At 41.7% G+C, this 57,671-nt stretch carries 53 protein-coding genes, 1 other RNA gene and 1 pseudogene (2 of these 55 cut by a window edge); 14 read left to right on the top strand and 41 right to left on the bottom strand.

What is annotated here, in order from left to right; translation table 11 throughout:
• The 11 genes in view from murC to mraZ are tightly spaced (at most 44 nt apart) and all read right to left on the bottom strand, a layout consistent with a single transcriptional unit that may run on beyond the window.
• Window positions 1–404, bottom strand: partial view of a UDP-N-acetylmuramate--L-alanine ligase gene (gene murC / locus L1267_RS06950; protein WP_206769127.1) — the 5' portion only. The gene continues 1,006 nt to the left of window position 1, outside the view; 404 of the gene's 1,410 nt are visible here — the first part of the coding sequence; it begins with the start codon at window positions 402–404; its stop codon lies off the left edge, out of view.
• 44 nt (window positions 405–448) lie between these two features.
• The gene (murG, locus tag L1267_RS06945) at window positions 449–1,522 is read right to left on the bottom strand and encodes an undecaprenyldiphospho-muramoylpentapeptide beta-N-acetylglucosaminyltransferase (protein WP_235382445.1); all 1,074 of its coding nucleotides are present in this window, start codon (window positions 1,520–1,522) and stop codon (window positions 449–451) included.
• The gene (gene ftsW, locus L1267_RS06940; RefSeq protein WP_135923494.1) at window positions 1,519–2,694 is read right to left on the bottom strand and encodes a cell division protein FtsW; all 1,176 of its coding nucleotides are present in this window, start codon (window positions 2,692–2,694) and stop codon (window positions 1,519–1,521) included. Before ftsW ends, murG begins: the two co-directional genes overlap by 4 nt.
• Entirely contained in the window at window positions 2,691–4,016 is a 1,326-nt protein-coding gene (gene murD, locus L1267_RS06935; protein ID WP_235382444.1) for a UDP-N-acetylmuramoyl-L-alanine--D-glutamate ligase, read from the bottom strand. The genes ftsW and murD overlap by 4 nt, the downstream gene beginning before the upstream one ends.
• Window positions 4,017–5,099, bottom strand: coding sequence for a phospho-N-acetylmuramoyl-pentapeptide-transferase (gene mraY, locus L1267_RS06930; RefSeq protein WP_135923492.1), 1,083 nt, complete (start codon window positions 5,097–5,099; stop codon window positions 4,017–4,019).
• Window positions 5,093–6,481, bottom strand: coding sequence for a UDP-N-acetylmuramoyl-tripeptide--D-alanyl-D-alanine ligase (locus L1267_RS06925; protein WP_235382443.1), 1,389 nt, complete (start codon window positions 6,479–6,481; stop codon window positions 5,093–5,095). Before L1267_RS06925 ends, mraY begins: the two co-directional genes overlap by 7 nt.
• Window positions 6,478–7,956, bottom strand: coding sequence for a UDP-N-acetylmuramoyl-L-alanyl-D-glutamate--2,6-diaminopimelate ligase (gene murE, locus L1267_RS06920; protein ID WP_235382442.1), 1,479 nt, complete (start codon window positions 7,954–7,956; stop codon window positions 6,478–6,480). Before murE ends, L1267_RS06925 begins: the two co-directional genes overlap by 4 nt.
• Complete coding sequence (locus L1267_RS06915) at window positions 7,949–9,766, bottom strand: penicillin-binding transpeptidase domain-containing protein (protein WP_135923489.1); 1,818 nt, start codon at window positions 9,764–9,766, stop codon at window positions 7,949–7,951. Before L1267_RS06915 ends, murE begins: the two co-directional genes overlap by 8 nt.
• The gene (gene ftsL, locus L1267_RS06910) at window positions 9,763–10,089 is read right to left on the bottom strand and encodes a cell division protein FtsL (protein WP_135923488.1); all 327 of its coding nucleotides are present in this window, start codon (window positions 10,087–10,089) and stop codon (window positions 9,763–9,765) included. Before ftsL ends, L1267_RS06915 begins: the two co-directional genes overlap by 4 nt.
• A complete protein-coding gene (gene rsmH, locus L1267_RS06905) occupies window positions 10,089–11,024 on the bottom strand; it encodes a 16S rRNA (cytosine(1402)-N(4))-methyltransferase RsmH (protein WP_135923487.1) in 936 nt (311 codons plus the stop codon). The genes ftsL and rsmH overlap by 1 nt, the downstream gene beginning before the upstream one ends.
• 30 nt (window positions 11,025–11,054) lie before the next feature.
• The gene (gene mraZ, locus L1267_RS06900; protein ID WP_235382441.1) at window positions 11,055–11,513 is read right to left on the bottom strand and encodes a division/cell wall cluster transcriptional repressor MraZ; all 459 of its coding nucleotides are present in this window, start codon (window positions 11,511–11,513) and stop codon (window positions 11,055–11,057) included.
• Window positions 11,514–11,979: 466 nt separating this feature from the next.
• Between mraZ and L1267_RS06895 the strand changes: the two genes are divergently transcribed.
• The 4 genes from L1267_RS06895 to L1267_RS06880 all read left to right on the top strand — a co-directional run bounded on the left by L1267_RS06895 (window position 11,980) and on the right by L1267_RS06880 (window position 13,688).
• Entirely contained in the window at window positions 11,980–12,318 is a 339-nt protein-coding gene (locus L1267_RS06895) for a DUF883 C-terminal domain-containing protein (protein ID WP_135923485.1), read from the top strand.
• Between the two features lies 1 nt (window position 12,319).
• Complete coding sequence (locus L1267_RS06890) at window positions 12,320–12,766, top strand: hypothetical protein (protein ID WP_135923484.1); 447 nt, start codon at window positions 12,320–12,322, stop codon at window positions 12,764–12,766.
• On the top strand, window positions 12,766–13,023 hold the full coding sequence (locus L1267_RS06885) for a hypothetical protein (RefSeq protein WP_138556744.1): 258 nt from the start codon (window positions 12,766–12,768) through the stop codon (window positions 13,021–13,023). Before L1267_RS06890 ends, L1267_RS06885 begins: the two co-directional genes overlap by 1 nt.
• 89 nt (window positions 13,024–13,112) lie before the next feature.
• Window positions 13,113–13,688, top strand: a complete 576-nt coding sequence (locus tag L1267_RS06880) for an AAA family ATPase (protein WP_135923482.1) — start codon at window positions 13,113–13,115, stop codon at window positions 13,686–13,688.
• Window positions 13,689–13,729: 41 nt separating this feature from the next.
• Here L1267_RS06880 and L1267_RS06875 read toward each other — a convergent pair whose 3' ends face one another.
• The 4 genes from L1267_RS06875 to L1267_RS06860 form a co-directional block, all read right to left on the bottom strand.
• On the bottom strand, window positions 13,730–14,701 hold the full coding sequence (locus tag L1267_RS06875) for a glutathione S-transferase family protein (protein WP_235382440.1): 972 nt from the start codon (window positions 14,699–14,701) through the stop codon (window positions 13,730–13,732).
• A gap of 9 nt (window positions 14,702–14,710) precedes the next feature.
• Window positions 14,711–15,553, bottom strand: coding sequence for a pirin family protein (locus tag L1267_RS06870; RefSeq protein ID WP_235382439.1), 843 nt, complete (start codon window positions 15,551–15,553; stop codon window positions 14,711–14,713).
• A gap of 125 nt (window positions 15,554–15,678) precedes the next feature.
• Window positions 15,679–17,298, bottom strand: a complete 1,620-nt coding sequence (locus L1267_RS06865) for a sensor histidine kinase (RefSeq protein ID WP_235382438.1) — start codon at window positions 17,296–17,298, stop codon at window positions 15,679–15,681.
• 217 nt (window positions 17,299–17,515) lie between these two features.
• On the bottom strand, window positions 17,516–18,481 hold the full coding sequence (locus L1267_RS06860; RefSeq protein WP_235382437.1) for a YihY/virulence factor BrkB family protein: 966 nt from the start codon (window positions 18,479–18,481) through the stop codon (window positions 17,516–17,518).
• Between the two features lie 122 nt (window positions 18,482–18,603).
• On the opposite strand from L1267_RS06860, the gene L1267_RS06855 reads away from it, so the two are divergent.
• Window positions 18,604–19,677 (top strand): mechanosensitive ion channel family protein, encoded by a 1,074-nt coding sequence (locus tag L1267_RS06855; RefSeq protein WP_235382436.1) that lies wholly within the window; start codon window positions 18,604–18,606, stop codon window positions 19,675–19,677.
• Window positions 19,678–19,696: 19 nt separating this feature from the next.
• On the opposite strand, the pseudogene tatA reads toward L1267_RS06855, so the two are convergent.
• From tatA to agaR, 3 genes and pseudogenes are all read right to left on the bottom strand, one after another.
• Window positions 19,697–19,846, bottom strand: a pseudogene (gene tatA / locus L1267_RS06850) (twin-arginine translocase TatA/TatE family subunit); the annotation flags it as partial.
• Window positions 19,847–19,920: 74 nt separating this feature from the next.
• A complete protein-coding gene (locus tag L1267_RS06845; RefSeq protein WP_235382435.1) occupies window positions 19,921–22,743 on the bottom strand; it encodes a TonB-dependent receptor in 2,823 nt (940 codons plus the stop codon).
• Between the two features lie 329 nt (window positions 22,744–23,072).
• A complete protein-coding gene (gene agaR, locus L1267_RS06840) occupies window positions 23,073–23,837 on the bottom strand; it encodes a transcriptional repressor AgaR (RefSeq protein ID WP_135923474.1) in 765 nt (254 codons plus the stop codon).
• A 157-nt stretch (window positions 23,838–23,994) separates the two neighbouring features.
• Here agaR and L1267_RS06835 point away from each other — a divergent pair, with 157 nt between their 5' ends.
• Window positions 23,995–25,326, top strand: a complete 1,332-nt coding sequence (locus L1267_RS06835) for a sugar MFS transporter (protein ID WP_235382434.1) — start codon at window positions 23,995–23,997, stop codon at window positions 25,324–25,326.
• Window positions 25,327–25,346: 20 nt separating this feature from the next.
• Here L1267_RS06835 and L1267_RS06830 read toward each other — a convergent pair whose 3' ends face one another.
• From L1267_RS06830 to L1267_RS06805, 6 genes are read right to left on the bottom strand one after another with little or no spacing between them, the layout of a single operon-like run.
• Complete coding sequence (locus L1267_RS06830) at window positions 25,347–25,862, bottom strand: hypothetical protein (protein WP_235382433.1); 516 nt, start codon at window positions 25,860–25,862, stop codon at window positions 25,347–25,349.
• Window positions 25,855–27,549 (bottom strand): FAD-dependent oxidoreductase, encoded by a 1,695-nt coding sequence (locus L1267_RS06825; RefSeq protein ID WP_235382432.1) that lies wholly within the window; start codon window positions 27,547–27,549, stop codon window positions 25,855–25,857. Before L1267_RS06825 ends, L1267_RS06830 begins: the two co-directional genes overlap by 8 nt.
• 9 nt (window positions 27,550–27,558) lie before the next feature.
• On the bottom strand, window positions 27,559–28,728 hold the full coding sequence (gene nagA / locus L1267_RS06820) for an N-acetylglucosamine-6-phosphate deacetylase (RefSeq protein ID WP_138556752.1): 1,170 nt from the start codon (window positions 28,726–28,728) through the stop codon (window positions 27,559–27,561).
• Window positions 28,706–29,629: an ROK family protein gene (locus tag L1267_RS06815; protein ID WP_135923470.1), complete on the bottom strand. Its 924-nt coding sequence runs from the start codon at window positions 29,627–29,629 to the stop codon at window positions 28,706–28,708. The genes nagA and L1267_RS06815 overlap by 23 nt, the downstream gene beginning before the upstream one ends.
• 17 nt (window positions 29,630–29,646) lie before the next feature.
• On the bottom strand, window positions 29,647–30,768 hold the full coding sequence (locus L1267_RS06810; protein ID WP_235382431.1) for an SIS domain-containing protein: 1,122 nt from the start codon (window positions 30,766–30,768) through the stop codon (window positions 29,647–29,649).
• Window positions 30,769–30,787: 19 nt separating this feature from the next.
• Entirely contained in the window at window positions 30,788–32,053 is a 1,266-nt protein-coding gene (locus L1267_RS06805; protein WP_235382430.1) for a D-tagatose-bisphosphate aldolase, class II, non-catalytic subunit, read from the bottom strand.
• A gap of 277 nt (window positions 32,054–32,330) precedes the next feature.
• Here L1267_RS06805 and L1267_RS06800 point away from each other — a divergent pair, with 277 nt between their 5' ends.
• Window positions 32,331–33,791 (top strand): Gfo/Idh/MocA family protein, encoded by a 1,461-nt coding sequence (locus L1267_RS06800; RefSeq protein WP_235382429.1) that lies wholly within the window; start codon window positions 32,331–32,333, stop codon window positions 33,789–33,791.
• Window positions 33,792–33,940: 149 nt separating this feature from the next.
• Here L1267_RS06800 and L1267_RS06795 read toward each other — a convergent pair whose 3' ends face one another.
• From L1267_RS06795 to rsmI, 9 genes are all read right to left on the bottom strand, one after another.
• A complete protein-coding gene (locus L1267_RS06795) occupies window positions 33,941–36,619 on the bottom strand; it encodes a M14 family metallopeptidase (protein ID WP_138556756.1) in 2,679 nt (892 codons plus the stop codon).
• Window positions 36,620–36,758: 139 nt separating this feature from the next.
• A complete protein-coding gene (locus L1267_RS06790) occupies window positions 36,759–38,987 on the bottom strand; it encodes a S46 family peptidase (RefSeq protein ID WP_442960553.1) in 2,229 nt (742 codons plus the stop codon).
• A 200-nt stretch (window positions 38,988–39,187) separates the two neighbouring features.
• Window positions 39,188–39,430, bottom strand: coding sequence for a YdcH family protein (locus tag L1267_RS06785; RefSeq protein ID WP_138556757.1), 243 nt, complete (start codon window positions 39,428–39,430; stop codon window positions 39,188–39,190).
• A gap of 159 nt (window positions 39,431–39,589) precedes the next feature.
• On the bottom strand, window positions 39,590–41,719 hold the full coding sequence (locus L1267_RS06780; RefSeq protein WP_235382427.1) for a HAMP domain-containing methyl-accepting chemotaxis protein: 2,130 nt from the start codon (window positions 41,717–41,719) through the stop codon (window positions 39,590–39,592).
• A gap of 552 nt (window positions 41,720–42,271) precedes the next feature.
• The gene (locus tag L1267_RS06775; protein WP_235382426.1) at window positions 42,272–44,074 is read right to left on the bottom strand and encodes a hypothetical protein; all 1,803 of its coding nucleotides are present in this window, start codon (window positions 44,072–44,074) and stop codon (window positions 42,272–42,274) included.
• Window positions 44,075–44,130: 56 nt separating this feature from the next.
• Window positions 44,131–44,334, bottom strand: a complete 204-nt coding sequence (locus L1267_RS06770; RefSeq protein WP_138556760.1) for a terminase gpP N-terminus-related DNA-binding protein — start codon at window positions 44,332–44,334, stop codon at window positions 44,131–44,133.
• Between the two features lie 345 nt (window positions 44,335–44,679).
• A complete protein-coding gene (locus tag L1267_RS06765) occupies window positions 44,680–45,096 on the bottom strand; it encodes a hypothetical protein (protein WP_235382425.1) in 417 nt (138 codons plus the stop codon).
• Between the two features lie 201 nt (window positions 45,097–45,297).
• Window positions 45,298–45,649, bottom strand: an RNA gene (gene rnpB / locus L1267_RS06760) — RNase P RNA component class A.
• A 42-nt stretch (window positions 45,650–45,691) separates the two neighbouring features.
• Window positions 45,692–46,549 (bottom strand): 16S rRNA (cytidine(1402)-2'-O)-methyltransferase, encoded by an 858-nt coding sequence (rsmI, locus tag L1267_RS06755; RefSeq protein ID WP_058585920.1) that lies wholly within the window; start codon window positions 46,547–46,549, stop codon window positions 45,692–45,694.
• A gap of 61 nt (window positions 46,550–46,610) precedes the next feature.
• On the opposite strand from rsmI, the gene L1267_RS06750 reads away from it, so the two are divergent.
• The 4 genes from L1267_RS06750 to dolP are packed head-to-tail and all read left to right on the top strand — an operon-like array spanning window position 46,611 to window position 50,070.
• Window positions 46,611–48,488, top strand: a complete 1,878-nt coding sequence (locus L1267_RS06750) for a penicillin-binding protein activator (RefSeq protein ID WP_235382424.1) — start codon at window positions 46,611–46,613, stop codon at window positions 48,486–48,488.
• A gap of 26 nt (window positions 48,489–48,514) precedes the next feature.
• Window positions 48,515–48,886 carry a YraN family protein gene (locus L1267_RS06745; protein WP_135923452.1) on the top strand — a complete coding sequence of 124 codons (372 nt, stop codon included), beginning with the start codon at window positions 48,515–48,517 and terminating at the stop codon, window positions 48,884–48,886.
• 30 nt (window positions 48,887–48,916) lie between these two features.
• The gene (locus L1267_RS06740) at window positions 48,917–49,504 is read left to right on the top strand and encodes an SIS domain-containing protein (RefSeq protein WP_135923451.1); all 588 of its coding nucleotides are present in this window, start codon (window positions 48,917–48,919) and stop codon (window positions 49,502–49,504) included.
• A complete protein-coding gene (gene dolP, locus L1267_RS06735; RefSeq protein ID WP_135923450.1) occupies window positions 49,504–50,070 on the top strand; it encodes a division/outer membrane stress-associated lipid-binding lipoprotein in 567 nt (188 codons plus the stop codon). Before L1267_RS06740 ends, dolP begins: the two co-directional genes overlap by 1 nt.
• A 63-nt stretch (window positions 50,071–50,133) precedes the next feature.
• Here the strand turns inward: dolP and L1267_RS06730 are convergent, their stop codons facing one another.
• From L1267_RS06730 to rplM, 7 genes are all read right to left on the bottom strand, one after another.
• Complete coding sequence (locus tag L1267_RS06730; RefSeq protein ID WP_135923449.1) at window positions 50,134–50,574, bottom strand: ClpXP protease specificity-enhancing factor; 441 nt, start codon at window positions 50,572–50,574, stop codon at window positions 50,134–50,136.
• Entirely contained in the window at window positions 50,574–51,200 is a 627-nt protein-coding gene (sspA, locus tag L1267_RS06725) for a stringent starvation protein SspA (RefSeq protein WP_054554181.1), read from the bottom strand. The genes L1267_RS06730 and sspA overlap by 1 nt, the downstream gene beginning before the upstream one ends.
• A gap of 79 nt (window positions 51,201–51,279) precedes the next feature.
• Window positions 51,280–52,017: a cytochrome c1 gene (locus tag L1267_RS06720; protein WP_135923448.1), complete on the bottom strand. Its 738-nt coding sequence runs from the start codon at window positions 52,015–52,017 to the stop codon at window positions 51,280–51,282.
• A complete protein-coding gene (locus L1267_RS06715) occupies window positions 52,014–53,279 on the bottom strand; it encodes a cytochrome b (RefSeq protein ID WP_135923447.1) in 1,266 nt (421 codons plus the stop codon). The genes L1267_RS06720 and L1267_RS06715 overlap by 4 nt, the downstream gene beginning before the upstream one ends.
• A complete protein-coding gene (gene petA / locus L1267_RS06710; RefSeq protein WP_054554178.1) occupies window positions 53,279–53,869 on the bottom strand; it encodes a ubiquinol-cytochrome c reductase iron-sulfur subunit in 591 nt (196 codons plus the stop codon). The genes L1267_RS06715 and petA overlap by 1 nt, the downstream gene beginning before the upstream one ends.
• Before the next feature lie 632 nt (window positions 53,870–54,501).
• On the bottom strand, window positions 54,502–54,894 hold the full coding sequence (gene rpsI, locus L1267_RS06705) for a 30S ribosomal protein S9 (RefSeq protein ID WP_095209788.1): 393 nt from the start codon (window positions 54,892–54,894) through the stop codon (window positions 54,502–54,504).
• A gap of 8 nt (window positions 54,895–54,902) precedes the next feature.
• A complete protein-coding gene (gene rplM / locus L1267_RS06700) occupies window positions 54,903–55,331 on the bottom strand; it encodes a 50S ribosomal protein L13 (RefSeq protein ID WP_135923446.1) in 429 nt (142 codons plus the stop codon).
• A 189-nt stretch (window positions 55,332–55,520) separates the two neighbouring features.
• On the opposite strand from rplM, the gene L1267_RS06695 reads away from it, so the two are divergent.
• Complete coding sequence (locus L1267_RS06695; RefSeq protein ID WP_235382423.1) at window positions 55,521–55,685, top strand: hypothetical protein; 165 nt, start codon at window positions 55,521–55,523, stop codon at window positions 55,683–55,685.
• Between the two features lie 102 nt (window positions 55,686–55,787).
• On the opposite strand, the gene zapE is transcribed toward L1267_RS06695, so the two are convergent.
• The gene (zapE, locus tag L1267_RS06690; RefSeq protein ID WP_135923445.1) at window positions 55,788–56,876 is read right to left on the bottom strand and encodes a cell division protein ZapE; all 1,089 of its coding nucleotides are present in this window, start codon (window positions 56,874–56,876) and stop codon (window positions 55,788–55,790) included.
• 178 nt (window positions 56,877–57,054) lie between these two features.
• Between zapE and L1267_RS06685 the strand changes: the two genes are divergently transcribed.
• The gene (locus L1267_RS06685; RefSeq protein WP_135923444.1) at window positions 57,055–57,498 is read left to right on the top strand and encodes a YhcB family protein; all 444 of its coding nucleotides are present in this window, start codon (window positions 57,055–57,057) and stop codon (window positions 57,496–57,498) included.
• Window positions 57,499–57,621: 123 nt separating this feature from the next.
• Window positions 57,622–57,671 carry the 5' portion of a Do family serine endopeptidase gene (locus L1267_RS06680; RefSeq protein WP_135923443.1) on the top strand. 1,303 nt of this gene lie beyond the right edge of the window, so only the first 50 of its 1,353 coding nucleotides appear in the window; it begins with the start codon at window positions 57,622–57,624; its stop codon lies beyond the right edge, outside the window.

Here is a 57,671-nt window from a genome sequence, read left to right as displayed (position 1 = left end):
AAGGTTGGATCAAGACCGGCTTGAGCATAAATGCTGGCAATTAAACTGGTTGTTGTGGTTTTACCATGGGTGCCGGCCACTGCGATACCGTGGCGAAAACGCATTAATTCAGCAAGCATTTCTGCGCGGCGAACAATAGGAATTCGCGCCGCTTTAGCTGCTTTAATCTCAGGGTTTTGCTCATTAATAGCACTTGATACCACCACAACACTGGCATCTTTTACGTTGTTTTCGTCATGACCAATAAATACTTCTGCACCCACTTGAATTAAGCGTTCAGTCATCGCACTGTGCGCAATGTCAGAACCCGTGATGCGGTAGCCTTCAAAAGCAAGTACTTCGGCAATTCCACCCATGCCTGCACCACCAATACCAACAAAGTGGATGGTGTCGATACGACGCATCGCAGGACGAGTGTTGTTTTCTTTCTTCGTGCTTTCTTTCACTACTAATCTCTTCTATCTGCTAGTTGCTCACAGCGTTTGGCAACATTGGCTGTGGCATCTAAAATAGCAAGCTGTTTTGCTTTACTTGCCATTGTTGAAATTTTCTCTGGTGCGTTTATATACGGTGTTAATAATTCAACGACCGCTGTTTTATTAAACTCACTTTGCTGCATAATCAGCGCGGCTTGCTCAGTCACTAAATACTTTGCATTGGCCGTTTGATGGTCATCCACTGCATGTGGAAAAGGCACAAATAACGCCATTCGACCCGCTGCGGCAATCTCACTAACCGTTAGCGCACCAGCGCGGCAAATTACCAAATCGGCCCACTGATATGCACTATCCATATCATCAATGAATTCAGCAACTTTGCTATTTTCAGCTAGTCCTAACTGTTGATAGCTGGCAGTCACATTCGGTTCATTATTTTTACCCGTTTGGTGCCATATATTAAGCGTTGTTAGCGCTGAAAGTTCACTGAATACAGCAGGTAAAGTCTCATTGAGTACCTGCGCGCCCAACGAACCACCCACCACAAGCACATTAATCGGCGTAGTCGTCTGTTTAGGTGTAACATTTGCAACACTTGCTCTGACCGGATTACCTACCACTTCACAGTGTTCTTTTGCAAAAGCAGATGGAAAAGCGGCAAGCACTTTATTGGCAAACTTTGCTAACCAGCGGTTACTCATGCCTGCAACTGCATTCTGCTCATGAATAACCAAAGGAATGCCTAAGCTTTTAGCTGCAATTCCAGTAGGTCCGGTCACATAACCACCCATAGCAAGCACCACATCAGGCTTTTGTGCTTTTAAAATTTTACGCGCTTGAAAAATAGCATTAATCACCATAAACGGGGCTTTAATCAAGCGTTTAATACCGTTACCACGAACCCCTTTGACATTAATGAAGTCAATATCAATGTGGTGCTTAGGTACCACTGTCGCTTCCATTCTGTCAGGCGTGCCAATCCAGCTGACCTGCCAGCCTTGCTGCTTTAAAAAATCAGCGACGGCAATACCCGGAAAAATATGTCCGCCAGTACCGCCTGCAACAACAAGTAACTTTTTACTCATCTTTTACCTCCACGTGAGGTTGCCTGCTTAGTCGCCATTTTTGTTTCAAAATCGATCCGCAAAAGTACACCTGTTGCTATGGTCATAATTAATAAACTAGAACCACCGTAAGAAATAAACGGTAATGTTAAGCCTTTTGTAGGTAATATTCCGGCACTTGCGCCAACATTAACCATGGTTTGAAACGCAAACCAGATGCCTATTGCAAAGGCAAAATAGCCTTCGTACTCTTTGCCACACTTCAAGGCTTTTTGACCAATTAGCAAGGCTCTAAATACGAATACACCTAGTACTATCAAAATGCTCAGTACACCAAAAAAGCCAAGCTCTTCACCAATTACGGCAAAGATGAAGTCATTATGCGCCTCTGGTAGATATTGAAGTTTTTGTACGCTATTCCCCAAGCCTTGGCCAAACCAACCGCCTTGACTGTAGGCCATTAGTGATTGTACTAACTGATACCCTTTACCAAACGGATCTTCCCATGGCTCTAAAAAGCCAGTTACACGGGCCATACGGTATGGTTCAGCGATAATTAGCACCACAATGGCTGCAATGCCCGTTAAGATCAGTCCAAAAAACTGCCATAACTTAGCACCGGCTAAAAATAATAAACCGACAGTGGTTACAAAAAGTACAACAACAGTACCTAAATCTGGTTGCATTAAAATAAGCAATGCATAAACACCAAAGACAACGAGTGGCTTAAAAAAGCCTTTTAGGTTTTCTTGTACTTCTTCGCGCTTACGAACTAAATAGCCGGCAATATAACTAAAAAAGAACAACTTAGCGGCTTCTGCCACCTGAAAACCTACAGGGCCTATGGGGATCCAACGTTTAGCACCGTTCACTTCGCGGCCAACAATAAGTACCAACACCAGTAAACCTAAACCCAATAACAATAAATAGGCATTACTGCGTTTCCACCAGTCCATAGGCACACTTGTGGCAATCCAAAATAGAAAAAAGCCCATGATTAAAAACATGCTATGGCGAATAATAATGTGATACGGATTATCAAATAATCGTTCTGCGGTTGGCATTGAAGCACTTGTAACCATCACAAAACCAACACCTATCAACATCAACATACAATACAACAACGGCACATCATAAAGCTGTGGCGATTGCTTAGGGGTTAATGCTTCACGAATGTCGGCAAATGCGATCATATTGCCTCCGCCAATACGCACTGCGCAAAGTCATCACCACGTTGCATATAGTTGTTATACATATCAATGCTGGCACACGCAGGAGCAAGCAATACGATGTCACCGCTACTACTTAACTGCTTTGCCAATTGCACAGCTTCATGCATATTCGTGGTTAAATGGCCCTTTTCAGTTAATGACACCAATGCTTTAGCATCTTTACCAAAACAAATAAGAGCTTTCACTTTGTCATTCAAATAGGGTTTCAAGGCATCTAAATCAGCCCCTTTTGCATCACCGCCAGCAATCACAACTAATTGCTTTGCTTGATCAGCTAAGCTTTCAATAGCAGCGATGGTTGCGCCAACGTTGGTCGCTTTTGAATCATTAAAGTATTTCACTTCATTAATTTCAGCGACAAACTGACAACGGTGTGCAAGCCCAGTAAACGTACTAAACGCTTGCTGATAATGCTCTGTAGAAATGCTAAACGGGCTTAGTAGCGCCATAACTGCTAGTGCATTTTGTTGATTGTGTGAGCCAACAACTTTCAAACAGCTTGCAGGTAACACAGGTTTACCTTGTGCTGCAAAGTACGTCTCACCTTGATGCTCTACTAAGGCAAAGTCTGCATTTGCAAGTGCAAAGCTTACTTGTGGTTGCTTTGCTGTATGGGTTGCCACATCAATGGCATTCACAACAGCAAGCTCTGAGCCGTTATAAATACTTTGCTTTGAGTCAATGTATGCTTGGTAACTTGGGTAGCGATCAAGGTGATCTTCGCTAACATTCAATACACAGGCACTTTTCGCTTTTAAGCTGTGCGTGGTATCAAGCTGAAAACTCGATAGCTCAAGTACATAAACGTCGTAATCTTGCGACAATAAATCAAGTACTGCTGTGCCAATATTACCGCCAAGCCCTACTTTATAACCAGCGGCTTTCAGTACTTCAAACGCCAAGGTAACCACTGTCGACTTACCATTAGAGCCTGTTACCGCAACAATTGGTTTATCGGTTAAACGGGCAAAAAGCTCAACGTCACCAATCACTTCAACGCCCGCAGCAATGGCGTTTGCAACAGCCGGTGTAGCAAGGCTTAGACCTGGGCTGATGATAATAATGTCATTGCTGGCTAAGTCTGCCTGTTCTAAATCACCAAAAAACGTAGTTAACTCGCTGGCATGCTCGTTTAGCCAATCCGCACCCGGAGGCGCCATGCGGCTATCAACAACTATTGGTTTAATATTCTGAGACAATAAAAAACGCACAATGCCCAGACCGGTTACACCGAGTCCGAGCACTGAGATTTGTTTGTTTTTTATCTCGTTAATAACTGTCATTTACCTGATCTTTAATGTCGCAAGGCCAGCTAGAACTAGCACGATTGAAATAATCCAAAAGCGCACAATTACGCGCGGCTCCGGCCAACCCTTTAATTCATAATGATGGTGAATAGGCGCCATTCTAAAAATACGTTGACCACGTAATTTATAAGAGCCTACTTGTAAAATCACCGATAATGCTTCCATTACAAACACACCACCCATGATGATAAGTACCAGTTCTTGACGGACAAGCACCGCAATAATACCCAGTGCACCACCGAGTGCTAATGAGCCTACATCACCCATAAATACCTGTGCTGGGTAAGTGTTGAACCACAAGAAACCCAGTCCTGCGCCAACTATGGCAGTACATACAACCACAAGTTCGCTTGCTAATGGCAAATGCGGAATATGTAAGTAGCTTGAGAAGTTAACGTTACCGGTTAAGTAAGCAATAATAGCAAGCGCCGCAGCAACCAAAATGGTTGGCACAATTGCTAAACCATCAAGACCATCCGTTAGGTTTACCGCATTCGAAGTACCTACAATTACAAAATAGGTCATCACGATATAAAACAGCCCAAGCTGTGGTAACACATCTTTAAAAAACGGCACAACTAACGAGGTTTCACTGCCTTGTTGCGAAGTAAAATAAAGCGCACTGGCAACCACTAATGCAATCACTGATTGCCAAAAGTATTTCCACTTCGCAATTAGGCCTTTAGGGTCTTTGCGGATCACTTTACGGTAGTCATCAATAAAGCCAACTACACCTAATGACCCCACCACAAATAAGGTTGCCCATACATATTTGTTTGAAAGGTCAGCCCACAGTAATGTACTGGTAAAAATCGCCCCTAAAATCAAAATGCCACCCATGGTAGGCGTGCCTTTTTTAGATAGGTGAGATTCGGGGCCGTCGTGACGTACCACCTGACCAATTTGCATTTTTTGTAGGCCACGAATAAGCTTAGGACCAAAATAAAGAGAGATAAGCAGCGCAGTTAAAATACCTAAAATCGCACGCAGCGTAAGGTAAGAAAAAACATTAAAGCCACTATAATATTGTGTTAAATACTCTGCCAGCCAAACTAACATGACGATACTCCATTGTTGCCATCTTGCTGGCTATTAACTAAATCTGCTACCACTAGTTCCATACGAGAACTGCGCGATCCTTTTACTACAAGGGTGGTCTTTTGCTGAGATTCAGTAAGCACACTTTGTAATTGTTGTAATAGTTGTTCACGGTTCGAGAAGTGACGATTGGGTTTTTCAAATACATCACTGGCCGACTTGCTTAATACGCCTAAGCTGTATAGCTCATCAATGCCTTTTTGTTTTGCATATTCGCCTACTTGCTGATGATAAAAGCGGGCTTCTTCGCCAAGTTCGCCCATATCACCTAACGCAAAAATTCGACGTCCCGGCATGTCGCTTAATAAATCAATCGCCGCTTTTACTGACTGCACATTGGCATTATAAGTATCATCAATTACGGTTAGAGTGTCTGATACTTTAAGTACATTGACACGACCTTTGACTTCTCCCATGCCAGCCAATGCCTTAGCAACACTTTCTAGGCTTACACCCAGCTCAGTGGTTAATGCTGTCGCTATTAATGCATTAGCAATATTATGTTTGCCCGGTAATGCGAGAGTAACAGGAACTTTTTGCTGTTTACTGCAAAGCACAAAAGACGCACGCGCTTGCTCGTCAAGCACCACATCTTCTGCCCAGTAATCTAGTTTTTGCTGAGTAGAAAAAAGTTTTACATTGCGATCAGTTAGTTTTTCGAGCCAGTAATCTGCAAAATCACTATCGCTGTTAACGATTGCAACACCGTCAGGTTTTAGGCCGTCGTAGATTTCGCCTTTTGCAGTAGCCACACCTTGTAATGATCCAAATCCCTCCAAATGAGATTCAGCCACATTACAAACCACAGCAACATCAGGTTTAGTCATCGCGACTGTGTAAGCTATTTCACCAATGTGATTGGCGCCTAATTCAATTACCGCGTATTGATGCTGTGGCTCAAGGCGTAACAAGGTCAGAGGTACACCAATGTCATTATTAAAGTTGCCTTTGGTTGCCAGTACTTCACCATGACCTGATAAAATCGCCGCGCACATTTCTTTTACAGTGGTTTTACCCACACTACCTGTAATTGCGATTGTTTTTGGTGCAACCTGTGACATCACAGCTGCGCCAATTTGGCCTAGCGCTATACGTGTGTCACTCACCACAAACTGCACAATATCAACATTAACAGGACGCGCTACAATAGCTGCAATCGCCCCTTTCTCTTTTGCTTGCGCAACAAATTTATGACCATCAAAGTTAGGCCCTTGTAGCGCTAAAAACACTTCACCCTCGCACAGAGTACGGGTGTCGGTGTTAATATTTTTTACCGTTTGATTACCACCTTGGTAATCAGTTGCTAGAACTTTTGCTAGCCAATCAAAATCCATAGGGATCATAACTGCGCCCCTTGCGATTTTTCTTTTAATTGTTGTTGTACATATTGGCGATCGCAGAAGTCGATTCGTGTATCGCCAATAATTTGATAATCTTCATGGCCTTTACCGGCAATTAAAACCACATCATCAGCACCGGCCTGCTCTATTGCATAACTAATTGCTTTAGCGCGATCAGCTTCACAATGGGCTTTTTCAGCATGCTCAAGACCTGCCACCACATCAGCAATAATGGCATTAGGGTCTTCACTGCGCGGATTATCGCTAGTAATAATAATACGGTCTGCGTTGCCTTCAGCAGCTTTTGCCATCATTGGCCGCTTGCCTTTATCACGGTCACCACCACAGCCAAACACACAGCTTACGCCTCCAGGTACATGCTTTTGTAAAGCCTGTAATGCTAAAGCCAACGCATCGGGTGTATGCGCGTAATCAACAATACAGGTTGGCTGCCCTGGTACGCTAAACGCTTGCATACGACCAGCCACTGGTTGCAGTGTTTTGCAGGCAGCAACTAACTGTGCCAGCGGATACCCCATACCAAGTAGAGTGGCCATCGCCGCAGCCAGATTATACAAGTTAAACTCACCAAATAATGCAGACTGCACCTGTGCTTGACCCCAGCTTGTTTCGAATGTTGCCGAAATCCCGGTGTTGCTATAAACAACATCGCTAAAGTAAACATAGCGCGCACCTTCTGGTGCTAAGTTTTTATGGCCGTAGCAAATTAAGTTGTTAAAGTCGTATTTTTCTAACCACTGCTCAACTTGTGTATCATCTTGATTGAGAACCACAATCTCAGGATTGTGATCACGCATCAACATCAGCTTTGCATCACCATAGGCATCCATAGTGCCATGATAATCTAAATGGTCGCGAGATAAATTAGTAAAAACGGCTGCTTTAAACTGACAATGGTCAACACGCTGTTGCACAAGGCCATGTGATGAAACTTCCATTGCAACAACATCGGTGTGCTGTTCATGTAATTCAAACAAAATTCGCTGCAAATCAACACTTGATGGTGTGGTATTAACTAATGGAGTTAATTGCTCTGGATGCCCATAGCCAAGCGTCCCCACGACCGCTGCTGATTTATGACATTGCTGTGCTAAATGCGCGATCATCGCAGTTGTGGTTGATTTACCATTTGTTCCAGTAACGCCAACCAGATCTAATTGTTTTGATGGCTGATGATAAAACGCAGCAGCTAAAGCAGGTAGTTTCTTCGCTAGGTCTGTGACCAAGTAAAGCGATTCAAAATCACTTTCAAATTCGCATAACCTATCAGCAATAATTGCTACAGCGCCATTTTCTATGGCTTTATCTATAAATTGTCCGCCATCAAGTTGATGGCCTTTAACAGCTACAAAAACATCGCCTGTTTTTACGTCTCGGCTATCAAGACGTAGTTGATTAACCAGCAAACTAGTGGCCTCAACTTCAATTTGACTCAGAATTGGTTTTAAATCACGCATCGTTATCTTTGCCTTCTACGTACGCAACCGCATCTTTATCCGGTGCGACGTTTAAAATTCTTAAGGCATTGGAGACAATCTCTGCAAATGCAGGGCCTGCCGTCGCACCGCCATAATAAACATCTCCACCCGGCTCATTGATCAATACTACTACCGCTAAACGTGGATTGCTTGCCGGTGCAACACCAGCAAAGTAGCCGACATACTCATCACCATAACCACCTACAGCGGCTTTTTTAGAGGTACCTGTTTTGCCAGCTGCGCGATAACCATCGACGTGAACTTTTTGTGCCGTGCCGCCTTTTTCGAACACGCTTTCCATCATATGGACGACGGCTTCAACATCTTTTTGCTGAAAAATGCGCTCACCTTCAGGCACTGACTCTTGCTTAAGTACAGTAAGAGGACGCATCACGCCACCAGAACCTAACATGGCATAAAAACGTGCCATTTGTGCGGTGCTCACAGCTAAGTTATAGCCAAATGATAATGCTGCTATTTCATGATCTGACCAACGACGATTAGGGTAAAACAAGCCGCTACTTTCACCGACCATGCCTGTTCCACTATCACTACCAAATCCGACTTTTTGATAAAGCCCGACAAAATAGTCTTTTGGTAAGTCTTGGCTAACTTTAGTCACACCCATGTTACTTGAGTATTTTAAGATTTCTCTTAATGTCATTTCACCATGGTTACGCGTATCTTGGACAAGGCTGCCACCAACACGCATCCAGCCAGGGTAAGTATCAACAATTGAATCCGGTTGAATTGAGCCGTAGTCTAAACCAGCTAAAATGGCTAGCGGCTTAACAGTTGAGCCTGGCTCAAACAAATCAGTAATTGCTCGATTTCGACGCTTATGTGGAGCAGCATCATTAAGGTTATTAGGATTAAACGACGGGCTATTTACCATAGCCAATACTTCGCCTGTTTTTACATCCACGACCATAGCTGAGCCCGAGGTCGCTTTATATGTCAGCACAGCCGATTTTATCGCCTTGTAGGCAATCGCTTGAATACGTTGATCGATACTTAAATGGATATTTTCTGGTTCAACACGTTCACGCTCATCAAGCACTTCGACCTCTCGGCCTTGAGCGTCTTTACGGATTGTTCTTTGTCCTTCAACACCGGTTAACGATTTTTCGTATAATTTTTCAATACCTTCGATACCATGACCATCGATATTTGTGAAACCAATCACATGTGCAGTCACTTCTCCTGCCGGATAGTAACGTTTAGACTCATCCAGCAGATGGATACCCGGTAAACGTAAATCACCAATATAGTTTGCAACTGCAGGTGTTACTTGACGTTTTAAATAAACAAAACGGCGTTTTGGATTATCACGAAGACGTGAGTTGATTTTACTTGGTTCAATGCGTAATACATCCGCAAGCTCACGCCAACGAATGTCATTGTTATAATAAGTAGCGATGCGCTTGTTTAGTTCAGCCGTATTTTCAGCAAGTGCATTTTGATCTTCACCATTCTTACGCGCTTGACGCAGCACCTTGCTCGTTAATGATTTATGCAGTGCCTTGGGATCAGCATACACACTTACAACAGGCACACTCACCGCAAGCTCTTTGCCGTTACGGTCAAAGATCATTCCGCGCTGTACATGTTGTTTTTCAACGCGAACGGTACGTTTATCGCTTTCAGAACGTGCTTTATCGGGCTCAATAACCTGCAAAAATGCGGCACGTGCAACCAGTGTCATAAAGACTAAAAGCAGCACAGAGCACACAAGCATAAAGCGCCATGTGATCAAGGTATTAGTTGGCTTTTTCCCTCTGCTTCTCATTGCAGTACTACCACCTGTTCGTCTTGGCTAGTCGGCCGTTTCATTTCTAATTGCATGGTCGCGATTTCTTCAATGCGCGCATGCTGCGAATAAAACTCTTCTTCTACAAGCAAGTAACGCCACTCGAGATCGAGCTCATCACGTTCTTGCAATAACTCATCTTGTGTTATCAACTGCTGACGCGCTAAATGCGTCACCTGCACAACACTTAAACTTGACGCGAGAATCACAACCAACAAGGCTAAGGTCAGCTTATTAGCAGCAAGACCTTTAAACACTTCAACAAATAAATTAGGTTGGCGATTCGTCGCTTTTGCTTTCATTACAACCTCTTAGCAACCCTTAACACAGAACTGCGTGAACGAGGATTTGCATCAATTTCCGCCTTACTTGGCTTAATGGCTTTACCCACTGCCTTTAACGTCAGGTTTTTATTTATTTGTGCATCAGTTAAAGGCAGACCTCTGGGTATCGCCTCTCCCTTACTCTGTTTTTTAATAAACTGCTTAACAATGCGATCTTCTAACGAGTGAAACGAAATAACCACTAATCGACCACCGGGCTTAAGCACTTCAACAGCAGCTTGTAGTGCCGTTTGAATTTCTTCTAACTCGCTGTTGATATAAATTCGGATCGCTTGGAATGTACGTGTTGCTGGATGTTTATATTTATCTTTTACTGGTACAGCTTCATCAACTAAATCAGCAAGCTGCTTTGTACTAGTGATTGGAGTATGCTCTCGGGTCTCAATGATTTTATGAGCGATACGGCGGCCAAACTTTTCTTCACCATAGGTTTTAATGACATGAGTGATATCTTCAAGTTCAGCTTCAGCTAGCCATTGTGCTGCACTGCGGCCGCTAGTTGGGTCCATACGCATATCTAGCGGGCCATCTTTCATGAAGCTAAAGCCGCGCTCAGCATCATCTAGCTGCGGTGATGACACGCCAATATCTAATAAAATTCCGTCTACTTTGCCAATTAAATCATTGTCTTCAGCGACTGTTTTAAGGTTGGAAAAACGGGTATGGGCAATCGAAAAACGTGCATCATCTGCAAACTTTTCAGCAGCTTTAATAGCTTGTGGATCTTGGTCAATTGCTTGTAAACGACCATGCTCGTTTAAGCGCGCAAGAATTTGTCCTGAATGTCCGCCGCGACCAAACGTGCCATCCATATAAATGCCTTCGGGTTTAATATCCAAAGCGTCTATGGTTTCGTCCATCAGTACAGAGACATGTTCAAATTGCGCTGTCATTAGCTATTTTTTGCCTTTTTATTATTGTGGTTAGAGCGAGAAGTTATCGAATTCGGGATTTGCCTCAAACTCACCTAAGCGTTCAATTTCAGTATCTTGGCGCATTTGTTCATGCCAACGATCTTCATCCCAAATTTCAAACTTATTCATCAAGCCAACCAACATGATTTTTTTTCCAAGTTCCGCGTGAGCTCGTAAAGAAGGAGCAAGCAAAATCCGGCCATTTTTATCTAGTTGATACTCTGTAGCATTGCCAAGCAACATACGTTGCATTCGGCGTGCTCGTGGATTCATGTTAGAGATCTTTAATAATCGTTCTTCAATTTCTAGCCATTCAGCTAGTGGGTATAACCACAAACAAGGCTCATTCAGTGCGACTGTGCAAATAACCGTCCCCTGATCTTCAGACAAGATCGCGTATCGGTACTTGGTTGGTACCGCAAAGCGTCCTTTATCATCCAAACTCAGCGAGCTTGCACCCCTAAACATAATTAGCCTTAAAATAGGTTATAAATTGTTAATGATTATTTCCGATCCAATTTGATCCACTAAAAACCACTTTTTACCACAGTGCTCCAGTTTAGGGCTTGACAAGGCTTTTTGTCAAGTAAGCTGATCATCATAATAGGCTTCTAAAGCCAGAAAAAATAAGGCTTCAAGCAAAGCCACTGAATTACGTGGGAAAAAGTGGAAAACAAATAAAAAAATTTTTTTTACTATTTTATTGGCAACGAATTGGGGAAAAATGATTAATGAATAACCAATGAATAGTTACAAATGAATCGTACATCTTTCCTAGCCTGTAATTTTTACTTAACTACTGTGCAATAGTTACTAGAAATTATGTTGATCTCAGAGTCTAAAAATATAACACCCTGAAATTAAATGATTTAATAATTGGTATAAAGGTTGCGAGTTATTGAATACCATTAATGGCAATTTTTAAGGAATGATCATGGCTACAGCAACGTCGAAATCGAATTCAAGTACTGCAAACAGCAAAACAAATCCGAAACCAACTGAAGTAGAGGCGCCATTTACGGAAAAAGCAACTGAGGCAGCTCATCATGCAGTTGACGCGCTGTCAACTCGTGCTGCATCAGCTGAGCATTCAGTTCGTGAAGGCGCATCAAATTCAGCACAAACTATTTCAGAGAAACAAGCTCAAGCTCGCGAGAAACTAGGTGAGTACAGTAGCAAAACACGTCAGCTTGCCTCTGAGAATCCGCTTGCAACAGCAGGTATTGCGTTTGCTGCAGGTATGTTAGTTAGCGCACTTATTCGCCGTAAATAACATGCCGCACTCTCAACATTCACAAGAGAAGTCGCAAGCAGCCACTGATCAGCCTTTGCATGCTGATCAGTGGCAAGATCACCTTGCCAAGTTGTCGCAATATGCTGAACAACTTTACGTAGACTACCGTACCCAAGCAGGGTTATGTAAACAGGTAGCTGCAGCTGAGTGGCGATTATCGACACGCTCTTTGGCATTAACTATCATCATGCTGGTCTGCTTTGCAGGTGGTTTAGTTTTACTTTGGGCTGGTTTGTTAGCCACAATAGGGATTGCCATATTCAGTTTAAGTGGATCAGTCGCTCTTTGCGCTTTATCGCTGATCGTTTTGCAACTGCTTTGTTTGTTTTGGCTTTGGAAAAATATTGGCTATATCAGTAGTAAAATTGGTTTTGATCGAACGGTTAAAAGTGCCCGCCAATTATTCAACATTGATAAGGAAAAATAATGTTAATTAACTACTTTATTCGCGAACCACTGAAAAAAGTCACTGATCTTAGTCATAGTATGGACATGCAAGATGAACTTAAACGTCAGCATCACCAAGCATTCAACTATCGTTTAAAACGATTCGCCGTCACTAAAGTCGGCCTTGCTAGCGCCTTCACCGCAGGGATGGGTTATCAAGCTTTACAAAGCAATGACCAATCTAAAAGCAAATTAAAACAAGTTAGTCAGTTTAGTTGGCTTCTTAGATTATTATGATCTTTATCAGTAAAATCAGAGTTTTTACTTCTCATTAAGTCGCAATTTCACTACCTTAAAGTATCAGAAATTAATTTCGGAAATTATTAGTGAAAAAACGGATAGTATTAACAGGCGGCCCCGGAGGTGGTAAAACTACAGCCATCGATTTACTAAGACGCGAGTTTTCAAAACAAATTGTTGTCGTTCCTGAATCTGCCACCATGTTATTTGGCGGAGGAATTGAGCGTAGCACCGAACCTCACCTTATCAAGGCTCACCAACAGGCTATTTATAACCTACAAAAACACTTAGAGCATATTCAGCGAACCATGCATCCAGATCGTTTAATGCTTTGCGATCGTGGTAGCTTAGATGGACTAGCCTATTGGCCTGGTGAGCAAGATGAATTTTTTCAATGCTTGAATACCAACCTACAAACCGAACTTAACCAATATGATGCAGTGATCTTTTTTGAAACTGCAGCTAAATCTGGACAAAGTATTCATTCTAATAACCCAGTAAGAAATGAGTCTGACCAACAAGCCATATTACTTGATGACAAACTACAAGCTGTTTGGTCTCAACACCCTAATTTTAATTTAGTGAAAAGCTCAGAATCATTTATTCAGAAGGTAATGTTTGGCATCGACACCATCCGCAAGGTGATGGATAGTTATAACTAACAGCTTAATCAAGTCATTAAACTGTTAGTTATCAATGTCTATTAACCACGGTTATGTGGTCGAGCGTAGTCTATATCAGGCCCTTTTGGCACGACTTGAGTTGGATTGATCATAGTATGACTGAAATAGTAATGACGTTTAATATGGTAAAAATCAACCGTCTTACTTACCTCTTCAACTTGATACAACTCACGCAGATAGTTACTGATTGCCGGATAACTCTCGATAGTACGTAAGTTACACTTAAAATGACTAACATAAACGCTATCAAAGCGGATTAAAGTGGTAAATAAACGCCAATCAGCTTCTGTGAGTGTATCGCCTACTAAATAACGGTTTTCTGTTAAACGTTGTTCAATTTTATCAAGCGCTGCAAATAGATCATCAAAGGCTTCTGTATAAGCTTCTTGTGTTGTCGCAAAGCCTGCACGGTATACACCGTTGTTGATGTTGTGATAGACAAACTCATTAATTTCGTCTATTTCAGCATGTAATGCTGTAGGATAAAAGTCGCGCTCATTACCTGTGAGTGCATTAAACGCGCTATTGAACATTCTGATAATTTCAGCAGATTCATTGCTAACAATACGCTGCGTTTTTTTATCCCAAAGCACAGGCACCGTAACACGGCCTGAATAATCAGCTTTATTACGCGTGTAAATTTGATGCATAAAGTCGCTATTGAAAAGAGCATCACCGGTGCTGTGATTATCTTTATCAAACGTCCAACCATGCTCTAGCATGTCAGGGCTTACAACCGACACGCTGATATAATCTTCTAACCCCTTTAAGTGGCGAAATATCAAGGTGCGATGAGCCCAAGGACAGGCTAAAGAGACATAAAGGTGATAGCGATCTTTTTCAGCTTTAAAGCCTGCATCACCACTTGGACCTGCGCTACCATCAGCGGTAACCCAGTTTCGTAACTGGGCCGCCTCACGTTTAAATTCACCTTGGTTGTTATCGGTGTCGTACCATTTATCTTGCCATTGACCGTTTACAAGTAATCCCACAATAACCTCCTATAGTGTGCCAAATTTTCCTAACTGATAATCTCGAACCGCTTGCTGTAACTCAGCTTGGGTAGTCATCACAAACGGACCCATGTGCGCGATTGGCTGATTGAGTGGTTCTCCAGCAAGGATTAAAACTCCAGCCCCTGTTTGTGAGTTAAATTCAATGTCACTACCAGGCTCAAGAATGAGTAAGCTACCCGCTTTTACAGGACCACCTTGCTCTGTGTGTATTTCACCAGTATGAACATAAAGCATCACTTTGGTTTGCGCTAAAGGCGCATGGTTAAATACAGTTCCTGCAGGTAAGGTCACATCAGCCAGCATGCCATTAGCTGCAAGATCTTGAAGGCTTGATACCTGCTCTTCACCGGCAAACTGCCAGCTTCCAGCTAATGCTTTAAGCTCAACGCCCTGTTCATTTCGTGTCGTCGGCGCAGGCGCTTCAGTGGTATCTTGGTAACGTGGTGCTCTGAGCTTCTCAGCACTGGGCATATTTAGCCAAATCTGAAAACCATGCATGCCTTCTTTGGCATCTGCTAACGGCATTTCACTGTGGATCACACCAAAGCCGGTACTCATCCACTGCACGTCACCAGCACGAATCGCTTTTTTGTTGCCCATTTGATCTTGGTGCTCAAAACCACCTTTAATAATATATGTAAAGGTTTCGATACCACGGTGAGGATGCGCAGGAAAACCGCCCATAAAATCACTGTGATCATCTGATTTAAGCTCGTCGATCATTAAAAAAGGGTCTAAATACTTACCGTCAAAGCCGGGAATGCGGCTGATGTTTACACCATCACCATCTTGTGTAGCATGGCTATTTAATTGTTGAATCACTTTCATAACTTTACTCCCGTAAATTGTATGAAATGATTGTAGGCGCTAATTTAACTAACAACCATAAGTAAAATTAGTGTCAATCGTTCTATAAAAAAGAATGTTTAGCTGTTCGTTTCTATTTCACGTTATTAAACTTGCTCATCATTTAGATTAGGTAAAGTTAAATAAAAAGTAGTACCTAGCTGTTCACTGGATTCGAAAGTAATTGTTCCTTTTAGCTTTTGGGTCACTAGGTTCATGACTGCGTAAAGACCTAAACCAGTATTTTTTTGCACGCGTTTAGTCGTAAAAAAAGGGTCAAAAATTTTATCTTGAATATCTTCAGCAATGCCACTGCCATTATCTTTTACAGTAATAAGCACTGCTGATCCTTCGCTTTTAGCTGAGACCTCTATTCGAGGCTCGTCAAAGTCTCCATCAAAGGCATGAAAAATTGCATTTGATAATAAATTAGTCATGACTTGGCAAAGCGTCCCCGGAAAGCTCTGTACTTGCAGGCCTTCAGGAATAGCAGAAACCACCTCTATGTTTTTGTGTTTAGACTCGCTCTTTAAAGACTTAACAATATCATTTAAATGGTCATCTAATTTAATAACTCTTAGTTCATCACAATGCTGATCGGCAGCTATTTGTTTAAAGCTTGTGATCAACTCAGCTAAACGATCTAAGTTTGAATGAAGTAATAAGCTAATTTCTTCAGAGGTATGTACGTATTTTTCGAGTGACCCCTTACTTACCCGTTTGTCAGCTAACACTTTTCCCATTCTCTTATTTTCATCTTCAAGGTAACTAACAGCGGTAATACAAATTCCGACTGGTGTATTTACCTCATGTGCGACCCCCACAACAAGTCGACCTAAAGCGGCTGTTTTTTCAGCTTCCATCAAGTACTTCTGAGTTTTTGCCATCAAATCCATGGATTCTTCGAGCTGTAGATTTTTCTCTGTTAAGGAAGCTGTTTTTTCTGCTACTTCAGCTTCAAGTGAGGAGACATATAAATAATTAAGTGATTTTCGAAGTCGGCTGATAAAAAACAGCACTATTAAGATTGTGATAAAGCAGCAAAAAGAAAACAGCGATATTAAATAATGCTCGCGAGTCACAGAATTAAGGCGCTGCTCTGTCCGATAATCTAGCATAAATAAAAAGTTATTTATGTGACTCATAATTTCTGATTTAGCCGTAAAATATTCGTCACTGTATAAACTTAATATCGCTGCTACCCGCTCATTCGTTAGAGAAAGTTCAGCTTCATTTTCAACGGCTTGAAAAGCTGCATATTCAATTTTTGTTAAATCATTTGATGCTTTTTCAGCAAGCTTAATTTGTTGCATTTCTTCATGAGTGATACCTATTGAGCTCAACATGTCTTTGAGTGCTTTTTTTTCACCATCCGGAAATGGAGCCTTACCACTTTGTGGCATTAGCATATCCCAATAAACACGGTGATAATTTTCTGGTCGAGGAGCTTCGCCGTTTCGAATAGCTAGAATTTGATTAAAAAAATCTGAGAATTTTGAATTACCCGTTACCGTATATGCTCGTGCCATTAAACTTAATTGATCTGAACTTTGCCTTACTTGCTCCGCCAAAATATAAGATCGATACCTCATTTTAGTTTCAGACTCTATGGTTTTTAAACTGTCGTACATGAAGTAAACCGATAAAGCAGTTAATCCTGCTAATACTACAGCGACCAAATTGAGTAATGACAAACTTTTGATATTTGACTGGAGCTCTTTTTGCATTCTAAAACCTAGAAATTATGATTATTAGCTTTGTTCAAAAAATTTAACTTTCTGATTTATAGATGCATAAGAATCACATCGCTAACCACGGCAAACAAAAAGTAAAACTTTAGGATTAACTAACTAATTAGAAGTCAATCCTAATAAAGTCAATTTATGACTTACGTTTGCCTAAAATTTATTGGCACTCAACAAGCGCAATGATGGCATGCTAAAGTTACTTTTTCTGCTGTTGCTGTTTTTCGGTTAATCTATCAGCCACTGTTGCTCCTCGCTCTCCAACGTCTTTCACGGGGCCCACAGTACTATCGACTAAAGTTTGTTGTTCTATGCTGGCATTAATCGCAGCACCAAAAATAATGATGTATGCGCTGATATAGAGCCACATCAACATAATCACTACACCACCTAATGAGCCATACGTTTCGTTATAACTTGCAAATTGTGAGACATAATATGAAAAACCAATTGATGCGATAATCCATAGCAAAGTAGCCAGTATTGAACCTGGTGTGATCCAGCGCCATTTTGCTGCTGTTCGATGTGGCGCATAGCGATATAAGAATGCCAACGCGCAATTAAAAATAATCGCAAGCAGTGGCCAAGTAATGAGCTTGATCAACAAATCAATCAGCTCTGTTAAACCAACTAGGTTAAGTACAATCGGTAAAATACCTATGATCAATAAGGCCACCAGCGCAACAACAATGGCACCTAGCGAAAATAAAAAACGCACCAGTAACGCCATAAAAAATTGTCGTTTGTTATGCTGATGATAAGTGATATTACAGGCTGTTATTAGCGCCTGACAGCCCTTGCTGCTACTCCAAATCGTTAACAATAAAGTCCCTATGGCACTAACACTTAACACCTTTTGCGATTGCTGAGTCACCTCTGCAACCTGTTGCAAAATAATGTCTCGACTACTTGTTGGTAAAATAGCAGTGACTTTATCAAGTTGCTCATGGATATCGGTCGGGGACGCAAAATAAGCGTAAACAGAGACTGTCGCGGCTAATGCAGGAAAGATCGCAAGCAAAGCATAAAATGCCACCCCAGCCGCCACAAACGATAAATTGTCTTGTGATAAATTGTGATACACGCGTTTGATAATATCCCACCAGCCTCTAACTGGGATCTCCAACGGTGAATGTGCCTGAAATCCGCGCTTATCTTGAGCCATATCTGACCTAATACATTGCTTTATTAATTTTAAAGCTGCAAACAGCTTGCCATTAATTATGGCGCTTGAATTGCACTAAGCTAAGCTTACTGTAACAAAACAACCATCCATGGAGTGGTGCAATGAGTCTATATTTATTATATAAAAATCAATTAGCTAGTTTGGTTTCACCTAAATTATTTGTTACCACACAGACACCCACCGACAGCATTGCTTGGCAAGACTTAAACCTACAAGTTACGCAGTTTTTACACACTACTTGGCAAATGTTACCAGCCCTGACGTTGGGCCTCGTAGCTGTTATTATTTGCTATTTATTAGCACGCCCTTTGTCATATATCTTGATAAAGCCGCTTGGTTTTGTAAGTGAAAGCAAGCTATTACATGTTGTAACACGACGATTTTTTAGCATCATTATCATTTTGTTTGGGGTGTACTTATTTTTGCGTCTTGCAGGGCTTACCGATTTTGCTGTAGCTATTATGAGTGGTACTGGATTAGTGGGTCTTATTTTAGGTTTTGCTTTTCGAGATATTGCCGAAAACTTTATCTCAAGCATGCTGCTCAGTGTCCAGCGCCCTTTTCGTATTGACGATGTGGTAGAAGTTGATGGTCGTTTAGGGGTGGTTAAAAAAGTGACGGCTCGCGCCACAACTTTAGTTGATTTTGATGGTAATCACATTCAAATACCGAATGCGACTGTGTATAATAATGTCATAAAAAACCTCACCGCAAATCCTAAAATGCGAGGTCACTTTAACGTTGGTATTGGTTACGATAATGACATTCGCTATGCCCAGCAATTAGCAATGAAAGTGGTTAAGGAAAACCCAGCTGTTATTAGTGATCCGCCAAGCCAAGTGTTAATTGATTCATTAGGCTCAGCAACACTAAATCTAACTATTTATTTTTGGGTAAATAGCAATGAGCACAGCACAGTTAAAGTGGCATCTCAATTGATGCGAGAGTTGGTCAATACCTACTTATCAGAGCAAGTCAGTATGCCTGATGATGCCCGCGAGCGAATCATTTTAAATACTGAAGCAGATCAAATAAATAGTAATTCGAGCACGCCTCCCCAAACATCAAAAACACTCACCGATCATAGCTTAGATGATGTCAGCAGCGATGCCGATGATATACGCGAACAAGCTGATCAATCTCGCGACCCCGAACAAGGCAGTAATATTATCTAAAATTTATTGCTAACTAGGTTTCATCATTGGGTTTATCGTGCATAGCGCGTTTAAACCCTTTAACTGACGTCCCTAAATCACCACCTATTCGAGAGAGCTTTTTTGTGCCAAATAACAGCACCACAATTGCGGCAATAATGACTAATTGCCAAACACTAATTCCTGCCATAACAACCTCATTTTTTAAAAATAAAAGCGCCTTTGCAGGCGCTTGAACAACACTAACAACTGGGAATACAAAGATTAAAAGCTAGCACGTATACCTAATGCGACCTGAGTACCAAAGCGCTCAAGGTAACTGACTTGGTCAGTGCGTTTGGTGTAACCCCAATAACGCTCATTCGTTAAGTTAGTTGCTTCAGCAAACACAGTGAATTGATCACTGATGTTATAGCTCATGCTGGCATCTAACTGACCATAATCAGAGATCCAATAAGGGCCACCCCACGCATCTGGATCCGACAAGAATTTGCTGCGCCAGTTATACGCTAAACGTGCTTGGAAACCATATTGCTCATAGTAAACCACGGCGTTATATGAGTTTTTCGACATGCCTCTAAATGGCAAGCCTGACTCTTTAAGCTCTGGCTCATCGTAGCTACTGTCTACATAGGTATAGTTAAGCTGAAAGCCTAGGCCATTGAAAGGTTCTGGTAATAAGTTTTCAAGCGACTGCTGATAAGCAAACTCAGCCCCTTTGATCGTTGCACCGTACTTACTCTTACCAGGGTAAGATGCAAAGTAACGCACACCTTCAATTTCAACGGGGCTTTCTACGTAATCGATAAATGATTTCAGGTCTTTGACAAACACCCCACCACTTAACGAGCTGCTGTCTTCAAAGTACCACTCTAAGGTCATATCGGCTTGATTAGCTTCTTCTGGTGTTAACGATGAATCGCCCATCGAAAGTTGTGGTAACCCTTCACGATACGTATCAAAGTTTGGCGCAAGCCATGGGCGTAAATAGCCTAACGATGGGCGGCTAATCACTTGTGCCGCAGAAAAACGGTAAATCAAATCATCAGTAATGCTAAGCTTAAAGTTCATGCTTGGTAAAATATTGCTGTAATCCCCTTCAAATGATTGCTGAACGGTTTCGCGCCAACCATTTTCAAGTGGTTTACCATCTTCTTGTAAGTCAATTAACGATAAATCATACACCGACCCTTTAGAGCTCACTTCTGTTTGTGAACCACGAATACCAACATTTAGCATATACGGCATTTTTGCAAGAGTGCTTTCAAGCGTCACTTGCGCATACGCGGTAAGAACTTCTTCTGTTACCTCATAAGTACCCGATGAATTAAGCGAGGCAACAATGCTCTTGTCTGTAGCTTCAGCATTAATTGAACGATAATAAGCAAGTAACTTATCGTAATCGAAACTTGGCCATGGCTCAGGTGTAATGCTACTTTCACCTTCTAAGAAGTTATCGAAATTCGCCTCAACAAACACGTCACTTGGGATTTCAAATAGGTTAAAGTCACCTACATTTACTACCGTGCTGTCATCAAATTCATAACCGTCACGATCTAAGTATTGGCCACCATTACTAAATTGACTTGCATTTTTTGAAGCATATTCCAGTTGGCTCTTGGTTTGCTCAAGGTATGTTAAGCCAAAATCGATACGGGTAACTAAATCACTTTCAGGCAAAAATGTACCGGTAAACTTAAAGTCATTGATAGTGTCTTCAACCCCGGTACCTGTATTACGGCTATAGTGCGCACCGTATGATTGATCCGCTGTTAAGCCCGGCGATAAAGTAACATCTGGCAGCATATTACCAGTGGTGTAATCAATGCCAATCGAGTCAATAAAACCACGGGCAACAATAAAGCGATTATCACCGCCATTTTCATTTTTCGCTTTTGAATGCGCAACATCCACAGCCAGTGTTAGGCCATCCATGGGATACCATTTGGCATTAAGGGCAAACTGATACGTATCTGTTTTTCGAGGATTGGTTAAGTTTAATAACTCCACCATAGTATTACCGGTTTGCGTCATTGATACCACTCGGCCTGAGTCATCAAATTGTGCATCGGTAAAAACGGGCGTGCCTGGCGTCCAGCTTTCGTCGTAGTTAACAAAACCGATTTGATAACGGTGACCATCGGTGTTGTAACGTGAATATAAGGCATCAAAGTTAATATCTAGGGTATCTGTTGGGCGCCATTGCATTGCTAACGTCGCACCGACGCGTTCACGCACATCTTGCGCGTTGGCAAAATACATGTAACTCGGAATTTTTGAGGCAAATATTTCGCTTTGCCCGTCAATTTCTCCGTTGCCATTCATATCGACTGGCACACCGGCACTGTCTGCTCCCCAGCCCTCTTCTTCATCAAAAAAGCCGCTTGCAGAGTATGTGTCTGCACGTAAGGTTTTCTTTGAATAGGCCCCAGAGAAAAGCACACCAAAGGTATCATCATTAAAGTTGTCACCTATGATGAATGAAGCATGCGGGTGTACATCTCCCGTGCGCGATTCATAAATCCCCTTTGCTGAAGCACTTAACGTGAAACCGTCTTGATCAAGTGGTTTGCGAGTTTCGATATCAACAACCGCACCAATCCCCCCTTCAATTAAGCGTGCTTCTGGTGATTTATAAACTTGCAGTGCTCCGACTAACTCTGAGGCAATGGTATCAAAGTTAAAGTCACGGCCTGAATTTTCAGACGCCAGTTTACGGCCATTCAAGGTGGTAATGTTGTAGCCACCACCTAAACCACGTACTAAAATATTTTGCCCCTCACCGCCATTACGGGTAATGGTGATACCAGGAATACGCTGTAATGCTTCAGCTAAGTTTTCATCGGGAAACTTACCAATGTCGTCCGCAACTACAACATCAACAACCGTTGTTGCTTCTCTTTTACGAAAGTTTGATTCTTTAATGCTGCTACGTATCCCTGTAACCTCAATAACCTCAACATCCTCTTCGACTTGGTTATTGTTATTATTCTCTTGCTGTTGTGCAGAGGCTGCGAAACTGACTGACGAAGCCAGTATCGAGCTTATCAATACGCTCAGGTATGTTTTTCTAGCTGTTGTTGCCATGGTGATTTCCTGTTTTTTTAATATTCTGATTTGTTGACTATAAAAAATAGTACTTAAGTAAGGCCTCACACTTAATTTATAACAAAATGAAACAACCCATCAATAAATAATTACCTAGTGAAACTTTCGATTGTTACGAAAAAAGCGTTAAAATAGTCATCAATCGCTTCAAAAGCCTTTAATGGCGTACGTTTAATTTCGAAAGCTACAGGAAGGATTTTTTTTAATTATTTTGAAAGGAACAAGAAAATCGTATTAACTAGGCAACAAAAAAGGCAACCTAAGGTTGCCTTTTAGAAATATGTTTACAGTATTCTATTGTTTTTGTATTAAACGATGATCACTTCTATGCCTAGGTTTGTTAAAGATTCAACAAATTCAGTTGGCATATTTTTGTCAGTAACCAGAACATCTATTGATTTAAGCGGTAGGACATTATACAAGGCACGTTTACCAAATTTACTCGAATCAGTCACTGCAATGACTTTGTCTGCGCGAGTACACATGGTTCTATTTAACATTGCCTCAGGCTCGTAATGAGTGGTGATCCCCGCTTCAGAATCGATGCCATCAACACCTAAAATAACCTTTTTGAAGTTATATTTACTCAGTGCTTGCTCAACCTCATTGGAGTAGAAAGACAAGGATTTCTTGCGTAATTGGCCACCGAGCATAAATACATTTGCATCGTCGATATCGGCTAATACGTGCGCAATATTCAAACCATTAGTCATCACCGTTAGCGCTTTTTTGCTTGTGAGTGCTTTGGCAACTTCTTCAGTGGTGGTACCTGAGTCAATAATTAATGAATCGCCATCTTCAACTAAATTTGCAACAGCTTTCGCCAGCTGAACTTTAATTGCGTAGTTTTCGTTATGTTTATCTTTTACCGAAAGCTCTTTGGCAAGCTTATCGCAAGCGATTGCCCCACCACGCGAACGCACGACTAAGCCGCGCTTACCTAGTTCATTAAGATCATGGCGTATACTAACCTCTGAAATATCAAAGGTTTTAGCCAGATCTTTCACACTAACTTTGCCCTTTTCTTCAGTCATAAGGACGATTTTTTGTCTTCTTTCGATTGTGGTTAGCATAACTGCCCTGTTGGTTTAAAACTGCTTTCAAAGTAATACATCAATACTACACACTTTACGGTTGTAAAGCTAAAATTAGTTTCGAAATAAAATAAAACTTTCAAAACTTACGAACTTTGTTTTATAGTGAATAAAAAAAACCACCTTGGTGAAAAAAATGACAACAAAAAGTTCACTCATAGCTCAGCCACAATATATCGCTCGCAGCCAGCTTCTTCCAATGGTGATTATTGGCGGACTGTTCTTTTTATTCGGCTTTATCACTTGGCTTAATGGCTCTTTGATCCCATTTTTACAAATGGTCTGTGATCTCAATCACATCGAAGCCTATATGGTCACACTGGTATTTTATATTGCCTATACGGTAATGGCATTACCCAGTGCGAAAATTTTACAGGCATTCAGCTATAAGCATGGTATGTCATTTGGCTTGGCCATCATGGCTTTGGGCGCCTTATTATTTATACCGGCAGCACAAACACAAGCCTATTGGTTATTTTTAGTCGCCTTGTTTACATTAGGGAGCGGTCTGACCTTACTACAAACAGCTGCTAACCCGTATATTGTGTTGCTAGGGTCAAAAGATACAGCGGCGGTGCGCATTAGTATCATGGGTATTTTGAACAAAAGTGCAGGTGTAGTTGCTCCATTACTTTTCTCTGCCATCGTGTTCAGTGATATTGCCAACTTTAGCCCTGAAGCCTTGGCACAACTCAGTGACCTTCAAAAACAACTTCAATTACAAGAATTAGCAAACCGCTTAATTAGCCCTTACATGGCTATGGCGATTTCACTGGCAATTTTGGCTGCGTTAATTATGTTTGCTCCATTACCTGATATTGAACAACCTCAAGCAATTAGTAGCAGCGAAGAGCAATCTATTTTGCAATTTCCAAACTTAATTTTAGGTGTGATTGCTTTATTCTTTTATATCGGTGCAGAAGTTATCGCCGGTGATACCATAGGTCTATATGGTAAGGAGCAAGGCATACTACAATTTGCTGAACTCACCTCTTACACCATGGGTTTTATGGTGCTAGGCTATGTATTAGGGATTGTGCTTATTCCGCGCTTTTTTACTCAGCAACAAGCCCTGCTATTCTCAGCATTGAGTGGCTGCGTATTTTCACTCGGTATTATTTTTGTAGACACGCAACAAACAGCACTCTCTAATATTTTACTATTTTGGCTCGCTGATAACAGTTTCCCTGATACGGTATTATTTGTAGCCCTGCTTGGCTTATCAAATGCGCTGGTTTGGCCCACTATTTGGCCTATGGCGCTGGCAAACTTGGGGAGTAAAACCCAAACGGGTGCCGCACTATTAATCATGGGGATTTCTGGTGGAGCATTACTGCCGCTTGTATATGGTGTGTTTGCAGAATTTACAGGGAATGCTCAGCAAGCATACTTATTATTATTAACTTGTTATGGATTTATTCTTTATTACGCATTGATTGGTCACAAGCTAACAAGTTGGCGTAAATAAATCGTTCGCAGGCGATGCCACTAAGCAGAGCCTGCTATTTTCTCTGATGTAAAATACCCTAATAATAAAAACTCGCGTACGGTGAAGATACACTTATACATTAAGTATTCTTCATGCTTAGCTGGAGTTACCTGTGAAATCGGTACCCCTTGCAGCTCAATTACTTGCTGATACTGCTGTTCACTAATAGCAAACAAGCGTTTTAATTTGTTAGCCAGCTGTGGTGCACAGGAATTACCCTGCGCAATTAATTCAGCGCCTTGTAAACACTGCATCCGTTCAGTAGCTGTGACGGTGTTAGCCAACATCAAATCTGTAAAAGCCACTAAATCAAAATATAGCTGTTCGGCGGGGTCTAACTCTAAAATAACCGCTTGCATCTGCCTGACGACATCCCGATGCGCCGCTTCTTTTAGCACTTCAAAATGGCTGTCATCCATGTTATCAAACAACTGAGTAGCGGCCACTGGCGTAATAGCAACACCTAATAATGCCGATAAATATTTAATAGCCTGTCGCCTCTGTAGATCAGCCATTAAACACTCCATTGTGATAATGCTTAACGGCATGATCCGCCGCTCTAGCAGTAAATGCCATATAGGTTAGAGAGGGGTTTTGATAAGCTGATGAGCACATAAATGAGCCATCAGTAACATAGACATTACGCACACTATGAATTTGGTTATAGCGATTAAGAACAGAGCTTTTAGGATCTTGCCCCATACGGGCAGTGCCCATTTCATGGATCGCTTGTCCCGGTGCAGATCCCTTATCATAGGGTTGCACGTTCTGGTAACCGGCCTTTGTTAGCATCTCAACTGCCTGTGCTTTCATATCTTCTCGCATACGCAGCTCGTTTTCACCAAACTGACAATCAAAATTAACTAATGGCAGCCCCCACTCATCTTTTAATACAGGGTCTAAGCTCATTTTATTGTGATGATAAGGCAGACATTCCCCAAAACCTATCAAAGCAACTTGCCAAGGCCCTGGTTTGGCAAGCTCTTCACGAAAAGCTTTGCCAAAACTGAGCTCTTTAAAACCGCGTCGCCAATCTTTACGTGTCGCGTACCCTTGATAACCATAGCCGCGAATAAAGTTATGTTGCTCTTTATCATCAAGGTTTCGAAAACGTGGGATATGAAAGCCAACGGGTCTATCGCCATCATTATAATCATCAGCAAAGCCTTTCGGCTCACCCGTGGCGCCAACCCGAAAATGATGATCCATTAGGTTATGACCAAGCTCTCCACTATCATTCCCTAAGCCATTAGGAAAACGTGCAGAAGTTGAATTTAATAACAAGGCTGTTGTTGCCACAGTTGATGCACAGCAAAAAATAATATTAGCCCGTTCGATACGCTCTTTTTTAGATTCAACATCAATCACTTTCACACCTGTGGCTTGCCTAGTTTCTGGGTTGTAAATAATCTCTTTGGCAATGGAGTGAGCCTGAATGGTCAGTCGCCCTGTACGCATTGCAGCAGGCAAGGTCGAGGCTAAACTACTAAAATAACTACCGGTTGGGCAACCTCGCATACAGCGGTTGCGCTTGGTGCATGGGGCACGACCTTGCTCAGGTTTTGCCTGTGTTAAATGGGCGACACGCCCTATCGTTACATGACGGTTTTTATAATGATTTAGTAAACTGCGTTTTAGATGCTGCTCTACGGCATTGAGTTGGAAAGGCGGTAAAAAGTGGCCATCGGGTAATTGCGGTAAATTGAGTGCTTCACCAATAACCCCGATGTAAGCTTCGACTTTATCGTACCAAGGCGCAATATCTTGATAGCGAACAGGCCAATCAATGCCGTGGCCATCTTGTTTGTTAGCAGCAAAATCAAGATCGCTGAGGCGTAAACACTGACGTCCCCAAGTTAATGAACGCCCGCCTAAATGATAGCCTCTGATCCAATCAAAGCGCTGCGTTTCTCGGTAAGGATGCTGCAAATCATTCACAAACCAATGTTTTATTGATTGCTTAGTAGCATAGCCAGTGCGCGCTTGTTTAGCTTGATTCCGCTTTTCTAGCAGGCTGGGTCTGTCACGAAATGGCAGTTGCCAGTCTTCTTTAAAAGCCGTTGTATAATCGCTTCCATGCACAACCTGCCTGCCGCGCTCAAGTAACAGCACGTTAAGGCCTTTTTCGGTCAGTTCTTTAGCAGCCCAGCCGCCAGTAATACCACTGCCAATAACAATGGCATCAAACACTTTTGCCTGCATTCGTGTATGTTAGTTCTCGTATATTTGCTTACCAGCACAGATGGTTGCACGAACAGTAAAGCTGTTGTCGAGCACAGCAAAATTTGCCACTTTTCCTACAGCAATACTTCCGATAGAGTCGGCTTTATTTAAAAATTCAGCCGGGACTAAACTGGCCATATTAGTCGCTTCAACTAAGCTTGCGTCGGTTAAGTTATAGAAACGTTCAACGCCCACTTCCATCGTTAATGTACTGCCTGCTAAAGAGCCACTTTCGGTTCGCGCAACACCTTGCTCAACCAAAATAGGAAGCTCACCTAATCGATAACGACCATCTTGTAAGCCACCCGCGCTGACACAGTCTGTAATAAGAGCTATTTTATCTGCCCCTTTTAAACGATAAACCATGTTCATTATGCTCGGATGCAAATGAATTCCATCCGGAATAAGCTCAACCATTGCATCGTTGTCCATCAACAGTGCGCCGGTACAACCAGGATCACGATGATGAATACCGCGCATACCATTAAAAATATGTACCCCGCCACATGCACCATGCTCTAGTGCTTGTGTCGTTTGATCAAAACTGGCATCAGTATGGCCTAGCATTACCCGCACTCCCTTGTCGGTGATATAGCGGATCATGTCGGGCGATTCAAGTAACTCTGGCGCCAATGCAAAAGAGGTTAAACAGCCATCGCAAGCAGCATAAATCTCATCAAAACGCTGCTTTGTAAGCTCTAAAAAGAATGACTCATTGTGTGCTCCCTTATGCGCTTCAGCGAAGAATAATCCTTCGTTATAAGCACCAAGTAGCTGTGCACCAGTCAGGCCTTTTTGGTAGGCACTCGCCATATTTTTATAAGCTTGTATTGATACGTCCCAATCTGCGGTCACTGTTGTGCCGACAAAACCGGTAACACCGTGCTTAGCTAAAGAGCGAGAAATGGTCTCTAGAGATTCTGGGGTGCCGTCCATAATATCGCAGCCTTCCCGACCATGAATATGCAAATCGATAAAGCCCGGAAATATACTCTGATCCCCTAAATCAATAATCTCAATACCTGGCTCGCAATCTTCAGTAATAGCCATAATTTTACCGTGTTTTACAAGCACAGCATGATGATTTAACACTGCCTCGGCTGTGATCACCTTAGCAGCTTTTAAGTAATAACAATCAAGATGTTGAGGAAATAGCATGAACACTTCCTATTATTGCAGCGCCTCTTACGCCGCTAGAATCACCAAATTTTGCCCGTTTTACCTCTGGAACTGTAAAACCAGAAAACAGGTGCGACTGAATCGCATCAGGGAGTTTTTCAACGATAGCGTCAATTAAAGACAAGCCACCCCCTAATACTATAACTTCGGGATGAAGACTTTTACTCACGGCCGCAAAGGTCTCGCCAAGAATATCTAAATAACACCCGAGCACGGCCAGTGCTTGCTCATCGCCATGCTTAATATCGTTAGCCCACTCAATCGCTGACTTAGGAGATTGAGTAATATGCTTATAAAGCGTCTGCACACCCGGCCCTGCGATATAACTCTCAACACAGCCATTCAAACCACAGCCACATTTTAAAACCGGCAGTTGGTATTTTTGTTGTAGATAGGCAGAAAGTGGTAAATGACCATATTCACCCGACATACCTAACCCTTGATTGAACAGCTCGCCATTAATACACATGCCACCTGCAGCGCCAGTGCCAACAATAGCACCAAAAACACGGCTATACCCTTCGCCGGCTCCACCATTGGCTTCAGATAAAGCAAAACAGCGGGTGTCATTCAGTATGGCGACAGGTCGTTGTAACAATGCTTGCAAGTCATTAGCAATAACTCGACCAGATGCACAAGGCACGTTTGCCGATAAAACTTTACCATCATCATTTACGATTCCTGGCATACCAATGCCAACTGCCCCTTTGCAACCACTGAGTTGATCAGCCTTTAACACTTGCTGATGAATTGCTTCTAAAAACTCCTGATAATTTTGAGTTGGCGTCGAAATTCGCCAACTCTGCTGTTGCTCTAAAATATCATTAAAAATAGCGGTTTCTATCTTCGTTCCGCCAATATCGAGTCCATAAACAGCCATATTCTACCCAACGTCGCTTAGCGAGAAGTTAATGGGTAAATAGTTACCCCTTTTACAACACGGTTAACTTCGCCCGTAGGACAAGGGTTGTCAGGTGTTAAACCGAGTGAAATTGATTTGAAAAATGCAAAAATCTGACAATAGACAATATAATACAGGCCTTGCCAAACATCATCTAGCTCGACCAGTTCACTATCGACTGTTAATTTTTTTACCGCTGAACATTGCTGGTCATTGACTAGCTCATTGTATAGGTCCGTATCATAAAGGCTGCTGTACTTATCACTTGATGACATTAACAACACGGCTGTTTTGTCATTAATAATTGTTTTAGGGCCATGACGAAAACCAAGTGGTGTTTCAAAATAGCTGATTAAGTCGCCATTAGTTAACTCCAAACATTTCAATGCAGCTTCTTTTGCATAACCTAATAACGAGCCAGCCCCTAAAATAACCAGTCGTTCCATATCTGAATCTGTAAATGCTTTAATACTCTGCAATTGCGTTTCAATAAGCTGCTCAGTTTGTGTTGCTAAATGCGCCAATTGATTCACATCGGGTGTAAAAATACACAAGGTAGAAATTAGCATTGAAGAGAAGCTGCTAGTCATTGCAAAACTTTCATCAAGCGTTTCTTTAGGCATTAATAGGCAAAAACTATTCTCTTGATTATTAGCTCGTTTTGCCAGCTCCCCTTGTTCATTACAGGTAATCACTAAGTGATAACATTGATCAAGCACTTCATCGGCCAAATCAACCGCAGCGACACTTTCAGGGCTGTTACCCGAGCGCGCATAAGATACCAACAAAGTAGGCGTGGTTTTTTGCAAATAACCCAAAGGATTAGAAACAATATCAGTGGTACTTATTGCACGTACATCAAGGTCTGTTTTTGCAGTTAAGTGAGGAGCAAGCGCTTCACCCACATACGCCGATGTTCCTGCACCTGTTAATACAATTTGCAGTTTCTTCAGTGCAAGGATCGGGGCTAAAAAGTTTTTAATTTCTGTACGGTGGTTTTCAACAATAGCAGCTGTATTACACCATGATTCTGGTTGCTGGCTTATTTCTTTTGCTGTCCAATAAGCATTTTGTTGCTTAAGATCGGCTACATCTAATGATAAAAATTGCGTCATCATTCATTCTCTCTCACATAACTTATTGATTACAAGCAAGCGAATAAGTATTCGTTACTTCCATTATTTTATTGATCACTAACTCTCGCGGTAACGAGGTAATTTCTCTTTTGATTAATGCTTTATATTGCATTGGCATAAATTGACTGAGTAACGTTTGTGGAATGATCTGCGCTTCTAGGTTCGCAAATAAGGTTTCTACAGCGTACTTAATTTCATCTTCAGGCCAGTAATAACGAATACGATCACTATAGCTATATGCACGATAAATTGCCGCTTCTGGCTCGTCAGTCGGATAAAACTTATTCCAATAACCTGGCTTTTCGAGCATAACTCGCTCGCAAACTGCGCGAATATTAGAACGGCGCGATGGTTCAATAAGTTGATCTTCAATGTACGATAATGCGAATAACCCTTCACGTAATGCGTAGGTTAGCTGTGGCCCTACTTTCAAAATAGCGAAATGATCTTGAACCAACTCGTGGTAACAATGATCTGGTTGATAATCTGTCGAGTGAGCTTCATAAACAAGATTATCAACACGGGTGATAAACTCTTTCAGTTGTTGTGCTTCACTTCGTTGGTAATCAAAAACCTGATGATTATCAAATTCAACACCCGGTTGAACAACAACCGCAATTACGCGAGACCAAACATCAGCGATATTTAATTCATTAAAAGCATCTTGATGTAACTTTATCGTTTGTTGTACACCCTCAACATGCGTTACTTCGATCACTTCAAGATCTTCTTTTGCACCACCGGGTGGAGGAACTTCAGTTCCCACCACATATAAAATATCTTGCTCTTGGCATACAGACTCAGCTGCTTGGCACATTAGTGCTGCACGCTTAGCGATTTCAGCATCGGCTAAACACACTTCATCATCGCTACATGGCATACTGGTATCAAGATGAATCTTCTTAAAACCCGCACTTGCGTAAGCTTTAACTAAATCAACGGCTTTTTGCATTGCTTGTTCTGCAGGCTCATTAACCCAGCAAACAGGCCCTAGATGGTCACCACCCAAAATAATACGGTGTTTATCAAGTCCTACTTTGTCTGCAATTTCGTGAACAAATTCAACAAAGTCTTTTGGCTGCATGCCCGTGTAGCCACCAAATTGATTAACCTGATTCGCAGTTGCTTCAATCAATAACTCAGAATCATCTTTTATTGCTTGCAGCATCGCAGCTTCAATTACGAGCGGGTGCGCACAGCACACAGAATAAATCCCCTGCGCTTGACCTGCTCGGTTATTGTTAATAATTGTTTTCAATGCATTCATGGTGTTTTCTCCAAGCAGCTTGCACTAATGTTAAATACGTGATTTGAAATTACGGTATCACACAACGAAACACTTCGCAATAAAACGAAAGATAATGAAAGTAAGAAAGCAAACGTTATGGATGGGTAAAAATCAATAAAACCCTGATAAATTCGCTAAAAAGATTAAAATCGAAAGTCTGTGAAACCTAATTCATTGTAATTAGCTTTAAGTTGAGATATAACAGAAAGAACTGAAACCCATATTAAAAAATAATCTCAGTGAATTAGGTATCGTTATGACAATTGATAGACGTAGTTTCTTAAAATCTGCCGCAGCAATCACTGCTGCGACAGTCGTGACTGGCTGTGCGAAAAGCCAACAAGGTGACAATCAACAACCGACGCTGGCCGCACAAGGTAAAAGCGTAATGGGCTTAGCTGTGCCAGCGATGGATGTAGTACGTGTTGGTTTTATTGGTGTTGGTCAACGTGGTAGCGGCCATGTTAAACACCTTTGCCATATAGACGGTGTTGAAATTAAAGCTATTTGTGACACCGATCAGGTGATGTTAGATAAGTCAGTTAACTATGTTGTTGAAAAAGGCTTGCCTAAACCAACGGCTTATACTGGTTCTGATAAAGCTTATTTAGACATGCTGGCTCGACAAGATATTGATATTGTAATCATTTCAACACCGTGGCAATGGCATACACCGATGAGTGTTGAAACCATGGAAAGCGGTAAACATGCCTTTGTAGAAGTACCTGCAGCAACCACCATGGAAGAGTGCTGGCAGTTAGTTAATACCGCAGAGCGCACACAAAAGAACTGCATGATGATGGAAAACGTTAACTATGGTCGCGATGAGTTAATGGTTTTAAACATGGTTCGCAAAGGTATATTTGGTGAATTACTGCATGGTGAAGCGGCTTATATTCATGATCTACGCTGGCAAATGAAAGAGATTGACCGTAGCACCGGCTCATGGCGTACTTATTGGCATACCAAAGTAAACGGTAACTTATACCCAACTCATGGTTTAGGCCCGGTTGCCCAGTATATGAACATCAACCGTGGTGACCGTTTTGACTTTGTTACATCAGTCAGTTCACCTGCACTTGGCCGCGCAGCCTATGCTGAACGTGAATTTCCAGCAGGTCACGAACGACGTTCGCTTAAGTTTGTTGCTGGCGATATGAACACCAGTATTATTAAAACAGTGAAAGGTCGTAGCATTATGGTACAGCACGATACCACCAGCCCTCGCCCTTACAGCCGTCATAATCTAATTCAAGGGACTAATGGTACTTTTGCTGGTTTCCCGAATCGTATTGCCCTTGAAGATGTACCACCAGCGATTGCAAAAGTGTATCAAAAACAATATGAAGCTGAGTTAGCTGCATGGGAAAAAGCGGGTTCGCAAGGCCGTAAGCCATATATACAAAACTTCCATAGCTGGGATCAAGATATGGAAAAATGGCGTGCCGAATTTGATCATCCTCTGTGGAGACGCATGGGTGAAGAAGCGGTTAAGAACGGCGGCCACGGCGGTATGGACTTCATTATGCTATGGCGCATGATCTACTGCTTACGTAATAATGAGCCACTCGATCAAGATGTATACGATGCCGCAGCATGGTCATCCATCTTCCCGCAAAGCATGGCATCGGTTGCAGATAGAAGTAACAGCAAAACGATTCCAGACTTTACCCGTGGCGCTTGGCAAACAGGTAAGCCATTAGGGATTGTGTCTTAACACTTTCTTTTTTGGATAACTCAAAAGCCCGCACTTTGCCCTGCGGGCTTTTTTATTTTATTGCTCACTCCCTTTAGAGCATTACTCTTTAAAACTTTGCCCACAAAAAAACCCGCAACATCGGCGGGCTCTTCGTTTAAACTTTAACCTTACTGAGCATGTGCCGCAGCACGGAAAATCGTGTTAGCTAACATTACATTCATACCTTCAAGGTAAGCACGGTAAGTTGGTGATTGTGTAAAACCAATCACCATGCCTTTGCCTTGCGGTTGATGAACAAGCAATGGCTTATACGCAAGCTGTGCTTTATTTTGCTGCCACAGATAACCACTTGCTAGCACATCATCTTTACCTGTAAACCAGGCTAAGTTTTTACCTGAGTTAAGTTTTATTGGCGTGTAAATATCATTACCGTAAGCCACTGCAACTAAGCTTTCATCAACTCCAGCGGTTAACCAATGCTCTTGGTCTACTTCAACATTCGCAAGTACACCGGCTACATAGTCTGGCGATGTATGTGGCTCAATGCTCGCTGCTTTTAAATCATCGCGAGAAGTGAATAACTGCCCTGCCACTTTGCTGCTTTTATCATCGCTGCTGTCGGCTTTATCTTCTCGGTAAGCTTTCTCGCGCTTAACATCCAATAAACCGTAATCAGCATTTGTGGTAAAGCGGTTAGCATTACCGAGGGCAATCAACACGCCGCCGGCATCAACCCAGCTTTTTAAATTAGCCGCGCCCGATTTACCGAGTGCTTGCTCGTAATTACCTTCTGGTAAAATAAGCACTTGGTAATCACTTAAATCAGCCCATGCAAGCATTGGCGTACGAATCGCTGTGACGGGGTAACCAAGCTGTCTTTCAATAACAAAACGGGTGTTACCGGCGCTTAGCTCACTGGTCGGTGCATCCCATGCAATCGCCACTTTAGGTGCGACCATTGGCACTGTTTTGTTACTGCCAAAGCTTGGGCCTTCAATCACCCAGCTTGAGTCAACACCATTTACTATTGCACCTGTTTGCTCAGCAATTTGGCTAATTTTGCTGAGTAGGTCTTTATCGTTTAGGCGCTTTTCGATTACTAAGCTACCCGCGGGGTAGTTAGTTTTATCACCTAATACAAATGCTTGGTCAGCACTTTTCAGTTTAATGCCAGCTTGCAGTGCTGAGGTTAAAAAGCGTGCTGCAGCCGTATCACCCCAAGCAACAATATAAGCCACTGAGGCTTCAGGGTTATTCACTTTGCCAAGCAATGTGTCGTCGGCCTTAACTGCTTTACTGTCTGCGCTTACAGCACGACCACAGCTATCGCTATCAACATTAAACATCATTGGCAGTGACCAACCTGTTACATCGTAAATTTCATCATCCAGATTACGAGCTCGGCGTCTTTCTTGCTCTTTTACAAATGCCTCTGCCATATCTACTTGGTCGGTAAAGGTGGTACGCACAAATACCCCACGCGGCTGCGCGGTATCAATAAAATAGCTACCCGCTTTATACTTAACGCCACAGGCTTTGAAGTCTTCGGTTGCTTGCTTAACTTCAACACCATGCTCAGCCATTAAGGTTGCTAGTCTATGAGCGCCTTCACGGTTACTTTGCTTAGGTAAGATATACACACGCTCTTTGCTATCTTTACCCGAATCGATCGCATCGACTTGATATTGGTAAAAATCACCCAGTAATTTTTCACGCTGATTGGCAGCCCCTTCGGCAGTCGAAATTGAGGCCACAAACTGACGTTTTACAGTATTAAAATAAGTGAGTAGCTCGCCGGTATTTTTCTCAAATACATGACCACGAGCTGAGCCTACTTCGTAAGTTGATGCAGACGCACCATAAAAAACTGGCCAGCTATCACCGTAACCAGGGTAAAAGGCATCAAAGATTTCACGGGTAAAATAATCAAAGCCAAACTCATCAAAATACTTCGCGTGATTTTGCCCAATCGCATCCATGTTAGCGATTTGAGTTTTCGTCATATGCGGATTAAATGGCTGAGCAGCCGGTGCAAAGTAGTAAGATTGGTCGCCGCCCATTTCATGAATATCAACCACCACTTGCGGTTTATACTTATTGATTGCAGCCACCCTACCTTTACTTTCAGGCTGAGTAAGCGCTAACCAATCACGGTTCATATCAAACAAATAATGATTTGTTCGGCCTCTTGGCCATGGCTCATTATGCTCTGCACTTAACCTGTCTGCGCTGTGCTCAAGACCCACAGTTGCATAATAACGAGTAACAAAGCGCTCACGGCCATCAGGGTTTTGTAATGGGTCGATAAACACCACTGTGTTATCTAAAATTTTGCTGTTAACAGCATCATTCGGGGCTGCGAGTAAGTGATATGCAGTAAATAATGCAGCATCGGTTGAGCTAATTTCATTACCGTGCACGGCATACTGAAGCCACACAGACGTCGGTAAATTTTTAATTAGCGACTTAGCTTCTTTTTCAGAGGTAATACGCGGATCAGCCAAGGCTTGGGTGTTATTGGCGAGGGTTTCTAATGAGCGAATATGATCCGCAGTGCCAACCACTGCATAAACCAGTTCACGACCTTCCCAGCTGTTTGCGTACTTAAACACTTTAATACGATCAGGCGCAGCTTGTTCTAAGGCGCTAAGATAACGACGCATATCGCTGTAATTTGTAATGCGCTCACCTACATCGTACCCAAGCACTTGTTTAAATGTTGGAATTTGCTGATTGTAAGCGGTGCCCGGCCACATTGCTTCGGTATTCGTTGCACTGGCATTAAAGCTTGCCGTTATTGCCACAACACTGACTGAAATGGCTTTTATTATTTGTTTGGCGCTCATTATTTTTCCCAAGTAAAAGTATCTGCTTTGTACATTACAAAAGTATTGAAAATAAACAAATTAAAAACGTTAGACTGGCATAAAATAGAGACATAAAAAAACCGCAGCGATTGCTGCGGTTATTATTAACATAGCTTTGTTATTTAACTAAGGTCATTTCATCTAGTAGGTAACCTGCGTTATCAACTTCTTCCATTAACCAAAGCATGTATCGAATATCAACGTGAATAGCACGGGTGATTTTGGCGTTAAAGTACCAATCTTTAGTGATTGATTCATAAGTCGAGTCAAAATTAAGACCCACTAATTCACCTTTACCATTCATGACTGGCGAACCTGAGTTACCACCTGTGGTATCAGCGCTACTTAAAAAGTTGACTGGTACTGAGTTAACTTCAAGAGGTTTAGCCGCTTGTGGCTCACAACCAAAGCTAAATAAACTACAGCTGACACCTGGTAAACCTAAGTCACCGCGGTAGTACGCGCCAAACGCTTGCTTTTTGTATGCTTCAAGTACTTTATCTGTAACAACAAATGGTTTTTCACCTGTGTGTTTAGCCACTAAACCACGTAGTGATGTAAAAGGTGTTTTATAAACAGCATCTGCCGCTGGGTAACCATCAACTTGTGCATAGCTTACGCGTAATGTGCCATTTGCATCAGGGTAAACTGGCTTACCTTTAGCGTTGTTGAAGGCGATAACTGCTTGCATATATTGCGGACGAATTTCAGCTAAACGACCGGCCATTTCTTTTTCATCAGCTTCTTGTGCCATGTTGGTATCGTATAGGGCAACAGCAAGCTTTATGAATGGGTCGTTTGATGCTTCAAACTCTGCGACAGATTTACCAATCCAGTTAACGCGTGCTGCTACATCTGTAAGCTCAGTTTTAGCATAGAAAGACGCAATAATCGCTTCAAGCTCGGCTTGGGTAGTGGTATCTGTGATGCCTAAGCCGTCGTTTAATGCCGCAACTTGGGCTGCTTTATCTTGCGCTAAATAGTTACCTAAGTAGCTTAACCATAAGGCTTTATCGACCTCAGGCGTAAATTGCTTTTGCAAGCGCTCTAAACGGGCTTTAAGCATAGGAAGGTCGCGCTCTTGGTAACCCATTTCGCGCTCTGCATTAGGCTTTTCGCTCTCTTTTGCTAAGCGGTATAAACGAATCGCCGTGCTTAGTAAGTCTGCGCGTTTTGCATAATCAAAGTAAAAGTGACTTTGTTGCTGAGCATGTGCTTCAACTAACAATGCTTTCAATGCATGATATGAATCTGCGTAAGCTTTACGTTCAGCACTTTGTGCAAACCAAGCTAGGTACTCTTGCTCTTGTGCGGCTTTAATACCCGGAATATCCGTTACTTTAAAGCCATCTTGTAAGCCTTCCAGTTTCTTTAAACGGTTGTTAGTGCTTTTTACACGAGAGGCGTATTTTACTTGTGCTTGCTCATCGCCTTTGCTTTGCTTGGCAATCACATCAAGGGTCATGTTGTAAGTATTAAGCAATGTTGGGTAATACCAACTCGCTGAATAGTTTACTTCGTCTGCAAGCTTATAGCGGCTAGTACGCCCCGGATAACCTGCCACCAGCACGCCATCACCTAAGCTTACGCCGTTCGCATTCACTTTTAAGAACGACTTTGGCTCATAAGGTACGTTATCTTCGCTGTAATCTGCAGGCTTGCCATCTTTACCAACATAACCACGTACAAAGGTAAAATCGGCCGTATGACGTGGGTATTCAAAGTTATCGATGTCACCACCAAAGTTACCCAGCGCTTCTGCCGGGGCATACACTAAGCGCACATCTTTGATCATGAGTTGCTTGATCATGAAGTACTCTAAGCCATGGTGGAAATCACGTACCGTACAACGGTAGTTAGGATCTGACTCACACTCACTGATCAAGGCTTTGCGATTTGCTTGAATCGCCTCATAACGGTCTTTGCCGTGTAGATCCGCTGGTAAGTTACCCAGTACGCGATCTGTTACATCATCCACTTGTTCAGTTACGTACAAACGCTCTTGCGGGCCTGCTGGTAATTCTTTTGACAAGTCAGCTGCTAAAAAGCCTTTTTCAATTAAGTTGTTTTCTGGTGTGCTGTTATTTTGAATCGCGCCATAAGCACAGTGATGATTAGTTACCGCCAAGCCTTTTGGTGACACAAATGATGCAGAGCAATAGCCTAAACCAACCACTGCATTGAGTGGATACTGGTTAAGATCTGCCACTTGTGAAGCCGGTAATTCGATACCAACGCGGTCAAACTCGCTTTGTAATTGTTTTAATTGATGCGGTTGCCACTGCCCTTCATCAGCGTGCGCGCTACCTACAGCGACAACACCCATTAGTGCTAATGAAGTTGTAATCATATTTTTTTTAATCATGTTAATCCTAGTCAGTGCAAAGCACTATTCCATTGTTACCTGAAAAAATCGCGCTAAGACTACCATAACCTTGATTGAGTAAAGGGATATTGCGATTAACAACGATTAGGGAGTGAAAGTAAAAAAGAAATACCCCTTGCTGAGAGTCTGAGTGCAAGGGGTATCATTATTAATATGATTTATTAAGCATTTGCTTTTAAAAAGTCATAAAGCTCATCTTTTAGCACGGCACGTTGATGCTTCTTTTCATGCATGTCAGCATCTTCAATGGGTGAGTTTTGCAATTCAAGCTCACGGATTTCTTTATCCATATCATCGTAACGCTGCATCGTTTTTTTAAAATGAGCGTCAGATTTCACAAGACTGTGGATTAATTCATTAAACTCTGGAAACTCATTTAACAACGAGTGTTTTTCACCTAGCATGGGCAACTCCTTTGACTAAAAATAAGGTTCAACTTCACTGTATCACGGCCTAAAATAGAGTCAATGCAGCAACCTTGTTCAAGATCAATAATGCAATCAATTCAGAAAAACGGCCTAAACATTTACCTTGAGCAAGGCTGATTTCTCGTATTAACTTCGCTAATACTTAAATTGATTAACCAAGCTTCTTAATTGCTCTCCTAATCGAGCGAGACTTTGACTCACTTCCATACTTTCTTCAGATGCTTCCATTGTTTGCTGGGAAATTTGCACAATAGAATTGATGTTTCTATTGATATCTTCCATGGTTGTGGTTTGCTCTTCAGCAGCTGTCGCAATTTGCGTATTCATATCGTTAATCGTATCCATTGACGAAAAAACAACATCAAGCGACTGACCAGCTTCTTGTGAACTTGCTACTGAGGAGTTACCAAATTCTTTGCTTTGTTTCATTGCGTCTACTGCTCCTTGAGAGCCTTTTTGTAAACGCTCAATCATCGCGTTTATTTCTGCTGTGCTTTGCTGTGTTCGCGCTGCAAGCGAGCGAACCTCATCTGCTACAACGGCAAATCCCCGGCCTTGCTCTCCTGCTCGAGCAGCCTCAATTGCCGCATTTAGCGCAAGTAAATTTGTTTGCTCCGCAATGCCGCCTATTACATCGAGTACCTTACTAATTTCAACCACATCAGTGGCTAACGCCCCAATTACTTGAGAAGACTTCTCTACTTCACTGGCTAGCTGTTGAACAGAAGAAATAGATTGCTGTACCACACTTTTAGCCGCTTTCGTTTCATTACTTGCTTCATCGGTTGACTGCGCCGCATTTGCTGCACTACGCGCAACTTCTTGCGCAGTCACTGTAATTTCATTCATTGCCGTAGCAACTGAATCAGTCTCTGTACCTTGTTGTAATATCGCCTCTTTTGAACGGATACTTATATCTCTTTGCCTATCTGTTGAATCAACAATTTCGTTGGTAGCAGTCGAAATTTCTTGTACCAGAACTTGCACCTTATAAACAAACTGATTAAATGCTCTAGCTAACTGCCCGAGTTCATCTTGCGATGATGCGTCAACTCGCTGAGTTAAATCTCCTTCCCCTTCAGCGATACTCTCCATGCTATTTAATAAAGTGTCTATTGGTGCTAATACCGTTTTATAAGAAACGATCAAGACAAGAGCACCGATGACAATAGCAATGGCTGTTAAAGACAGAATGCCAAAAAAAGCTTGATTAAGAACTTCTGCCGCTTTTTCATCTGCGTTGTCTGAAAAAGCATCAGCCTCTTCGGCTATCTCTTCAAAATAAGCATCGGCATTATCAACATCAACTTCTAATTCTTCTGTTAATTGATCGGCAAGCGCTTCTGCTGATAACTGATCTCGATAAGAATCAAATAAAGCATCTTCATTATTTGCGCTAGTTACCCAATTATTAAATGAAGCGATCAGTACTTTTGCATCTTCCTTATCTTCGTCTGACTCAGCTAAATTAGTAAGCACAGTAAAATATTCATCAGCTTGTTTAGCTAGGGCTTCAAATTCTTTTTGAATATTAGGAAGGTTAGCTGGGTCTTCCTCAGCTAAATACTCACCCGAGGTATCCTGCATTTCAATAACCAAACGCTGTAACTTTAAAGCGGCTTCAACAACTGGGTAGTCACTTTCAAATAAAGAACCAAGCACATCATTCACGGCACTCGCAGAGCCGCCTCGAGCGACAAGCGCATCGCCTTCATCTTCAGCTTTTTGCATTTCTTCTTCATTTTCAACTGCAAATTCATCGAGCATACTGATCAGCTTTGCACCTGAACTATCAAACTCATCGAGTAATTTCTCAGAGATGATTTCTTTTTCAAGTTCAATTAGCTTCTGTTCAGACATTTTTAGCGCATGAGATAAAAACTCATCTTGCTCGGTAGACGCTTTTTTTATTAACGCTACTCGCTCAGGTTTACTAATTAAAGTGAGTAGCTCTTGCTCTGTGTCATCAAATAGCTTTGCTAGCTCTTTAATTTCAGCGGCTCGGGCTTTTAATTCGGGGATTTCTTCACTTGCTAAGATCTCGTTAGCGACTTTTGCGGACTCCCACAAATTTGCAATCAAATCATCCGTAGTTTCCATCACTGGCACAACTTCATCACTGAGTTGATTAAGCTGATTTTCAAGCTGATTTTCAAGCTGATTAACATAAAAGAGAGATAACGCCCCCGAAATCAAAATTAGGGCGCCCATTAAAGTCAGTCCCGCAGTAAGGCGACCTCGAATAGTACCAAGAATGGACTGCATCACTCTCTCCTCAAATTAGATTCACTTATCTGCATGTTCTCTATCTAAATTTAATAATAGGATAGAACGAAAATTTCGCAGCTTGATAATCACAAAATATTAACAATATTTAGAAGTTAACTTGAGTTCAGAAAACAGACAGCAGGATTCGTTTTGAATAAGATTAGTAGAAAAAGATGTAAGCCATTGTTTTATATGAGCGGAGTGGATTTTCTATTTTGCGTAAAGATATAAAAAGAAAAAGCCCCGCATTGCTGCGAGGCTTTTTATGTAATTTGGTGAGTCAATCTATAAGTTAACTGAACCGTCCGATCACAACCTAGATTGACTAAATACCAACATGGTTTCAGAAGGTTTTGAATGTTTAAATACGAGCTGTTCCTACACCTTTGGTGTAGGGGTTTATGCAAAGTAAGATAACAGGTTTAACATCATATTAGATAAACAGGTCTCACTTTGTCGATTTTGCTGCTACCAAATGTTTCTAAAACTTAAATCATAGATGGCTGAGGCCACTATAATTATTATATAAAAAATACTAAATGCTAAGTATCATAGTTCAATGTTCGACTCTAAAACTTGTTCTTTCATCCAAGAGATAGGATTCCAAGTAACAGAGTGACGTTCTTTTACCGATTCAAGAGCACTTCCCCATTCAGTATTTATTATATGATGCTCAATAATCCCCCAAAAACCATGCTTAGAACCGGGAACATTAAGTGACAGGGGGAGTTCTTGTGGTCCCAATTCCCCATTCCGCTTCTTTACATAGTACGACTCGATTATCCAAATGGTGTATAAATGCGATTGCTTTCTTAATTTCCCGAGCAAGTCACTCACAATATCAAAGTGAATTAACCTCATTTTGTTAAAAGTGCAATGACTTGCTTTTTTACCTTCTACGGAGCACACCAAAGAATAGTATATCTCTTCATATATTGCCTTAAAGAAAGACAAACTTGTTGGTCTCAGCTTACTGATACTGTGTTTATCCCGTAAATCTGGATCGTTTTTGATGATCCAATCATGAGCTTTCTTCAAATCATTATAAATTGAATAATTATTTTTAGATGATCCCGCTATCTTACTTTTTACAGCCGTATTTCTTGACGATTGAGGGCTCTTTAGTATAGCTAAAATTAAAATGCATATATTCATTTGAATAGTAGGCATAAGTTGACGCAAGGTTTTGTTTGTAAGCGCAAGCATACGTGCTAACGTTCTTGCCATTGCAACCCATTCTTTTTTGAATTCGTTCTCAGATATGCCCAACTCATTCTTTAGTCCCTCAATTCGCTCATTCTCATTATTGGATGTTAACCAATCTGTGCTGTGCGAAAAGGTGAAAAACTCATCGCTACATAACTTAATAAGCTCATTTTCCGCAAGGAAGGAGTTAGAAAACTGATTCACCAAAATGGTATGCTGTAAATGGTCCATTAGCTTCTGATCATAGTCTTTATAGTGATGATTAACTAAACCTCCAACCACCTCAGATTTACACACGTCAAATCTATTTAAAATCTTATCCTTTATTGACTCTATATTTCTCCCTTCAGTTAAAGCAACCCATAGCTCTTGTTTAACTTGTTCTTCCAAAACTCGCAAATAATAAGGTACCTGATTAATCCGAAACGAATATGTATCATCACCAGCACCTTTTCCTTCATCAATTTCAAAGTAAAAGCGTTTAATAAGTGCCGTGTTTAATTTGGCGTGTTCGTCGCTACTCATATTGAAATCAACGATATTATCCATGCTAGCTTGATTAGCTTTATTTGGTTCCCTGTACCTAATCAACTCCATCCATTTCTTATTAATTAGACTTAACTTATGCTTAAGAACTACCAATTTAAAGCAGGATGATTTAGCTTCAACTTTATATTTTTCCTTAATTTTTTTCCCTTCTACATCTCCATCTTCATATGGTAATAGCTGTAAAATCCCCTCAATTTCTCGAGAAAGTTGAAAAGATTGATGTTCAATAGATGATCGCCCATATTCTTTTTGCAAATACGAAAGCAACCCCTTCTCATTTAACTCATAGTCTTTAAGCTTTCGAGGATTAGATGGCTCATATCGTGCCGGATATATGCAAAGTAAGTACCGATCAAAAAGCACTCCTCTATTCTTATAACATTCATCATTTATAAGCTCATTTTGAACATCAATACTTTGCTCTAAGAACTTTTCTTTATAACCTTCAGGTTCCTTATCTTCTATTAGATTAGCAATAAACTTTCGGTAAAGAGGGCTAAAGTATTCAGGCGTGTTATACCAATGCACTTCTGATTTACTGAGGTTCCGAATTAGCGTTTCTTCTTTCAAATTGTCAATTGTCTTGCTCAACGTCATAATTTATCCCTTAATAGGAAGCCATCACTTAAAAAACGTGATGGCTTAACCCAAATTTAACCTGCGAATAACCCTTTACGACCTCTATGAGCATCAATTCGCTTGTATATGGTACCGCTTTGAATTCCAATTTTTTTGGATATTTCAGGAACAGAATAACCTTTGTCATACAAATTTTGCAGACTAGTATTCTGATCCTTAATTGGCATGTTGCTAAACAGCTCAGCATTGATTGCATTTTGAATTCCAGAAAAGAACATTTCTCTTTCTCCATACTAAATTTAAATAAAAACAAGTGCTGACTTAAGTAGTTGTTGGCTCTTGCACATTTATAATTGCATAGCTAGAGATATTTCACATGCGACAGAATCTTATAAAAAATAACTCGGCCTCTAAACCCCGAACAAAAATACCTTTTATATGACTTCAGATGATTGGAGATTTTTGTGTTTTTACAAAACAATTTACCGCTGAGACTCGGATTCATATAGAGATATGTGAATTTTTAGAAAGCCGCCTTTAAGACTAAGCGGTTACTAAAACTTTTGTAACAACTTACAATAAAACGATTACTTCCAGCGAAACAGCAAAGACATAAATGATTATCAATGGTAGTCATCTGGATCAGCTCCTCTACAGAGCATTTCCAGATATTTCAAGACCTCTTCAGTATCCAGTTCTTTTTGCCCGCCTTGAAGATACTCAAAGTAAATTGATTTCAGTTCATTAATGGCTCTGTTATGGCAGTGCTTTTTAGCATTATCTCCACTTTTATCGGCTGGTCTAAAAGTCAGATCCAAAAAGAAATTCCTCACTGCGACTTTTATTCCATTGTCGATAGAGAAATTGCAGTCAAACTGATTATGGGTTAGTTGCTTATAGTCCCCATAAGAAGACATCAACTCGTTAATGACCTCTTGGTTTTCAGGGTTTTTGTTACCCTGTACATAACTCTTCCACCCTCCTTGTTCTGGGCATAAGTACCTTGTCCATGAGTCTATTTTCTTCTTTGAAGCTACCAACTAAAGTATATCCGAAGACTTAGCTATATTACTTTAATATAACTAAGTTCTTCGGTTTAAAGAAAAAACTTCGTTAAATACCGAGGCTCTTGTGTTATTTGATGAGTCAGCCAGTAAGCCGCTGTTTTGTATGCGCGGAGTGGATTTTCTCCGGCCCAAAAAGCAAAAAGCCCGTAGATTCACTACGGGCTTTAATATGATTTGGTGAGTCAGCCAATAAGCCGGGTTCTGTCGTGGATAATCATTCGTCTAGGCCATAAATCGCTCTATGGCTCAAGCAACCTACCCGGTTCCAACGTGGGCCACGCCATAAGGAACCCTATTTGGTCTTGCTCCGGGTGGAGTTTACCTTGCAACCAACTGTTACCAGTGGCCCGGTGCGCTCTTACCGCACCCTTTCACCCTTACCAACCGAAGTTGGCGGTCTCCTCTCTGCTGCACTTGTCGTAGGCTCGCGCCCCCCAGCCGTTAGCTGGCACCCTGCCCTGTGGAGCCCGGACTTTCCTCCCCCTGCGCATTTTCGTTGCAGGCAGCGATTATCTCGGCTGACTCGGCGCGCAGTATACCTGAGCGCGCACGTCTATGCAGTAAAGAATTAGTCTTTTTCGTCAATAATTGCTTTATAAAGTGCGTTTTTCTTCAAACCAAAATACTCAGCCACAACACCACAGGCTTTTTTCAGTGGCATTTCGGCTTCGAGTAAACCGAGCATGCGGCGCGCATCTTCTGGAATGTCGTCACTTTGCTTTGCCTTGCCCGGTAACATCAATACGATTTCACCGCGCTGCTTAGTTGGATCATCCGTTAAAAACTGTTTTAACTCGGCAACCGTGCCATTGAAAAAAGTTTCGAAGGTTTTGGTAAGCTCTTTAGCAAATACCACTGGCTGCTCTGCACCGAGCGCTGCTTCTAAATCATCAAGGCTCGCCATAATGCGGTGGGTACTTTCATACATGATGCTAGTAATACCTGAGTTAACCGCTTCGATAAAAAAGCTCTGCCTTGCTTTACTCTTTGCAGGTGTAAAACCAATAAACTGAAAACGGTCTGTCGGTAAACCAGAACAACATACAGCGGTAATTGCAGCACATGCTCCCGGTACTGGCGTAACATGCGCGCCTTGTTCACGGCATAAATTGACCACCGCATAACCTGGATCGCTAATCAGTGGCGTGCCGGCATCAGATACCAGCGCAATATTCATTCCTTGCTCTAGCCAGTCGACAATTTGTTGCGCTTTTTGTTTCTCGTTGTGGTCATGTAAAGCAAAGGTTTTTGCTTTGATATTAAAGTGGCTTAACAACTTTCCTGTGTGACGAGTATCTTCAGCGGCTATTAAGTCAACCTCAGATAGGGTTTGGATGGCACGCTGGCTGATGTCATCAAAGTTACCAATAGGCGTGGCAACAATGTAAAGAGTGCCGATTTTATCTGAATTGTCCTCATTTAACATTGAGGTCTCCTGCGTCAGTCAGTAATATAAGCAAATCGCGTTAACGTATTGGGAAATCATTGTGCGACTTAAACTTGTTAGTCTATTAATTGTATTGTCGGGGTTATCGGCTTGTAGCACAACCGAAAAACAACTAAATACTGCAGAAAATCAGTCAGGCCAAGCTGAGCTTGGACTATCACAACTAACCGACGCACAATCAATGTATCAAACGGCACTACTCCGCCAAGGTGCCGATAAAATCCAACTTCTTTATACTGCTCGCGATGCTGCAATTAACGAAGAGCGCTGGGAACTGCTAGAAAAGATCTGCCTTGAACTTGAAAGCACGCCAAGTGTCGATCAAATTCAAAACAAACTTTATATCGCCCTTGCCCTAGAGCAACAAGGTAAGAGCGACTTAGCGCTAGCACAACTACAACAGCTTGAGCCTCAGTTAACGCAGCCTGAGCATCAAGCATGGCACAAATACTTAACAGCACGGGTATATGCTTCTCAAGGTATGCCTAAACTAGCTATGCCATTTTACTTTGCAGCATCAACATTAAGCAGTGAAAACAATTTTACTGTCGCTAATTTAAATAAAGATTTGTGGCAAAGCCTTACCCAGCTTTCATCCTATGCTCTTGAGCGCTTTAACCGAGGTTCTGTTGTACAACAAGGCTGGGTTAACTTAGCGCTTTATCATCAAGTTTATTTAGGTGCACCGGTAGAACTTCATCAAGCAATGAATAACTGGTTACGCCGTTACCCTGGCCACCCTGCGGCAGAAGTTTTGCCAAAAAAGGTCACTGAGCTTGTACAAATCGAACCATTAGAAGTAAATCGTTTAGTGGTACTTATTCCGCAATCGGGTGCCAATGAACGTTTGGGCGACGCCTTAAAAGCAGGCGTGCTTGCGGCACTTGATAACAGAGCAATAACAGAAACCCTATTTATTGATGAATCATTACCGGCAGAAGAGATAGCACTTAAGTTAAGCGAGTTTAAAGCTGACTTTGTTATTGGCCCATTGCTTAAAAGTAATATTGAAAAATTGAATTCGGCACAAACGCTGGTTGATTACCCAGTGATGCACTTAAACAGCTTTGATGGCGAACGGATCTCACAGCAGCACTTTTTCTTTGCTCTTAACCCTGAACATGAAGTTCAACAAGCTTTAGAACGCTTTTTAACTGCGGGCTACCAAAAGCCCATGTTACTTGCACCTAATAATAATAATGGTCAGCGCTTGGTTGAATACTTTAACACTCAATGGCAGCGTTACAGCGAAGTAAAACCGCAAATTGGCTTTTACTCTGATAAAGCAGATATGCCTAAAACAATTACCGGCTTGCTTGAGGTAGACCAAAGTAAAGAGCGTATTAATGTTGTTAAATCATTATTTAAGCAAGAAGTTGAAAGTGAAACCCGTTCTCGTAGCGATATAGATGTAATTTACATTTTAGGTGATGCCACCGAAACACGTTTAATTAAACCCTATTTAGACGTTAACGTAAGTACTTTTGCTGACCGCATTCCGCTTTACGCCAGCTCAAAAAGTCACAGTAAACAAATTGATAGAACCGATAAAGGCGATTTAGATGGCCTTTATTTTACGGAACTACCTTGGATGCTCGAAGGTCAAATTCAACAACATAACTTGCGTCAACAGTATGATAGCTTGTGGCCTGAACATGCTGACATCAACCAACGCCTTTTTGCTATGGCGTTCGATGCAACCAGTATGCTGGGTGAAGTAAAACAACTTAGTATGGTGCAAGGCAAACGCTTTACAGGAATCAGCGGCGACCTTAGCATTGCCAGTAATGGCTATGTAACCCGCAGCCTAGACTGGGCTCAATACAAAAATAAGCAAATAATCGCTGTTGATTTACCAACAGAGCAACCTATTCCTTTATTTATGCAATCAGCATCGAGGTATAACTCAGCTGATTAAATTAACGCATGCTCAAGGATGAAGCTATGTCGTGGTTTAAGCAATTGTGGCAAAATAGCCGCGAAAAAGGTCTGTATTATGAAAAGCAGGCCGAACAGTATTTAATACAGCATGGATTAGTTGCTATTGAGCGTAACTATCTGTGTAAGTATGGTGAGCTTGATCTCATTATGCGTGATGGACAAACTTTAGTGTTTGTTGAAGTGAAATTTAGAAAAAACACCCTTCGAGGGGGTGCTAACGTTGCACTCAGCAAACAAAAGCAGCAACGATTAAGGCGAACAATTGCCCATTATCTTGCAGAGAAAAAAATATCAAACCAGGCTATGCGATTAGATTATCTGGCCATTACCGGCGAGACTAACAGTGCAATTAACTGGTTTAAAAATGTTTACTAACGCTTATGGCGTCAGCTTAATTGGTAGGTTATGCAAGAAACAATAAAAAAGATCTTTACCGAAAATATTCAAGTTCAAATTGCCGCAGGTGAAGTACTGCCAAGCGCCCTCGAATCAGCCGCATTTACCATTGCGCAAAGTCTAATTAATGGTAATAAATTGCTTTGTTGCGGCACGCCAAGCTGCCACATGCTGGCTCAACATATGGCTGGGCTATTAATTAACTTTTATGAAACTGAGCGTCCATGCCTACCAGCTGTTGCGCTCGCTCAAGAACAGGTTAATTTAGGCTCGACAAACCAAACAGATGAGCACGAAACCTTTGCAAGGCAAATTCGTGCGTTTGCCCAGCAAGGTGACCTGCTTTTAGCTATCGCGATTAATGGCAATGAAAAACACATTATTTCTGCGGTTGAGGCGGCACTTACTCGCGATATGAAAGTCATAGTATTAGTCGGTGATGACGGCGGTGAATTAGTTGGATTATTGGGCCCCAATGATGTTGAAATTCGCGTGCCATCAAAGCGCCCTAGTCGTATTGTTGAATCACATTTAGTGAACTTACACTGTTTAAGTGAGCTTATTGATTTAACCTTATTCCCACAGGAAGAAAATTAATGTTAAAACAGTCTCTACTTGTAATTAGTACCGTATTATTACTACAAGGGTGTGCTGCAGCAGTTGTTGCAGGCACTGCAGGCGCAGTCACAGCAGCAAATGATCGTCGCACAATTGGCTCACAAATTGACGATAACAACATCGAAATTAAAAGTTCAATCGCTATCAGTGAAATTGAACGTTTACACAAATTTGCTAACGTGAACGTTATTAGCGTTAACGGTATTGTATTAATGATTGGTCAAGTGCCTAACCAAGAAATGAAAGAGCAAGCACAACGTGCAATTGAAGGCGTTGATGGTATTCGTAAAATTCATAACCAAATTCGCATCAGCTCTAATATTGGCATGAGCACACAAACACACGATTCATGGTTAACCTCAAAAGTGAAAACCCAATTACTCACCACTGAGAATATCAGCAGTAACAACATTAAAGTCATAACAGAGAATGGAGAGGTGTTCTTAATGGGCTTAGTGAGTGATACAGAAGCCAACTTAGCGGTTGATGTGGCACGAAACGTATCAGGTGTTGAGCGTGTAATTAAAGTGTTTGAATATCTATAATACGAACTGTAAGTTGATAATAAAAAACCCGCTTTATAAGCGGGTTTTTCGATTTTAATAAGGCTATTTGATCACTCGTAAGTGAGCACCTTTTTTCTTCTCTGGTTTAGTTGGTGGTTCATCATCTGGCGTTACATCGTCAGGCGTGTCTACACTTTCTAATACCGGAGCAAAATCGTCTTCGTCCTCGATGAATTCTTCTGCAGTAAATACAGTCCCTTCACCATTCTCACGTGCATAAATTGCGAGCACAGCACCCATAGGTACATACACTTGCATAGGTTGACCACCAAACCGAGCATTAAAGCTCAGTTGCTGGTTATCCATAGCAAATTGCGTGACCGCTGATGGGCTGATGTTTAAAACGATCTGGCCGTCTTGAACAAACTGTGTTGGTACTTGTACAGCAGGAAAATCAGCATTCACCACTAAGTGTGGTGTACATTGATTATCAACAATCCAATCAAAGAAAGCGCGTAGTAAATAAGGACGATTAGGCGTCATTATAAACGGATCTCACGCTCTGCTTCAGTTAATGAAGCTTGGAATGATTCACGCTCAAATAAACGCAGCATGTATTCTTTAAGCTCTTTAGCACCAGCACCATTAAGTTCAATGCCAAGCTCAGGTAAACGCCATAATAACGGCGCTAAGTAACAATCAACTAAGCTGAACTCTTCGCTCATAAAGTAAGGAGCTTCAGAGAAGATAGGTGCGATTGCAAGTAACGCTTCAGTAAGCTCTTTGCGTGCTTGTGCTGCTTCGCTGCTACCGCTAGTGATCTTATTCGCTAGACTATACCAATCCGTATCAATACGGTGCATCATCAGACGACTACGGCCACGCATAACCGGATATACTGGCATTAGTGGAGGATGAGGAAAACGTTCATCAAGGTATTCCATGATGATGTTTGCCTGATATAAACCAAGCTCACGATCGATCAGTGTTGGTACTGTACCGTAAGGGTTAATTTCATGAAGTGCCTCTGGCAGGTTATCCTTTTCAGCCAGGTGAATGTCAACACTTACACCTTTTTCAGCAAGTACAATACGTACTTGGTGGCTATACATACAGTTAGCACCAGAAAACAGGGTCATTACAGGGCGCTTATTGGCAGCTACGGCCATGCCTACCTCCATTATATTACAAAAACAGCAATAGGGGCTTAAGCCCCTATCACAAAATTACCTTTCAAAACGTCCAGAATTAGTGAACATCTCTCCAGTATTCTTTCTTCAGCATGAATGCCAAGATAAATAGAATCACTAAGAAACCAATTACCTTAAGACCTAACGCTTCTGACTCTAAACGTGACGGCTCGCCAACGTAAGCTAAGAAGTTAGTTAAATCACGAGCAGCTTGGTCATACTCGTCAACACTCATTTCACCTGAACCATCTGTTTCAGTGCCAACAACTTTAGTCACAGTGTGACCGTGTTCTTCCACTTCTTCAGTGATTGGTGTTGGTAAGCCTTGTAGTTCTTGAAGAACGTGCGGCATACCTACCGATGGGAAAACAACGTTGTTTACGCCAAACGGACGAGATTCATCTTTGTAGAATGACTTCAGGTAAGTGTAGATCCAGTCAGTACCACGAACTCGCGCTACAAGCGTAAGATCTGGTGGCGCTGCGCCAAACCATTTAGCTGCGTCATCTTTATCAATCGCGTTTTTGATGTGGCTACCTACTTTTGAGCCATCAAAAATCAGTTGCTCTTGACCAATCTCAGTAGGAATACCGATGTCGCGGAACGTACGCTCATAACGTTGATACTGCATTTGGTGACAACCAAGACAGTAGTTCATGAACAATTTAGCACCGCGCTGTAAAGACGCATTGTCTTTAAGGTCAATGTTGGCATCCATTAAAGGAACCGAAGGACCCGCTGCCATTGTCAACGATGGCAACAATGCGAATAAACCGATAATTAGCTTTTTCATCATTTCGTCAACCTCGTTGGTAATGGCTTAGTTTTCTCATTCTTACTGTAAACAAATAACAATACGAAGAACATGAAGTATGTCACAGTCGTGATTTGTGATAACAGCGTTTTGAAATCAGTTTGTGGAGTTGCACCAACCCAACCTAAGATAACGAACGTTACCACGAATTGAGCAATGTTTAACTTGTGTAAGCCACAACGATAACGAATAGAACGAACCGAACCACGGTCAATCCAAGGTAGTAACGCAAGCACTACGATAGATGCACCCATCGCGATAACACCGATTAGTTTATCTGGGATAGCGCGCAGAATCGCATAGAATGGCGTGAAGTACCAAACAGGGAAAATGTGCTCAGGTGTTTTCAGTGGGTTAGCTGCTTCGAAGTTTGGCGCTTCTAAGAAGAAACCATTCATCGCAGGCATAAAGAATACAACCCAACAGAATAATATTAAGAAACCAACCACACCCACAATATCTTTCACTGTGTAGTAAGGGTGGAACGGGATTGCATCAACAATGTCTTTCTTGTTGGTGTAATACTCGTGGAATTTAAATTTAGGCTTGTCTTCTTCAGCTACAGTGCCTTTCTTACGTTTGATTTCAACACCGTCTGGGTTGTTTGAACCCACTTCGTGTAGTGCAACAATGTGTAAGAATACTAAGATAACGATAACTAAAGGTAGTGCAATTACGTGTAGTGCAAAGAAGCGGTTAAGCGTTGCACCTGAAATTACGTAGTCACCACGGATCCAAAGCGTTAAGTCATCACCAATTACCGGAATCGCACCGAATAGTGAAATGATTACCTGTGCACCCCAGAAAGACATTTGTCCCCAAGGCAATAAGTAACCCATGAATGCTTCAGCCATAAGCGCTAAGAAGATGAACATACCGAATAACCACAGTAACTCACGTGGTTTTTGGTAAGAACCGTAGATCATGCCACGGAACATGTGCAGATATACAACGATAAAGAACGCTGATGCACCTGTTGAGTGAAGGTAACGTAGTAACCAACCGTATTCAACATCACGCATGATGTATTCTACCGATGCGAAAGCACCTTCAGCAGACGGTACGAAGTTCATTGTTAACCAGATACCAGTTACGATTTGGTTAACAAGTACTAACATGGCTAGAGAGCCAAAGAAGTACCAGAAGTTAAAGTTTTTTGGTGCTGGATACTGTGCAATGTGCATGTTCCAAACACGTGTCATTGGAATACGATCGTCGATCCAACCAATAATTTTACCAAACATTACGCCACTCCTTTTTCTTCACCGACTAAAATAGTCGTGTCATCAAGGAAGGTATACGGAGGGATTTCTAGATTTAATGGTGCAGGTACAGATTGGAATACACGACCCGCCATATCAAATTTAGAACCGTGACACGGACAGAAGAAACCGTCGTCTGTGCCCTCTACTTTTTCACCAAAGCCACCTTGTAGGAAGCTAGGAGAACAACCTAAGTGCGTACAAATACCAACAGCAACGAAGATCTCAGGACGTTGAGAACGGTATTCGTTTGTTGATGATTCAGGTTGTTGAGGCTCTTCAGATGCAGGATCACGAAGTTGACCTTCATGTTCTTTCATCTGTTCAAGCATTCTTGGTGTACGATTAATAACCCAAACAGGTTTTCCTCGCCACTCAACACGTATTAATTGTCCTGGCTCAAGCTTGCTGATATCTACTTCTACAGGCGCACCCGCAGATTTAGCTCGCTCACTTGGATTCCAAGACGCAATAAAAGGAACAGCAGCCCCAGCCGCACCAACACCACCAACAACAGAGGTAGCTATGGTTAAAAAGCGACGTCGGCCATTGTCTACAGGCGCATTGCTCATCCACTTATCTCCACTATGATTCCCAACACTTGCCATATTGAGAACATCAGTTACAGCAGGTTAATTTTTAGAAATTTTAAAATAGACGCGATCATAATTAAAAGCCTTGATTAAAACAAGGTTATTCACAGTCCCATGCTCGAATAAACCCATTTTAATAGTTGATTAATTAGGGCCAGCTCGAGCATGAAGCCGCTGGTTATGATAACGCATATAAAAAAACAATATACTGACCAAGATCAACCTCACTAAGAGGAAACAGAATTCTGTATTAGCTGTTGTTGAACTCACTCACATTACTTGCCCCCCAATTGTAGCAAAAAAATTCATCAATTAACTGATGGATTTAAGCTAATTTCGCTAAATCGTGAAGTTTTTTTACTGTAATACGCAGTAATTACTATCAGCGGTTAAATATCGAACGAAAAAAGGTAGGGTTTTTACTATCAGCTATCAGTCTTCAGCGTTCTGATCTGTGATCTGACCCCGATATAACCTGAGAAATGGATGTAAAACATCAATAACTGAGCCCCCTCTCGATCTGCTAAAAACTGACTTCTGAAAGCTGATGGCTCCAAGAAACAAAAAACCCAGCCGGAGCTGGGTTTTTGGTATTCTGATAAACGTAAATATTAACGTTTTGAGAATTGTGGACGCTTACGTGCTTTCTTAAGACCCACTTTCTTACGCTCAACTTTACGTGCATCACGTGTAACGAAACCTGCTTTACGAAGTGTAGGACGTAGAGACTCGTCAAACTCCATAAGTGCACGAGTGATACCGTGACGGATAGCACCAGCTTGACCAGTAGTACCGCCACCTGAAACAGTGATGTGTAGGTCAAACTTTTCAGTCATTTCAACGTGCTCTAATGCTTGACGAACAACCATGCGAGCAGTCTCACGACCGAAATACTCTTCTAGAGAGCGCTTGTTGATTACGATGTTACCAGTGCCTGGGCGTAAGAATACGCGAGCACTTGAACTTTTACGACGACCTGTACCGTAGTATTGATTTGCCATGATAGTGCTCCTTAAATGTCTAGAACCTGAGGCTGTTGTGCAGCATGGTTGTGCTCAGTACCTGCGTAAACTTTAAGTTTACGGTACATTTCGCGGCCTAAAGGACCACGTGGCAACATGCCTTTAACAGCTTTTTCGATAATCATTTCAGGCTTTGCAGCTTGAAGCTTGTCGAAAGTAGTAGACTTAAGACCACCTGGGAAACCAGTGTGTGCGTGGTACATTTTGTCTTTTGCTTTATTACCAGTAACAGTAACTTTCTCTGCATTGATAACGATGATGTAATCACCAGTATCTACGTGAGGAGTGTACTCAGCTTTATGCTTACCGCGTAGGCGACGAGCGATTTCAGTAGCGATGCGACCTAAAGTTTTACCTTCAGCGTCAACTACGTACCAGTCACGTTTTACTGTTTCTGGCTTAGCAACAAACGTTTTCATTTATTAAAATCCAATGTTTTTTAATTTAAAACCACAGGTAATTATTATTAATTACCGCTCTAAGTTGAATGCTTTAACCCCTTCGAGTTTAAGACTTTGAGCCATCAATTAGAGGCTAAACTAATATCTGGCAATAGAACGCAACGTGGCAGACGCGGGAGTATACCAGCACTTAAACCACATTGCTATATGATGGTTGTTTTTTATTCGAGAAATTCAGCAATCAGCAATCAGCAATCAGCAATCAGCAATCAGCAATCAGCAATCAGCAATCAGCAATCAGCAATCAGCAATCAGCAATCAGCAATCAGCAATCAGCAATCAGCAATCAGCAATCAGCAATCAAAAGCTTAAAAATCGAAAAATGAATGTAAAGCTACTTCAGTTCATTAACACAAATAACTAAACCACTATCTCGATCAGCTAAAAACTGACGGCTGAAAGCTGACAGCTCTACTACGCTAGATGCTCTCTCGCTAAATATTCTAGCGATTGCATTTCTTGCAATCGACTGATGCAGCGCTTAAATTCAAAATTTAAGTTACCTTCGCTATACAGCTCAGTTATGGGCTTTTCAGCAGAAATAATTAACGTCACATTACGCTCATAAAACTCATCAACTAACGCAATAAAACGGCGAGCTGCATCATCATTAGCTTGGCCGAGCGCTTTAACATTCGATAAAATAACAGTGTTATAGAGTCGGCTGATTTCCATGTAGTCGACTTGGCTTCTCGCTGTTTCGCACAACTCACTAAAGTCGAACATAACGATACAATCAGCTACCTTTCGCGTTTTTATCAATCGGCCTTCGATTTCAATCGCTTTATCGAGCACGCCAGGCTCTGGCGACAACTTATCAAAGTATTCAAATAAATTATCATCCGCTTGCTGATCAAGTGGGCTATGAAAAATTTCGGCTTGCTCAAGGGTACGTAAGCGGTAATCAACACCCGAGTCCACATTAACAATCTCGGTGTTAGCTTTTACTAGTTCAATAGCTGGTAAAAAACGCGCGCGTTGCAAACCGTTTCGGTATAGCTCGTCGGGTACAATGTTTGAAGTTGCCACTAATACGATACCGCGCTCAAATAACGCTTCCATCAGGCCACCTAACAGCATGGCATCAGTGATATCTTGAACAAAAAACTCGTCAAAACAAATAATATCTGTTTCTGCTTTAAATATATCTGCAACCACATTTAATGGATTACTGGTATTTTTTAACTTTTTAAGCTCATCATGAACACGATGCATAAAACGATGAAAGTGCACACGCATCTTACGTTCAGTAGGTAAAGCTTCGTAGAAAGTATCGACTAAATAGGTCTTACCTCTACCTACTCCCCCCCAAAAATAGAGCCCTTTTATGGCTGGCGTGCTATCTTTAGAGAAGAGTTTGGCAAACCACCCCTTAGCGGCTGGTTTCTCTGCCGTTAGGTCATCATAGAGCCTTTGCAAATGACGCACAGCATTTTCTTGCGCTGCATCATGTACAAAGTCTTCACGTTGTAAATCTTGTTGGTACTTCTGCCAAGGAGTCATAGGTCGTTACAATAAAACACAGTTAAATTTGCAGAGTATATTAACACGCATCGTATCTCAGGGTATATTAACCCGCAGTATGATTTCACAATCAAATTAAGCATATTTTAATAATGATTGGACTATAAGTGCTTTTACAGCATTTGTTTTTGTTATTTTTTCCCAAAGGGGTAGATTTATGGGCACAATTACCTGGGTAGGTATTCTTATCATCGTTGCAATTTCGGCATTTTTCATTGGTGCGTTTGTAACAAAGAAACAATTTAAGCAAGATGAGTTAGAACAACAAGTAGAGCAAGCTAATAATGCACTTGAGCAATACCGCCAAGATGTTGCCGATCACTTGGCAAGCACAGGGAAACTTGTCTCAAAGATGAAAGATAACTATGACCAGCTTCTCAACCATGTTGAAGAAACGAACAAACTATTATTAGCAGATAAAAAGCAACACCCTAACGAGCCGTTCTTTTCAAAAGAAACCACTGAGCAATTGCAAAGCTCATTACAAGACCGTCGTGGCGATCGCTCAAGTGCAGAAGCACAACCTGCAGACTATGTGGTCGGTGAAACAGGGTTATTTACTGGTTCAAATAAAGTTTCAGAACATTCTAAAGCCTCTTGATGAACTTTTTTTTGACCCCATAGTCTTTAGATATAACAGCTTTATATCTAAACCAAGAAAAGGGCTGCTTATGCAGCCCTTTTTAGTTTTTGCTTTATCTCTGATGTGGAGTAAACCCTGACTATGAAAATGAAATTATCTGTTATTAGTGCTGCTATTTTATCTTCAAGCTT

Source organism: Pseudoalteromonas sp. OFAV1, from assembly GCF_021532595.1.
Lineage (GTDB): Bacteria > Pseudomonadota > Gammaproteobacteria > Enterobacterales > Alteromonadaceae > Pseudoalteromonas > Pseudoalteromonas lipolytica_C.
The sequence above is the reverse complement of the archived record's forward strand: the minus strand, read 5'-3'. Positions and strand labels throughout refer to the sequence as shown.

Bases quoted from the DNA above. Each gene is read 5' to 3' on its own strand.
- murG (WP_235382445.1), bottom strand. From the start codon at position 1,522: ATGAGTAAAAAGTTACTTGTTGTTGCAGGCGGTACTGGCGGACATATT.
- ftsW (WP_135923494.1), bottom strand. From the start codon at position 2,694: ATGATCGCATTTGCCGACATTCGTGAAGCATTAACCCCTAAGCAATCG.
- murD (WP_235382444.1), bottom strand. From the start codon at position 4,016: ATGACAGTTATTAACGAGATAAAAAACAAACAAATCTCAGTGCTCGGA.
- mraY (WP_135923492.1), bottom strand. From the start codon at position 5,099: ATGTTAGTTTGGCTGGCAGAGTATTTAACACAATATTATAGTGGCTTT.
- L1267_RS06925 (WP_235382443.1), bottom strand. From the start codon at position 6,481: ATGATCCCTATGGATTTTGATTGGCTAGCAAAAGTTCTAGCAACTGAT.
- murE (WP_235382442.1), bottom strand. From the start codon at position 7,956: ATGCGTGATTTAAAACCAATTCTGAGTCAAATTGAAGTTGAGGCCACT.
- L1267_RS06915 (WP_135923489.1), bottom strand. From the start codon at position 9,766: ATGAGAAGCAGAGGGAAAAAGCCAACTAATACCTTGATCACATGGCGC.
- ftsL (WP_135923488.1), bottom strand. From the start codon at position 10,089: ATGAAAGCAAAAGCGACGAATCGCCAACCTAATTTATTTGTTGAAGTG.
- rsmH (WP_135923487.1), bottom strand. From the start codon at position 11,024: ATGACAGCGCAATTTGAACATGTCTCTGTACTGATGGACGAAACCATA.
- mraZ (WP_235382441.1), bottom strand. From the start codon at position 11,513: ATGTTTAGGGGTGCAAGCTCGCTGAGTTTGGATGATAAAGGACGCTTT.
- L1267_RS06895 (WP_135923485.1), top strand. From the start codon at position 11,980: ATGGCTACAGCAACGTCGAAATCGAATTCAAGTACTGCAAACAGCAAA.
- L1267_RS06890 (WP_135923484.1), top strand. From the start codon at position 12,320: ATGCCGCACTCTCAACATTCACAAGAGAAGTCGCAAGCAGCCACTGAT.
- L1267_RS06885 (WP_138556744.1), top strand. From the start codon at position 12,766: ATGTTAATTAACTACTTTATTCGCGAACCACTGAAAAAAGTCACTGAT.
- L1267_RS06870 (WP_235382439.1), bottom strand. From the start codon at position 15,553: ATGAAAGTGATTCAACAATTAAATAGCCATGCTACACAAGATGGTGAT.
- L1267_RS06865 (WP_235382438.1), bottom strand. From the start codon at position 17,298: ATGCAAAAAGAGCTCCAGTCAAATATCAAAAGTTTGTCATTACTCAAT.
- L1267_RS06860 (WP_235382437.1), bottom strand. From the start codon at position 18,481: ATGGCTCAAGATAAGCGCGGATTTCAGGCACATTCACCGTTGGAGATC.
- L1267_RS06855 (WP_235382436.1), top strand. From the start codon at position 18,604: ATGAGTCTATATTTATTATATAAAAATCAATTAGCTAGTTTGGTTTCA.
- L1267_RS06845 (WP_235382435.1), bottom strand. From the start codon at position 22,743: ATGGCAACAACAGCTAGAAAAACATACCTGAGCGTATTGATAAGCTCG.
- agaR (WP_135923474.1), bottom strand. From the start codon at position 23,837: ATGCTAACCACAATCGAAAGAAGACAAAAAATCGTCCTTATGACTGAA.
- L1267_RS06835 (WP_235382434.1), top strand. From the start codon at position 23,995: ATGACAACAAAAAGTTCACTCATAGCTCAGCCACAATATATCGCTCGC.
- L1267_RS06830 (WP_235382433.1), bottom strand. From the start codon at position 25,862: ATGGCTGATCTACAGAGGCGACAGGCTATTAAATATTTATCGGCATTA.
- L1267_RS06825 (WP_235382432.1), bottom strand. From the start codon at position 27,549: ATGCAGGCAAAAGTGTTTGATGCCATTGTTATTGGCAGTGGTATTACT.
- nagA (WP_138556752.1), bottom strand. From the start codon at position 28,728: ATGCTATTTCCTCAACATCTTGATTGTTATTACTTAAAAGCTGCTAAG.
- L1267_RS06815 (WP_135923470.1), bottom strand. From the start codon at position 29,629: ATGGCTGTTTATGGACTCGATATTGGCGGAACGAAGATAGAAACCGCT.
- L1267_RS06810 (WP_235382431.1), bottom strand. From the start codon at position 30,768: ATGATGACGCAATTTTTATCATTAGATGTAGCCGATCTTAAGCAACAA.
- L1267_RS06805 (WP_235382430.1), bottom strand. From the start codon at position 32,053: ATGAATGCATTGAAAACAATTATTAACAATAACCGAGCAGGTCAAGCG.
- L1267_RS06800 (WP_235382429.1), top strand. From the start codon at position 32,331: ATGACAATTGATAGACGTAGTTTCTTAAAATCTGCCGCAGCAATCACT.
- L1267_RS06795 (WP_138556756.1), bottom strand. From the start codon at position 36,619: ATGAGCGCCAAACAAATAATAAAAGCCATTTCAGTCAGTGTTGTGGCA.
- L1267_RS06785 (WP_138556757.1), bottom strand. From the start codon at position 39,430: ATGCTAGGTGAAAAACACTCGTTGTTAAATGAGTTTCCAGAGTTTAAT.
- L1267_RS06780 (WP_235382427.1), bottom strand. From the start codon at position 41,719: ATGCAGTCCATTCTTGGTACTATTCGAGGTCGCCTTACTGCGGGACTG.
- L1267_RS06775 (WP_235382426.1), bottom strand. From the start codon at position 44,074: ATGACGTTGAGCAAGACAATTGACAATTTGAAAGAAGAAACGCTAATT.
- L1267_RS06770 (WP_138556760.1), bottom strand. From the start codon at position 44,334: ATGTTCTTTTCTGGAATTCAAAATGCAATCAATGCTGAGCTGTTTAGC.
- rsmI (WP_058585920.1), bottom strand. From the start codon at position 46,549: ATGTTAAATGAGGACAATTCAGATAAAATCGGCACTCTTTACATTGTT.
- L1267_RS06745 (WP_135923452.1), top strand. From the start codon at position 48,515: ATGTCGTGGTTTAAGCAATTGTGGCAAAATAGCCGCGAAAAAGGTCTG.
- L1267_RS06740 (WP_135923451.1), top strand. From the start codon at position 48,917: ATGCAAGAAACAATAAAAAAGATCTTTACCGAAAATATTCAAGTTCAA.
- dolP (WP_135923450.1), top strand. From the start codon at position 49,504: ATGTTAAAACAGTCTCTACTTGTAATTAGTACCGTATTATTACTACAA.
- L1267_RS06730 (WP_135923449.1), bottom strand. From the start codon at position 50,574: ATGACGCCTAATCGTCCTTATTTACTACGCGCTTTCTTTGATTGGATT.
- sspA (WP_054554181.1), bottom strand. From the start codon at position 51,200: ATGGCCGTAGCTGCCAATAAGCGCCCTGTAATGACCCTGTTTTCTGGT.
- L1267_RS06720 (WP_135923448.1), bottom strand. From the start codon at position 52,017: ATGATGAAAAAGCTAATTATCGGTTTATTCGCATTGTTGCCATCGTTG.
- L1267_RS06715 (WP_135923447.1), bottom strand. From the start codon at position 53,279: ATGTTTGGTAAAATTATTGGTTGGATCGACGATCGTATTCCAATGACA.
- petA (WP_054554178.1), bottom strand. From the start codon at position 53,869: ATGAGCAATGCGCCTGTAGACAATGGCCGACGTCGCTTTTTAACCATA.
- rplM (WP_135923446.1), bottom strand. From the start codon at position 55,331: ATGAAAACGTTTGTTGCTAAGCCAGAAACAGTAAAACGTGACTGGTAC.
- L1267_RS06695 (WP_235382423.1), top strand. From the start codon at position 55,521: ATGATGGTTGTTTTTTATTCGAGAAATTCAGCAATCAGCAATCAGCAA.
- zapE (WP_135923445.1), bottom strand. From the start codon at position 56,876: ATGACTCCTTGGCAGAAGTACCAACAAGATTTACAACGTGAAGACTTT.
- L1267_RS06685 (WP_135923444.1), top strand. From the start codon at position 57,055: ATGGGCACAATTACCTGGGTAGGTATTCTTATCATCGTTGCAATTTCG.